Raw genomic sequence first — 41,732 nt, 5'->3', positions numbered from 1 at the left:
GTGCCGAGTGTTGGGGCGAAGCGTTTTTGGTTACTTTTGGCGCTCTTCCAAAAGTGACCCGCCGTAAGGGCGGAACCCATAGCCGTCGTTACCGCAGAAATGGATATGTACTCAATCTGATCCACCATCCTGGTCGGCTGTCAGGCCGCCATCGGGAGCAAGTCGAATCGTCGCACCACCCCTCCTACATTTTGATCTGCATACATAAGGGCGCAGCCAATATCCGCCGTTACCGCAGAAACGGATATGCACTCAATACTTTCTGCCGCCCACACCCCCCATCCTTGAGCCTCCCCACCTCAAAAGCCCTCTAAAAGCGCACAAACAAAGGCTCTGCCCAAGCCTGGCGCGCACCGCAAAGTCTGCTGAGCCCAGCCACCAAAACGGTGGTTTGTATTGAGTGCGGGTCGTTTTAGACGGCATATGCTGATTTCACAGTGGTGTAATGAAGCTGTGCTGCAACGAGGCCGACGCGCCGCCAGGGCAGCGAACGCTTGTCTCCTTAAACGACCTTCAGGACCGCACTCCATGAGCTTTCTTCGTCCCAAATTCATCACGTTCGACTGCTACGGTACGCTGACCAACTTCCATATGGGCACCATGACCCGCGAGCTGTTCGCCGATCGCATCAAGCCTGAACAGATGGATCAGTTCGTCAAAGACTTCTCGGCCTACCGCCTCGACCAGGTCATGGGCGACTGGCGCCCCTACGATGAAATTCTCAAGACCGCCCTGGCCCGTACCTGCAAACGCTGGGGTATCGATTACCGCGAGGAAGGCCAACTGTATTACGACGCCGTGCCGACCTGGGGCCCCCATGCGGATGTGCCGGCCGGTCTGTCGAAGATTGCCGACAAGATTCCCCTGGTGATTTTCTCCAATGCCAGCGACAGTCAGATCATGTCCAACGTCGACAAGCTCGGCGCGCCGTTCCACAAGGTGTTCACCGCCGAACAGGCCCAGGCCTACAAGCCGCGCCTGGCGGCCTTCGAGTTCATGCTCGACAACCTCGGCTGCGGCCCGGAAGACATCTTGCATGTGTCGTCCAGCTTCCGTTATGACCTGATGCCGGCCCATGACATGAAGATCAAGCACAAGGCATTCGTTGCCCGTGGCCATGAAGTCCCGGGCAATGCCTTCTTCGGTTACCAGCAGATCACCGATATCGGTGGGCTGCCGGCGCTGGTCGGTCTGTAACGCACACAAGGGGCACGACATGGGCAGCGAATCCTATTGGCTCGACACCGCACCGGCGTTTACCGGTGCGCAACTGGGCGGCTTGCCCAAGCAGGTCGATGTGGCCGTGGTCGGTGGCGGTTTCACCGGCCTGGCGGCGGCGCGGGCGCTGGCGCTCAAGGGCGCCAGTGTGGTGGTGCTCGACGCCGGTCGCGTGATCGGCGAAGCCTCGGGGCGCAACGGCGGGCAGTGCAATACCGGCGTCGCCCAGGATTACGCCGGGTTGCATGCCAGCCTCGGTGCCGCCAGGGCGCGTGCCTATTACCAGGCCTATGAAAGTGCCGTGCAGACGGTGGTGTCGCTGGTCGAGCAGGAAGGGATCGCCTGCGACCTGGTGCGCAACGGCAAACTCAAGCTGGCGGCCAAGCCGATGCATTACGAAGGCCTGGCCCGCACCTGCGAGCTGATCCGCCGGGAGGTGGATGCCAACGTCGAGTTGCTCAGCGCCGAACAGACCCAGACGGAAGTCAATTCGGCACAGTTCCACGGTGGCTTGCTGCAACGCAACGGCGTGCAGATGCATGTCGGTCGCTTTGGTGTCGGCTTGGCCGAAGCGGCGGCGCGGCGTGGGGCGATGATTTACGAACACACCCAGGTCAAGGACTGGCAGGCCAGGGCCGGCGGCTATCAGGTCAACACCGCCAAAGGCTCGCTGCATGCCGGGCAAGTGTTGCTGGCCACTGGTGCTTGCCAGCATGGCGACCTCGGCTGGTATCGCCGGCGCATTGTGCCGGTGGGCAGTTTTGTCATCGCCACCGAAGTCTTGCCCCAGGCCCTGATCGACCAGTTGCTGCCCCAGCACCGGGCTTATGTGACCAGCCGCATGATCGGCAATTACTTCCGCCTCACCCCGGACAACCGGCTGCTGTTTGGCGGACGTGCACGGTTTGCGATGTCCGACAGCGTCTCCGACGCCAAGAGCGGCAAGGTGCTGCAGGCGGCGATGCTGAACATGTTCCCGCAGTTGGCCCAGGTCAAGATCGACTACTGCTGGGGCGGCCTGGTGGACATGACGTCCGACCGCCTGCCCCGCGCCGGCCAGCATGGCGGCGTGTTCCATTCCATGGGCTACAGCGGCCATGGCGTGCAGATGTCGGTGCACATGGGCCAGGTGATGGCCGAGGTGATGGCCGGCAATGCCGCGGCCAACCCCTGGCGGGACCTTGAGTGGCCGGCGATTCCCGGGCATTTCGGCAAACCCTGGTTCCTGCCCTTTGTGGGTGCCTATTACCGCTTCCAGGACTATTTGCACTGAGTTGCCGTTGTTGCGTCACCGTCGTTTGCGTTTCCAGGACGCTCCGGACATCCGCGAGCACTCGATTCTTCCGATTATCGACAGGTAGCCTTGCTATGACTGACAACAAAAACACCCCTGAGCTGATCTCCGGCGCAGACAGCCTGCGGGTCTTCGAAAGCCTCAATCGCGGCATGTCACGCCGCCACGCCTTGCAGATGCTTGGCGTGGCCGGTGTGGCCGCCGCCGGCGCGGGCAGCCTGTTCGGTGCCGCCGGCAAGGTGTTCGCCGATGAAGCGACAGCGGCCGGCAAAGGCAAGCCCGGCGGCAAGATCCGGGTGGCGGGCATGTCCACCTCCACCGCCGACACCCTCGACCCGGCCAAGGGCGCGCTGTCCACCGACTACGTGCGCCACTACATGTTCTACAACGGCCTGACCCGCTTCGATAAGCACCTGGTGCCGCAACTGGAACTGGCCGAGCGCATCGACAACACCGACGCCACTCTGTGGACCATCACCTTGCGCAAGGACGTGACCTTCCACAACGGCAAGCCGCTGACCGCCGCCGATGTGGTGTTCTCCCTGGTCCGTCAGAAGGACCCGATCACCGGTTCCAAAGTCATGGCGCTGCTGGAGCAGTTCGCCGAAATCAAGGCCAGCGGGCCGAACGAAGTGCAGATCCGCCTCAGCGCGCCCAACGCCGAGTTGCCGTCGATCCTCGCCGTGTCGCACCTGTTGATCGTGCCCGAGGGCACCACCGACTTCAATAAAGGCATCGGCACCGGCCCCTTCACCGTCGGCGAGTTCAAGCCCGGTGTGCGTTCGGTTGCGGTGCGCAACAAGAACTACTGGAAGCCAGGCCTGCCGTACCTCGACGAGATCGAGTTCATCGCCATCGGCGACGAGCCGTCGCGGGTCAATGCGCTGTTGTCGGGCGATGTGCACATGATCAACGAGGTCAACCCACGCTCCACTACGCGTATCAAGGCCAGCGCCAAACACCGCGTCGTCGATGCGCCGTCGGGCAACTACACTGACTTGATCATCCGTCAGGACCAACTGCCCGGCAAAAGCCCGGAATTCACCCAGGCCATGAAGCTGTTGCTGGACCGTGAGCAGGTCAAGTCGGCGGTGTTCCGTGGCTTTGCCGTGGTCGGCAACGACCATCCGATCGCGCCGGGTTCGCGTTACTTCAACACCGACCTGCCGCAGACGGTCTACGACCCGGAAAAAGCCAAGTTCCTGCTCAAGAAAGCCGGCATGGAAAGCATCACCATGCCGCTGATGGCGTCACCGGCCGCGACCGGTTCGGTGGACATCGCTGTGCTGTTGCAGCAATCGGCGAAGCAGGCCGGGCTCAAGCTTGATGTGAACCGCCTGCCCAGCGACGGCTACTGGTCCAACCACTGGATGAAGCACCCCTTGAGCTTCGGCAACATCAACCCACGGCCGAATGCCGACGTGATGTTCTCGCAGTTCTTCCAGTCCAAGGCACCGTGGAACGAGTCCGGCTGGCAGAACGACCAGTTCGACCAATTGCTGATGCTCGCCCGTGGCGAAACCGATGACGCCAAGCGCGCCAAAATGTATGGCGACATGCAGACCCTGGTGCACGATCACTGCGGTATCGGCGTGCCGGTGTTCATCAGCAACATCGACGGCGTGGACCAACGCATCAAGGGTTATGACAGCAACCCGCTGGGCGGCTTCATGGGCTACATGTTCGCCGAGCAGGTGTGGCTGGACGCTTGAGGAGGGCAGTGCGATGAATAGCAAGACACTGTGGTTGATTGGCCGGCGCTTCGGCGCAGGGGTCGTGACCTTGTTGATCGTGTCCATGGTCGTGTTCGCGATCACGGCGGTACTGCCGGGGGACGCGGCGCAACAATCCCTGGGCCAGTTCGCCACCCCTGAACAGGTGGCGGCCCTGCGCCTGAAACTGGGGTTGGACCAGCCCGGTGTGTTGCGTTACCTGCACTGGTTGATGAGCCTGCTCACCGGCGACATGGGCGTGTCGGTGTCCAACGCCATGCCCGTGGGTGAACTGATGGCGGGCCGGGTGCCCAACACCCTGATGCTCGCGGGCGCCACGGCACTGGTCTCGGTGCCGGTGGCACTGGTGCTCGGCATCGGCTCGGCGATGGGCCGGGGCGGGCGCATCGACAGCTGCCTGAGCTTTGTCACGCTGGCGATGGTCGCCGTGCCGGAGTTTCTGGTGGCGACTCTCGCGGTGCTGATTTTCGCGGTCAACCTCGGTTGGCTGTCGGCGCTGTCTTACGCCAGCGACATCAGCTCACCGCTGCAATTCATGCGCACCTATGCCTTGCCGGTGATGACCCTGTGCTGCGTGATCGTCGCGCAAATGGCGCGCATGACCCGCGCCGCCGTGATCGACCAGCTCGACAGCGCCTACGTGGAAATGGCGCGTCTGAAGGGCGTCAGCCCGATCCGCGTCGTGCTGCGCCATGCCTTGCCCAATGCCATCGGACCGATTGCCAACGCCATCGCCCTGAGCCTGTCGTACCTGTTGGGCGGGGTGGTGATCGTCGAAACCATCTTCAACTATCCCGGCATTGCCAGCTTGATGGTCGATGCCGTGACCAATCGCGACATGGCGCTGGTGCAAGCCTGCACCATGTTGTTCTGCGCCGCTTACCTGGGCCTGGTGCTGTTGGCCGACCTGTGCGCGATTCTTTCCAACCCGAGGCTGAGAAACCAATGAACAACCTCATTGCGAAGTCCAAGCCGGTGTCCTCCGCGCTGGCCCTGGCCAAGGTCTCCAGCGGCCCGTCCTGGCTGGGCCTGGTGGGTGGCGTGGTGTGCGTGGCCTGGCTGCTGGTGGCGCTGTTGGGTCCGTGGCTGGCGCCACATCCGGTGGGCGAAGTGGTCTCGGACAACATCTTCGAAGGCTTCAGCCTCGCGCATCCATTCGGCACCGATTACCTGGGGCGCGACATGCTTAGTCGCGTGCTGGTGGGCGCGCGCTTCACCGTCGGGCTGGCGCTGGTGGCGGCCTTGCTGGCCAGCACGTTAGGCACCGGTTGTGCGCTGTTGTCGGTGGTCTCGCCCAAGTGGCTGGACGAAATCATCAGCCGCATCATGGACGCCTTCATTTCGATCCCGAGCAAAATGCTCGCGCTGATCATGGTCTCGGCATTCGGTTCATCGGTGACGCTGCTGATCTGCACGGCCGTGATCAGTTACATCCCCGGCTCGTTCCGCGTGGCGCGCAGCATGGCGGTCAATATCGAGGCGCTGGAATACGTGCAGGTTGCGCGCACCCGAGGCGAGCGCCGCTTGTACGTGGCGTGCATGGAGATCCTGCCGAATATGCTCAACCCGGTACTGACCGACCTGGGCCTGCGTTTCGGCTACATCGTGCTGCTGCTCAGCGGCATGAGCTTTCTGGGCCTCGGTGTGCAACCGCCGGATGCCGACCTCGGCTCGCTGGTGCGGGAAAACATCGGCGGCCTCAACCAGGGGGCGCTGGCGATCATTATTCCGGCGCTGGCCATCGGCACGCTGACCATCGGTGTGAATCTGCTGATCGACTATTTGTCGTCCAGACGCAGTCGACGCACGGGAGGCCATTGAAATGAGCGAATTGATTCGCGTCGAAGACCTGCGCGTCGTCGCCTGTGGCGAGCGCGGCGAGGTAGAGATCGTCAAGGGCGTGAGCTTTGCCCTGGAAAAAGGTGAAGTACTGGCGTTGATCGGTGAGTCCGGCTCGGGCAAGACCACCATCGCCCTGGCGCTGCTTGGCTATGCGCGGCGCGGCTGTCGCCTGTCCGGCGGTGTGGTGCGGGTCGGTGAGCACGACATGCTCACCCTGAATGAAAAACAGCTGCAAGGCCTGCGCGGCAACCGGGTTTCCTATATCGCTCAAAGCGCGGCGGCGGCGTTCAACCCGGCTAAACGACTGATCGACCAGGTGGTGGAGGGCGCATTGATCCATGGCCTGGGCACCCGGGCCGAGTTGTACGCCAAGGCGATCGGGCTGTTCCGCGACCTCGCGCTGCCGGGCCCGGAGCGCATTGGCCAACGCTACCCGCACCAGGTCTCCGGCGGGCAACTGCAACGGGTGATGGCGGCGATGGCGCTGATCAGCGACCCGCTGTTGGTGGTGCTCGACGAGCCGACCACGGCGCTGGACGTGACCACCCAGATCGACGTGCTGCGCGCGTTCAAACGCGTAGTGCGCGAGCGCGGCGCCACGGCGGTGTACGTGTCCCACGATCTGGCGGTGGTGGCGCAGATGGCCGACCAGATCGTGGTGCTCAACGGCGGGCAGATCCTTGAGCAAAGCGCCACCGCGCCGCTGCTCAAGGCCCCGGCCCACGCCTACACCCGCAGCCTGCTGGCCGCCGCACGTCCGGACACCACCATTCGCCCGCCGTGCGGGGTGGCCGAAGACGCACCGCTGCTGACCATCAGCGGCCTGACCGCCGGCTACGGCAACAAGAACCTGCAAGGCATGCCGAGCATTCGGGTGCTCGAAGACATCGAGCTGACCGTGCGACGCGGCCAGGCCATTGGCGTGATCGGTGAGTCGGGCTCCGGCAAATCCACCCTGGCGCGTGTGGTGGCCGGGCTGCTGACCCCGGCCCTCGGCGGTTTGACGTTCGACGGCCAACCGCTGGGCGGCAGCCTTGCCGAGCGCACCCCGGAACAATTCCGCCGCATCCAGATGGTGTTCCAGAACGCCGACACCGCGCTCAACCCGATGCACAGCGTGGCGGCCATCATCAGTCGGCCGTTGAAAATGTATTTCGGCCTCAAAGGCGCGGCGCTGCAGGCGCGTATCGGTGAACTGCTCGACCTGGTGCGCCTGCCACGCGACCTCGCCGAACGGCGCCCCAACGAGTTGTCCGGCGGGCAAAAGCAGCGGGTCAACCTGGCCCGCGCACTGGCGGCCAAGCCGGACCTGATTCTCTGCGATGAGGTGACCTCGGCCCTCGACACCGTGGTGGGCGCGGCGATCCTCGAACTGCTGCGCGACTTGCGCCAGCAACTGGGCGTGTCCTACCTGTTTATCAGCCACGACATCTCCACCGTGCGTGCGCTGTGCGACGACATTGTGGTGATGTACAGCGGCCACAAGGTGCAGGCTGGCAGCCGCGAGTCGTTTGCCGAGCCACCGTTCCACCCCTACACCGACCTGTTGATTCACTCGGTGCCCGAGTTGCGCCAAGGCTGGCTGGAAACCTGCGGCACGGCATGCGACAGCCTGCCGGCGCTGGGCGAGCGGGCGAATGTGGCGCAACTGTGCACCTTCCTCAATCGCTGCCCGGTGCGTGTCGACGGCCTGTGCAACCGCACCGCGCCACCCCGGCGCAACCTGGACAACGGCAGTGAAATCCTCTGCCATCACGACGGCGCCCAGTTGCTCGATACCCAGCACGGCGTCACCACCATGAACTTGGGAGCCTATGCATGAAAGGGCGTTTTGTGAGGCTGGCCGAACAGGGCCGGCCGACGGTCAGCCTGACCGTGGATGGCGCGGCCGTCGAGGCCCTGCAGGGCGACACCCTGATGGTCGCGCTGCTGACCCACGGCAACGCGTTGCGCCAGTCGGAATTCGACAGCGGGCGTCGCGCCGGTTTCTGCCTGATGGGCGCATGCCAGGACTGCTGGGTGTGGACCCGCAGCGGCGAACGCCTGCGCGCCTGTTCCAATGAAGTCCGCGATGGGCTGGACATCGTCACCACACAACCGGAGGCAACATGGCCACTGCACGGGTAGTTATCGTGGGCGCCGGCCGGCCGGCGTGCGTTGCGCAGAAACCCTGCTGGCGGCCGGGATCAAGCCGATCCTGATTGACGAAAACCGCCGCGACGGCGGGCAGATCTACCGCCGTCAGCCCGAAGGCTTTACCCGCGACTACAGCACCCTCTACGGCAGCGAAGCCGCCAAGGCCCAGGCCTTGCACCAGAGTTTCGACCGCCTGCGCGGTGCCATCGACTATCGCCCCGACACTCTGGTATGGAACCTCACGCCGGGGCAGTTGTGCTGCGTGAGCCAGGGCCGCCACAGCACGGTGGACTACGACGCGCTGATCCTCTGCACCGGCGCCACCGACCGCATGATGCCCATCGAGGGCTGGCAACTGGCGGGCACCTACAGCCTGGGCGGGGCGCAGATCGCCTTGAAAAACCAGGCCGTGTCCATCGGCCATCGCGTGGTATTCATGGGCAGTGGGCCGCTGCTGTACCTGGTCGCCAGCCAATACGTGAAGGCTGGCGCCGAGGTGGCGGCGGTGTTGGATACCTCGCCGTTGAGCCTGCGGATCAAGGCCTTGCCCAAGCTGCTGGCGCGTCCGGGTGTGCTGTTCACCGGGATCAAGCTGCTGGCGCAGTTGTACCGGGCCAGGGTCGCCGTGCACCTGGGGATCAAGCCGTTGCAGGTGCTGGGCGATGCGGCCACTGGCGTGATGGGCGTGCGGTTCAGCACCGGCAGCGGCCGCACCGAGACGGTCCAGGCCGATGCGGTGGCGCTGGGTTATCACCTGCGCCCGGAAACCCAATTGGGTGATTTGGCCGGTTGCGCGATGGCGTTTGATCACGCTTCCAGCCAATGGTGGCTGCCACCGATGACGCCGGCCGCACCTCGGTGAAGGGCGTGTATGCGGCCGGTGACGGTGCAAAGATTCGCGGTGCCGACGCTGCCGAGCACGCTGGGCGCCTGGTGGCGTTGGCGCTGCTGGAAGACCTGGGCCAGCCGCTGGACAGCGGCCTGCGCGCTGAACAACAACAGGCACTGGCGGTGATGGACCAGTTTCGCCTCGGCCTGGCTCAGGCCTTCCCGTGGCCCGGCGAACAGGCCAGGGCGCTGCCCGACAGCGCCATTGTGTGCCGCTGCGAGATGATCAGCGCCGGCGAATTGCGCCGTACCGTGAGTGAGAAGGGCGCCTGCGAAGTCAATCGCGCCAAGGCGTTCAGCCGGGTCGGCATGGGCCGCTGCCAGGGCCGTTATTGCTCCCAGGCCGGGGCCGAAGTGATTGCCGCCGCTGCCGGCGTGCAGGTGCAGGAGGTCGGGCGCCAGCGTGGTCAGGCGCCGGTCAAACCGTTATCGATGCTGATCACCGAGGAGGTCTCGCCATGAGCGTGCAAAAAGCTGATGTGGTGATTGTCGGCGGTGGCGTGATGGGCTCGGCGACCGCGTTTTTCCTGCGTCGGCGCGGGCAGACGGTGATCCTGCTCGAGCGCGACCAGATCGGCCAATACGCCAGCGGCGTCAACTTCGGCAATGTGCGCCGTCAGGGCCGCTTCCTGGGGCAACTGGCCCTGGCCAACCGCTCCTGGGCGTTGTGGAAACGCCTGCCGGAATTGATCGGCGACGACTTGGAGTTCATCCCCAGCGGGCATATGCGCGTGTGTTATTGCGACGATGAAATCGCCGAGCTTGAGGCCTACGCGGCCGCGCCGGAAGCCGAGCAACTGGACCTGAAGATTTATCGCGGTGCCGAGCTGCGTCAGCGTTTTGGCTTCCTCGGCCCGAACGTCAAGGGCGGCTCCTACGCCCCCCATGATGGCCACGCCAACCCACGCCTGGCGGCGCCGGCCTTTGCCCGCGCGGCGCTGCGCCTGGGTGCGCAGATTGAAGAACGTACCGAGGTGGCCGAGGTGGGCAAGATCGGCGCCGACTTCCAGATCACCACCACCGACGGCCGCCAATTCCAGGCCGCGCAGCTGTTGATCACCGCCGGCGCCTGGGGCCAGAAACTCTCGGCGCAGTTCGGCGAGCCCGTGCCGCTGGACACCCACGGCCCGCAGATGGCGGTGACCGAGCCGGTGCCCTATGCTTTGCCGACGGTCATCGGCGTGTACACCAAAATCCCCGAAGAAGTGATCTACTTCCGCCAGATCCCGCGCGGCAATATCGTCATCGGCGGCGGTTATCGCAGCAAACCGGACATGCTCAACCGCCGCGCTTATGTGGAACCGCGCAGCATCCTCAACCAGATCAGCCAGATGCGCCGGCTGCTGCCGGGGGTGGGCAACCTCAATATCATCCGCGTGTGGAGCGGCATCGAAGGCTATCTGCCGGACTCGCTGCCGGTAATGGGCGCCAGCGGCACGGTTGACGGGTTGTACTACGCGTTCGGTTTTTGCGGGCATGGTTTCCAGCTCGGCCCCGGCGTCGGCGATGTGATGGCCGAACTGCTCGCCACCGGCAGCACCAGCACGCCGATCGCGCCGTTTTCCATCACCCGCTTTGCCCTTGCCGCCCAACGGAGCCAGGCCTCATGAAGCCCCGCGTACTGGATATCCTGAAAACACTGATGGAGTTCGACACGGTGTCGTCCGAGTCGAACATGGCCTTGATCGAGTACGTGCGCGATCTCTTGCTAAGCCACGGCATCGAGTCGCTGATCGTCAAGGACGAGAGCGGCAAGAAGGCCAACCTGTTCGCCGGCACGGGGCCCAAGGACCAACCCGGTGTGCTGCTCTCCGGGCACACCGACGTGGTGCCGGCGGCGGGGCAGGCGTGGACCGTTCCCGCGTTCGCCGCCACCGTGAAGGACGGGCGCATCTATGGACGTGGCAGTTGCGACATGAAGGGCTTTATCGCCCTGGCCATCGACGCCTTGCTCGACGCCGCCGGCCACAGGCTGAACCGTCCGTTGCAATTGGCGTTGTCCCATGACGAGGAAATCGGTTGCGTCGGTGTGCGGCGCCTGCTCGATGTGCTGCACCTGGCGCCGGTGCGCCCGTTTCTGTGCGTGATCGGCGAACCGACCAACATGCAGTTCGTGCTGGGCCACAAGGGCAAGGGCTCCTACCGCACCTATTGTCGTGGCCTGGAGGCACATTCGTCGCTGGCGCCGCGCTCGGTCAACGCCATCCATGTGGCCTGCGACTTTATCGCCGCCCTGCGTGAGAGCCAGCGGCAGCTGCAACACCACGGGGCCCAGGACACCGACTACGACGTGCCCTACAGCACCGTGCACGTGGGGCAGATTGTCGGCGGCAAGGCGCTGAACATCGTGCCCAACCTGTGCACCCTGGATTTCGAAGTGCGCAACCTGCCCGCCGATGACCTGGACGCGTTCCTGGAGCAGATGCGCGAGCGCGCCGAAGTCATCGTGCGTGAGGCGCGGAAGCTCTCCAGCGTGGCGGCCATCGAGATCGAAACCCTCAATATCTACCCCGGCCTGGACACCCATCCCAGCGTCGAAGCGGTGCGTTTTCTCAAGCAATTCGCTGCGCCCGGCACCGGGACTTCGAAGGTCTCGTTCGGCACCGAAGGCGGCTTGTTCAAGCAGCGCCTGGACGTACCGGTGGTGGTGTGCGGGCCCGGTTCCATCGAGCAGGCGCACAAGCCCGATGAGTTTATCGAGATCAGCCAGATGGACGCCGGTGAACGCTTTCTGCAAGGCTTGCTCGGCTCGCTTACGGCGTAGCAGAGCCTGCCGTCCGCGGCTCAATTTCAGCACGGCACACTGCCTGGATCGCGCTTTCGGCATCCTCATCCGTGGCACCTCCCTAGACTGGAACGTGTCTCGGATCAGGACTCGACCATGCTCACGACTCGCTTGCAAGACCCCAGCCTGTTGGCTGAACTCGCCTATGTGGATGGCCAATGGATCGCCGCCGACAACGGCGCGACCCTGGACGTCCACGACCCCGCCACGGGCCAGTTGCTGGCACGGGTGCCGGCCATGGAGGCGGTGGACACGCGCCGCGCCATCGTTGCCGCCGAACGTGCCTGGCCGGCCTGGCGCGCGCGCCCGGCCGCCGAACGCGCGGCGCTGTTGGAGCGCTGGTACCAGGCGATGCTCGATAACCTCGATGACCTCGCACTGATCATGACCTGTGAACAGGGCAAGCCGCTCAATGAAGCCAAGGGCGAGGTGCGCTACGGCGCGGCTTCGTCAAATGGTTCGCCGAGGAAGCACGACGGGTCTACGGCGAAACCATGCCGGCGCCCAGCGGCGACCGCCGCCTGCTGACCCTCAAGCCGCCGGTGGGCGTGTGCGCCGCCATCACCCCGTGGAATTTTCCCAACGCGATGATCACACGCAAATGCGCACCGGCGCTGGCCGCCGGCTGCCCGATCATCGTCAAACCCTCGGACCTCACGCCGCTGTCGGCCCTGGCCCTGGCGGTGCTGGCCGAACGCGTGGGGATTCCTGCCGGCGTGTTCAATGTGATCACCGGGCTGCCGCGGGCATCGGTGGGGAACTGACCGGCAACCCGGCGGTGCGCAAAATCTCTTTTACCGGCTCCACCGCCGTCGGCCGCCTGCTGATGCGCCAGAGCGCGGAACACATCAAGCGCCTGAGCCTGGAGCTGGGCGGCAACGCGCCGTTTGTGGTGTTCGATGACGCCGACCTGGAGCAGGCGGTGGCCGGGGTGATGATCAGCAAGTTCCGCAACGCCGGGCAAACCTGCGTGTGCGCCAACCGCATCCTGGTGCAGGCCGGGATCTACGAACGGTTCGCCGCGCGGCTGGTGCAGGAGGTGGGCAAGCTCAAGGTCGGCAATGGCCTGGAGGAGGGCATGACCATCGGCCCGTTGATCAACCCCGCCGCGGTGAGCAAAGTCGCGCTGCACATCGACGATGCCCTGGGCCAGGGCGCCACCTTACTGTGCGGCGCGATCCCCACCGGTGACAGCCCATTCGTGCAACCCACGGTGCTCGGTGACTGCCACGCCGGCATGCTGCTGGCCAACGAAGAAACCTTCGGCCCGGTGGCACCGCTGCTGCGCTTTACCGATGAAGCCGAGGCGCTGGCCCTGGCCAATGCCACGCCGTACGGACTGGGCGCCTACTATTTCACCCAGGACCTGCAGCGCTCGTGGCGCTTCGGCGAGGCCCTGGAGTTCGGCATGGTCGGGCTCAATACCGGGATCATTTCCATGGAGGTCGCGCCGTTTGGCGGCGTCAAACAGTCGGGGCTGGGACGTGAGGGCAGCAAGTACGGTCTGGATGAATACCTTGAGATCAAGGCGTTCCACATTGGCGGGTTGAACTAGCGAGGCAGGCTCCATGAGCAAAACATTCAGAATCGCCGCGATTGCCGGCGATGGCATCGGCAAGGAAGTCTTGCCTGAAGGCCTGCGGGTTTTGGAACGGGCGGCCAAAGTCTGGGGCCTGAACCTGAGCGTCGACGTGCTCGACTGGGCTCACTGCGACTACTACCTGGCGCACGGGCAGATGATGCCCGACGACTGGTTCGAGCAGCTCAAGCGCTATGACGCAATCTACTTCGGCGCGGTGGGCTGGCCGGACAAAGTCCCGGATCACATCTCACTGTGGGGGTCGCTGCTCAAGTTCCGCCGCGACTTCGACCAGTACGTGAACATCCGCCCGGTGCGCCTGTTCCCCGGCGTGCCGTGCCCGCTGGCCGGGCGCGAACCGGGGGACATCGACTTCGTGGTGATCCGTGAAAACACCGAAGGCGAATACTCATCGGTGGGCGGCAAGATGTTCGAAGGCACCGCCCATGAATTCGTGCTGCAGGAGTCGGTGTTCACCCGGCGCGGCGTCGACCGTATCCTCAAGTTCGCCTTCGACCTGGCCCAGACTCGTCCGCGTAAAAAACTGACGGCGGCGACCAAATCCAACGGCATCTCCATCAGCATGCCTTACTGGGATGAGCGCACCGCGTTGATGGCGGCGAACTACCCCGAGGTGAGCTGGGACAAGCAGCACATCGACATCCTGTGCGCGCGCTTTGTGCTGCAGCCGGACCGCTTCGATGTGGTGGTGGCGTCGAATCTTTTCGGCGACATCCTCTCCGACCTGGGGCCGGCCTGTGCGGGCACCATCGGCATTGCGCCGTCGGCCAACCTGGATCCCGAACGGCGCTTCCCATCGTTGTTCGAACCGGTGCATGGTTCGGCGCCGGATATTTATGGGCAGAACATCGCCAACCCGATTGCGATGATCTGGTCGGGGGCGTTGATGCTGGATTTCCTCGGCCATGGCGACGAGCGTTACCGGGCCGCGCATGATGGGATTTTGCAGGCGATTGAAGGGGTGATTGCGGCGGGGCAGGTGACGCCGGATTTGGGTGGGCGGGGCTCGACCCAGGAGGTGGGTTTGGCGATTGCCGAAAGGCTCCAGCCCTAAAAGCGGGCACGCTTCAACATGTGGGAGGGAGCAAGTCGAATCGTCGCACCGCCCCTCCCACTTTTTTGATCTCCAGGCATCAGTAGCCTTTGTGGCGATCCACTTCACCCACCATTGCCTCACCGCGCTCGAACCGCCGGATATTTTCCAGCAACACCCCAAACGCACTCGCCGGCTGGGTCATCGCGGCAATGTGCGGTGTCAGCAGGATCTGCGGGTGATCCCAGAAAGGATGCGCGTGCGGCGCCGGTTCTTCCTGCAGCACATCCAGCACCGCACCACTCAATTGCCCGCTGCCCAGCGCCTCGAGCAGATCCGCCTCCACCAGATGCCCACCACGGCCCATGTTGATCAATGCCGCGCCACGGGGCAGTTGGTCAAACAGACGCCGGTTGAGAATACCCTGGGTCTGCTCGGTCAATGGCAGCACGCACAGCAAAATATCGCACTGGCTAAGAAACGCCGGCAGTTGTGCCTCGCCTGCGTAGCACGTCACGCCCGCCAATTGGTGCGCACTGCCCGCCCAGCCCGATAAGGCAAACCCCAGCGGCGCCAAGGTCGTCAGAATCTGCTGGGCCTGCGTCCCCAACCCCATCACACCGACGCGCCGATTCGCCGCCGGCTGCAGCAGGTGCGCCTGCCAGCAGCGCGCAGCCTGTTGCTGGCGGTAGCGCAGCATGTCGCGGTGCAGGCTGAGCACGGCCCAACTGGCGTATTCGCACATGCCACGGGTGATGCCGGGATCGAGCAGGCGCACCACCGGCAGTTCGGGGGGCAGGCGCGACAGGTCCAGTTGGTCGACGCCGGCCGATAAGGCAAACAACACTTTCAGATTGGGCAGTACCTGCTGCACGTCGTCCGGTGCCTGCCAGGCGGCCAGGTACTCGATGTCGGCGCGGTTGCCGATGTCCGGCCAGGCGCGCCATTCGATATCGGGCGCGTGTTCGGCGAACAGCGCCTGCCAGTGTTGGCCGCGCACCGGGTCGGCTTTGTAGAGCAAGGCCATGGGCATTTCCTGCTGGATGAAAGAAGACGCTCATGATCACCCAAAGCCCGGCGCAGGATCTGTTGAAAGGCCAGGGCAAAACAGTCGATCCGCATTTCTCACGAGCCAAGTTCGGCGTAGTTGGTTGCCCGCACGCCGTACGCTGGACAGCATCGCAACCACCTTCCGGTTGCCGCATTCACGATGGGAAATGCCATGAACAGCAAAGTTGACGAAACCCCTCATTTGCTCCGTCAGCGCGAGCAATTCGTGCCCCGAGGCCTGATCACCGCGCACCCGCTGGTGATCGACCGCGCCCAGGGCGCCGAACTGTGGGACGTGGATGGCAAGCGCTACCTGGATTTTGTCGGCGGCATCGGCGTGTTGAACATCGGTCACAACCATCCCAAGGTGGTCGCGGCGGTGCAGGCCCAATTGCAGAAGGTTTCCCACGCGTGTTTCCAGGTGGTGGCCTACTCGCCTTACCTTGATCTGGCCCAGCGCCTGTGTGAAATGATCGGTGGGCAGGAGGCCTATAAGGCGGCGTTTTTCACCTCCGGCGCCGAGGCGGTGGAAAACGCGGTGAAGATCGCCCGTGCCCACACCAATCGCTCGGCGGTGATCGCCTTTCGTGGCGGTTTCCACGGCCGCACGCTGCTGGGCACCACGCTCACCGGCATGAGCCAACCCTACAAACAGAACTTCGGGCCGTTTGCGCCGGAGGTGTTTCACACGCCGTATCCGAACGCTTATCGCGGCGTGACCAGCGAGCTGGCACTTCAGGCGCTGGATGAGTTGTTCGCGACCCAGGTAGCGCCTGAGCGCGTGGCGGCGATCATCATCGAGCCGGTGCAGGGCGATGGCGGTTTCCTCACCGCGCGCCGGCGTTTCTTCAGGCTCTGCGCGCCTTGGCCGACAAGCACGGCATTGTGTTGATCCTCGATGAAATCCAGACCGGTTTCGGCCGCACCGGCACCTGGTTCGGCTTCCAGCACGCCGGGATCCAGCCGGACCTGGTCACCGTCGCCAAGAGCCTGGCCGGTGGCTTGCCGTTATCCGGCGTGGTCGGCAAGGCGCACATCATGGATGCACCGCTGCCCGGCGGCCTGGGCGGCACCTATGGCGGCAACGCCCTGGCATGCGCGGCGGCATTGGCGGTGATCGAAGCTTTCGAACAGGAACACTTGCTGGCCCGCAGCCAAGCGCTCGGCGAGCGCCTGCGCCACGGCCTGCTCGGCTTGCAGGCCGCTATCCGCGCATCGGCGATGTACGCGGCACCGGCTTTATGCTGGCCATCGAGCTGGTCAAGGATGACCCGGCGCGCACGCCCGATGCCGACCTCAACCAACGAGTGATCGACGCGGCCCGCGCCGGTGGCTTGCTGGTGATCAAATGCGGCGTGCACCGCAACGTGCTGCGCTTCCTCGCGCCGTTGGTGACCACCGAAGCCCAGGTCGACGAAGCCGTGAAAATTCTGGATGGCGCCTTGGCACGGGTCTTGAACTGAGCCTGTGCCTGTTCAAGGTGAACTGCATCATTGGAGGCTTGACCGCACATGGGACTGACAGATTATCGAGCGCTGCTGATCGATTGCGATGAAGTGCTGGTGGACCGCGACTCGGGGGTATGGGCCGCCTTGCAACCACTGCTCGACAGTCGCGGCGGGCAGCCGCCCAGGGAGCAGGTGCAGGTCGAATACAACGCGGTGGTCGCAGCCTTATACCCGCGCTTCGCGGAGCTGGGCTTCAGTGGCGTGCTGTGTTTCGCCCATCGCCAGCTCGCTGAGCGCTGGGGGGTACACGCCAGTTGGGAGGAGGGCATGAGCTTTGCCCGGTCCGCGGGTAATTGGTCACTGTTCGAGGACGCACCGGGGGCTATGCTGTATCTGCGCAAGTTCTACCGGTTGCTGGTGCGTGGCGACCGTGACGCGCAGGATCGCGGCGTGTTGTGCGAACGGCTGGGCATTGCACCGGAAGACTTCATTTCCCTGGCCGATGACCTGCAATGGCTCAATGAACCGGCGCAAGAGGTCCAACCGGTGCTGCATGTGACCGGCCCGTCGGTCGGCGCACACGGCTCGCTGGACCGCTGTTTGATCGGCCGCCACCGGGCCCGTCAGCCTTCGCCCTGCGCGGCGCAGTACTGCATCAACAGCATGGCGGACCTGGTGGCGCAGCATCAGCTGTCTTTACGGCGCTGATTTTGCTAGAAGATTGCTTACAAACGGCAGTCAAGAGGTACGCAATGGAAGGGCTAGTCAAGCTGGACCGGATCGACATCAGCATTCTGGTTGAACTGCAAAAAGACGGCCGGATGACCAACGTCAGCCTCGCCGACGCCGTGGGCCTGTCGGCCAGCCCATGCCTGCAACGGGTCAAGCGGCTGGAATCGGCGGGGTATATTTCCAGCTACAAGGCGCACTTGAACCTGGCCAAGATCACTGACTCGGTCACGGTGTTCACCGAGATCACCCTCAGCGACCACAAGCGCGAAGACTTCGCCAAGTTCGAGTCCAATATCCGCCTGGTGGACGAAGTGCTCGAATGCCACTTGATCAGCGGTGGCTACGACTACCTGGTGCGCTTCATGACCCGCAGCATCCAGCATTACCAGGAAGTGGTGGAAAGCCTGCTGGACAAGAACATCGGCATCTCCAAGTACTTCAGCTACATCGTGATCAAATCGCCGGTGCTCAAGGATGGCGTGCCGCTGCGCAAGTTGCTGCGGCACTGAGGGAGCGGGCCATTGGGGCAAGCCCGCTCACCACAATGCTAACGGTCGCGCCACACCGGCTTGAGGGTGCGGTCCAACGCCCAATGAGCCTCACCCGGCCGAGTGCACACTCCGCCCACCCATCGCTCGTGTCGGGTATGCGCTATCCAGTTGGCGTTGCCGCTCAGTACGTCGTTTCCCAACGGCGTCAACGCCAACCTGCGCTGAGGCCATTGCAGATGGGCCTCGGTTTCCAACAGTAACGGCTGTTCCCCATCGATCAACGGCCGCAGCAGCGCATGAAACATCATGTCGCCCAGAAACGGCAGCGGCTCGCGCTTGGCCATCAACTCGGCGAACACCCGGCCGAACGGGACCGGCCCGGTTTCGGCGATGTAGGTGAGGGCGAGGCGTTCGGTCAGCGACAGGCCATCCTCAAGCCCGGCAGCTCCTGCAACTGACGCAGCAGTGCCGGTGCCAGCAAGGGCAGGGCGGCCTGCTCGGTATGAGCCAACTGCGCCCAGGCGATGGGTGAGCTGTCGCAATAGGCCGCCCAGGCCTGTTTGGCCAGGTGAACCGCGGCGTCATCGATCATGCGCCGTTGCGGCCACAGCCACGCCAATACATCCGGCGCCAGTTGGCCAATGCCGATAAAACGCTCGACGCCGGGGATGCGGTCCACCTCGACCAGCTCCAGCATGGGCGGTGCGTGCTCAAGGCCGGCCAGCGCGCGGATCAGAAACAGCTGGTCATAGGCGTCCGCCTCGCACCACAGCACGCTGTGTTCGGCGCTGGCCAGGGTTTCAAGCTGGGTGTATTCGTCGGCCACACGGCGCGCTATGTCCGTTTCGTCCAGGGCGAAGGCCTGGCTGATAAACGCGCTGCGCATGTCACGGAATGCCTGGTAGGGCAGGTCGCGCACCGGGCCCATGCACAGCGGGTCGGTAAGCATCCGGAAGTGGCCCTTGAACCCTGCCAGCTTGAGGTTGTGGGCGATGTCGCTGCCGCAGCGCCAGTGCGTGGTGCGCGCTTCATCGCTGGCGGCGAAATCCGGGTAGCGAGCCGCGAAGTCGAGGGCGTCGATATGCGCCTTGAGCTTGGGCCAACTGCTGAAACCCAGCTGTTTGGCGAGCTGCCATTGGGCCTGGGACGGGGTGGCGTAGAGAGCGCCAGGCGGCAAATATAGGCAGCGCGGTGCGCGATTGCAAATCACGCGGGTACGTCCGGCGTGCGATCAATCCAGTGAGTCTTGATGCCCTTGGCCCACGCCACCGTGTAGAAACAGCTGAGCAAGACGATGCCCCATTGCTCGGCATTGATCGAGGACCAGAACCAGAACGGCTGGCCCGCCATGCCGAACAGGCAGGCGTAGCGGCGCACCTTCAAGCGTTTGCTCTGGCTGAACCAGATGGCGACGACGCCGAGTGCGGCGATCATGATTTGTGCGATCAAGGTTGGGCTCCTGTCTTGAGGTTTCACAATGTTCAGCGGTGGGAACCGGTTTGCGATAGCGGCGCAGCAGCCCCTGAAGTTCTGAGCTGTTCAGGTTGCGATAGTTTGATTTTATGAATGAAAAGGTCGCACCACCCGCCTCACCAGTGCGCCTGAGCTGATCAGCAGCTCGATAAACCCCGGCTATGCTCTGCGAACGCCAAGCGTTGTTTGGCGCTCAAGGAGAGTGACTGATGAAAGTCGGATATTGGCTGGTGGGTTTTACGATATTTTTTTCTTTCCGCCCCCGATGTGACACCGGGGAAATAACGTCGCTTGATAGGGCTCTAGGTTAATTCTATAATTTTGGGAGTTAACTGGCACAGAATGGGCTGTATACACACTATGTTGGATTTAAGCTTCAGCAAGCCGGGTGAGGTCGTCAAGCGCCTCTGCGATCGCTTGCGCACAGAGCGCTTGGCGCTGGACATGACACAAGCCGACTTGGCCGGGCGTGCCGGCATCGGCACCAACACCGTGTCCAACCTTGAAGCCGGGCGCAATGTCGGGTTCGAGAACGTGGTCCGGGTGGCGATGGCCCTTGGCCGAACCAAGGAACTCGAAGGCCTGTTCCTGCCAAAGCTGGATAGCATCGAGGATATTCGGCGCTACGAAAACAGTGCCAATCGTCTTCGTACAAAGAGGAAGTCCGGCAATGCTTGAGCAGGTGAACGTCTTCTACGAAGGCTGGGGTGAGCGATGGCAATGGGGCACGCTGGTCTGCACGACCGCCCTGACCGGTCGCCCGCTGATCGTGTTCGAGTACCGCAATGAAGCCAGGCAAAGGGGCTTGGAACTGTCCTCCTACACGCTGCCGCTGGAGGGGGCTCAGTTGCGCCGAGATTTTCCAGACCACCAACTGTACTTGCCAGGGCCTGTTTACGACTCGTTGCCGGATGGGTGGGGCATGTTGCTGATGGACCGTATGTTCAGGCGCCGCGGGCTCACCACTGCGCGCATCGGCTCACTGGAACGGCTAGCCTACATCGGTAGCAATGCGATGGGTGCCATCACGTTTGAGCCCGTGGCGCCCGAAGGTCAGGAATCTGAAGTCCACATCCCGCTGGAACAGCTTGCTGGCGAAGTGCAGGAAGTGCTCCATGGTGACGGTGGCGAATTCCTGCAGACGTTGCTGCTGGTGGGCGGCTCGCCTCAAGGTGCAAGGCCTAAGGCCCTCGTCTATCGCGATCCCGAAACTGGCGGGTTTACCACTGCCGTCACGCCGGGCTTTGAAGCATGGTTGGTTAAGTTCCCGGCCAAAGAAGAACATGCCGAGGTGTGCGCTATCGAAATGGTCTACGCCGAGTGCCTGCGCATGTGCGGTATCGAAACCCCCGACACGCAGTACTTCAGTCTGCCTAATGGGTTGGCAGCGTTTGCCAGTAAGCGATTTGACCGCCGGGATGGTCTGCGCGTACCCATGCAAAGCCTCGCGGCCTTTACGGGGGCAAATTACCGGTCTCCGGGGGTGTTGGACTACGTCAACTTCTTGCGGGCAACACAGATGTGTACCAACGACGTGCGCGAGATGGCGGTGGCCTTCGAACGTGTCGTCTTCAATGTTGCGTTCAACAACCGAGACGATCACCCCAAGAACTTTGCCTACATCATGTCGCAGGACGGTCAGTGGAGACTGTCGCCGGCTTACGACGTGACCTTCTGCGAGGGGCCGAGTGGATATCATCAGATGGATGTGATGGGGGAAGCCCTGTCGATTTCTCGCACGCAAATGCTTCGGCTTGCCGAGGAAGCCGAGGTGGCTCCGGACGCAGCAGGCAGAGTGATTGACGGCATTTGTGATGTGGCGAGCCAATTTGCAACCATCGCCGAGAGCTTATACCCACAGGTTATTACTCAAGACACCTTGCGAACGATCCAAGACCGCATCGATCAGAACGTAGCCCGGTTACACCAGAGGCACGCGGGCAGCGGTCGCCGTTGAAGATTGGGAGAAGCTGGCGACTCTCATGATCGATGCTGCCGCGTGCTTCAAGCACTTAGGGCCCTGTGCCGCCGCAGCCATAAAACTGCGGGAATAAAAGCAGCTTGGGCTATCGGTCTGATCATCTTCCCGCTGCTAGGACTAATTGTCTGGGGGCTTGCCGGGGGAAGGGGGGTTAGGGTCGTTCCGGTACGCCAAAATCCAACACCACCTTCATCGCCTGGGTCTTGTCCGCCGCCAGCTCAAACGCCCGCACCGCCTGTTCGAATGGCACGGTGTGCGAGATCACCGGCCGTACATCAATGATCTGGCGGTTGAGCAAATCCACCGCCTGGGCAAATTCCGGATGAAAGCGGAAGGTGCCGCGCAGGTCGATCTCGCGGCTGACCAGCAGGTTGAGCGGTAGCGTCACGTCGCCGCCCAACCCGACCGTCACCAGCACACCACGTGGCGCAATGCATTCCAGGCCGTTGCGCAAGGCCTGGGCGCTGCCGGAGACTTCGAACATCACGTCGAAGTAGCCTTTTTCGGTGGTGTAGCGCTTGAGCGCGTCGTTGCCGTCGGCAAGGTTGTGGGTGCGGCTGGCGCCCATTTTTTCGGCGCAGGCGAGGGCACTGGCCGACAAGTCCACGGCAACGATTTCAGCCGCGCCGGCTGCCCGCAAGCTGCCGATCAAGAGGTTGCCGATGGGGCCGCAGCCGGTCACCAGCACGCGTTTGCCGAACACCGCACCGGCGCGTTGGATCGCGTGCAAACCCACCGACAACGGCTCGGCCAGGGCACCTTCGGCGAGGCTCACGTGGTCGGCCAGGCGATGGGCCTGGTGCGTCTCGATCACCAGGCTCTGGCGAAACGCGCCCTGGATATGCGGAAAGGGCATGGCGCTGCCGTAGAAACGCATGTCCAGGCAATGATTCGGCAGGCCCTGATGACAGTAACGGCAAGCGCCGCAGGGGCGTGACGGCGAGACCGCGATACGCTGGCCGACCTTGAACAATCCGGTGTCCGCGCCCACGGCATCGATCACCGCCGACACTTCATGACCCAGCACCATCGGTTCGCGCAGGCGCACGGTGCCGAAGCCGCCGTGCTGGTAATAATGCAAATCCGAGCCACAGATGCCGCCCCGGGCGATGCGCACGCGCAGTTGGTCGGGGCCGAGGGCTTGCGGCTCATCCTGAGGGCTCACCCGCAGGTCTTTTGATGCGTGGCAGACGATAGCGTGCATGATGTTCTCCGGGTTACAGCGATGCGGTGATACCACCGTCGACATACAGGATATGGCCGTTGACGAAACTGGCCGCGTCACCGGCCAGGAATACCGCCGCGCCGGCCAGTTCGGCCACGTCGCCCCAGCGTCGGCTCGGGGTGCGTTGCACCAGCCAGTCGCTGAATTCGGGGTTGGCCACCAGGTTGGCGTTCAGTTCGGTCTTGAAATAACCGGGGCCGATGCCATTGACCGTCAGCCCGTGCGGGCCCCAATCAATCGCCATGCCCTTGGTCAGCATCTTCAGCGCGCCCTTGCTCGCTGCATACGGCGCAATGCCGGGGCGGCCCAGCTCACTTTGTACCGAGCAGATGTTGATGATGCGCCCACGCTTGCGCGGAATCATCGCCCGCGCCACGGCCTGGCCGACCAGGAACGCGCTGTCGAGGTTGGTGCTGATCAGCTCACGCCAGTGCTGCTCACTGTAGTCTTCAAGCGGTCCACGGCGTTGCATGCCGGCGTTGTTCACCAGGATCTCCAGCGGGCCGAGGCGTTCCTCGATACTCGCCACGGCGGCCTGGACCGCCGCGCCGTCGGTCACATCGAACGCCTGGGTGTGCACCTCCAGGCCCTCCTGCGTGAGCAGCTCGGCCGCGTCACGCAACGTGCCGCGGTTGCGCCCATTGAGCACCACCCGCGCCCCGGCCTGGGCCAGCCCACGCGCGATGGCCAGGCCGATGCCGGCACTCGAACCGGTGATCAGCGCGAGGCGGCCGTCGAGGCGAAAGTTGTCTAAAACGCTGTGCATGGGGCCTGTCTCCTGACGTGCTTATTGTGATAAGCCAAACTCATTTTTAGCGATCGTTTGTAACCTTAGTTCACCCTAGAGTGCGGGGAGCGGCCAATATTCATTTATGATCGGCTGATCAATATCCGTGATCACCGAGGAGGTCCGATGGAGCTCAAGCACTTGCGCGCCTTTGTGGTGCTGGCCCAGGAGCTGCACTTCGGCCGGGCGGCGGCGCAGTTGTCGATCGTGCAGCCGGCGCTGAGCATGCAGATCAAATTGCTCGAAAGTGGCTTGGGTGTGCGCCTGCTCGACCGCAATCGCCACTCGGTGACGCTGACCGAAGCCGGTCGCGTGTTCTTGCCCGAAGCCCAGGCCACCTTGCACCAGGCGGCGCGGGCGGCGGACGCGGCGCGGGCGTCCAACCGTGGCGAAATCGGGCGTGTACGCCTGGGCTTTGTGTCGTCGGTGCTGCCGCAGTTGCTGCCCGAGTTGATCCGCGCGGTGCACCAGCGCTACCCGCGTATCGAGCTGGAACTCAAGGACATGCCAGGCCCCGATCAAGCCGCCGCATTGAAAAGCGGCCTGCTGGATTTTGGCCTGATGCGCCTGCCCGCCGCGCATGCAGGGGTGCAGACGCGTGTGGTGTTGCGGGAGAGTTTTTGCGTGGCGTTGCCGGCGGATCACCCCTTGGCTGCGCAGGCATCCATCTTCCCCGCCGATTTGCGTGACCTGCCGGTGTATATCCTCGCGCGCCGTTATGCGCCTGGGTTCTACGATGAGTTTATCCGGGCACTGGGCATGCCCTTGCGGGTTGCTGCCGAGCTGGGCGAGTTCACCACCATGCTGGCACTGGTCTGCGCCGGACTGGGCATTGGCGTATTGCCCCAGCAGGCAGCGCGGGCGTTGCCGGCCAACTGTGTGTCGCGGCCTCTGGAACTCGGCGCGTTCCAGGCCAGCACCGGGTTGGCCTGGACCGAGCTGGACAGCGCGGTGAAGAGCACGTTGTTCAATTTGATTGGGGAGTTGTTTAGTGGGTGATCGCGTTGGAGGGGCGGTGCGATGCCCCTCCGACATTGACCGCGTTCAGGCTGAGGGTTTCAGGCAATCAATTGAACGATCCACCGTGGTCTTGGCAATTTCCAGCAAATGCCACACCGCCAAAATCTTCGCCCGTTCGGGGCTTGCCAATTGCTCGCCACAATCGAGCGCGGTGGCCGAAGCGCTGTCGAGCAGGCTGGCGGTGTAGAGCAGGGCATCTTCGAAGCTCAGGTCTTCGTTGACGGTGTGAAAGCCTTGGCTGGGCAAGTAATGGTCGATGGCGCGGTTGAAGGCGGCGCGGTCTTTGGCGGGGTCGATAGGTGGATCGGGTAGGACTTTGTTCATGGTGTAGCTCCTGTCTGAATCTCAAGGAACCGACACGTTTCGCGACTAAACGAAGGTGGCGGCTGTACGCAGGTTAGTCGACCGGTCAGAACAGGAACCCGGCGCGCCCGAGGGCGCCCTGCGCACAGCCACCATAAAACCGCATGGGAGCGTGCGCCTGTTCAGAATCCGGGCGACTAAACCCGATCACTGATAAGCAGTGACGGACCGCAGACTAGCCACCGATTCCAGCAGGCGCAAGGCGGCAGGGATTGTCTCGGAAACGTCCTGCAATTAAAAGGGATGCAGCCTGCTGGCCCTTTACAAAGCATGACCAAATGCCAGCAACGCCGCTGTTAGTCCCCGGTTTCTCATCCTCAGTGAGGGCTCTTGCCCCGTGACGGTCTGACAGCCAGCAGACATTTATCTGATAACCCCACATTTGGATCTCGCGGGAATTACGCATTCTGGGTGAGCCCTGACAGAGCCTAAGGTTTGCCATTTGTCGGATTAATCATCTGCATCTTTGAGGGGAAAACCTTTTCCTAAAGAAAACGTCTGCGCAGGCGCTTATTGCTTCTTATAGTTTGATTGTGCGTAACTTATTAATTTACTAAAGAAAGAAGTTTTTGATGCGCGGCGAGAAGTGGTGTTTAGTGTTTTTTACAACTATTGATCGTCCGAAATTGTTGAGTGAAACTTCCCAATGATTGAGGCTAAATTTCCTACATGGATTTTTATAAATATTGCGATTTTTTTCTCAGGGACTAGATTTGATTTTGTCGGTTTAAGTTATCGATGCTCCAGCCTCGCTTGGCAAAGATGGTTCCGTTTCCATGAGGTGAATCATGACCCTGTATTCCCTGTCGAAGCCTGTTCTGTTAGCAATGTTGTTTATCAAAGAACAATTAAAAGAACCTGTCGCGTTATTTTGGACGGTGATTTCCCCAGTCGTTACCTACTACCTGATTACCTACACAAGGGCACCGGTAACTGAGGTGGCTACCGATTATTTGTCCAGTACTTCCTGGTTCTACGCTTTTGTCGCTTCAAGTGTTGCATTGTTCGGGTTGGCATTTTACATAGTGGGTCGCAGAGAAAGTGGTTTCCTACGATCCTTCGTTTACACAGGTCGGACGAAAATTGTTTTTCTTGCTGGACAGTTTTTTGCCTATTCGATTGTTTCCATGCTGTATTGCTCTGTCTTCTACGTAATGACACGTCATTCCTCCGGAGTCGCTGGTCTTGCCGAATATCTCGTTATTGTTGGGCGGTTTTATGTTTGCTTTCTGCTGTTCTCCATACCTGCGCTTTTGTTGACGCTGGTTCCAGTGGGTTTTCAGAATGCAAGTACGGTTTTTTCCATGTTGTCCCTAACGATGTTGGCGCTTGGTATCGTAAGCATCGGTTCCCTAAATCCGATGCTTGCCATCGTCAGGTTTTTTAATCCGATGTGGTGGGCAAATAGAATTATGTTGGTAGGGGTGGCGGAGTGTGGGTGGGTTGTTGTGGTAGTGGTCATTTGCCTCGTACTTTCATTGTGGGTGATGTTTCGCTTTTTACTGATTAATCCCGTTTGGAGTCGTTATTGATGGCACGGCTTATTGTGGACTCGCTTGATGTTCGATATGCATCTCATATCTTGCTTCATAACGCCTCGTTGGAGGTTGAGGCTGGTTCGATCTCGGGTCTGGTGGGGCCTAACGGTTCCGGTAAAACCACGTTTTTTGACGTGCTTTGTGGCCTGAAGAAAATCGATGGCGGCGAGATAAACAACTCTTTTTCGAAGCTGCTTTACCTCTCCCAAATCATCAGCACGCCCGCTGTATTGCGTATGTTCGACATCTTCAAGATGACCATGCTGTTTTGCGCCGAAACGAAGGTCACCCAACAACATGCGCTCGATCAAATCGAGAAATGGAGCCCTGGCATTGCGCAGCGTTACTGCGAACTCTGGAACAAAAAGTCCTCCCTCTGCAGCTACGGGGAAAAGCGCTGGTTTTTCACCTTGTCGCTGCTCTGCGCCAACGCCGACATTGTGATACTGGATGAGCCCACCGCGGGCGTAGATCCTGAGTTTCGCTATCACATCTGGCGATGTCTGGAAGGGGCGGCGGCGGACGGCGTCGCGGTGCTGGTTTCATCGCACAACGTCGATGAGATCGTCACGCACTGCGATGATTTTTACATGCTCAGCCAGCGGCGCTTCAATCGCTTCAATGACGCGCAAGGCTTTATGCGTGCCTACGAGGCCACGAGTCTGGATGAGGCTTTTATTCAGGCGGCGAGCCTGCGTTCGTAATGGGCGATTGCGGATACACAATCAACGCCAACACCCCCTTGGAATACCGCTTGCCCCCCGGCGGGAGTTGCCCGACCTCGCGCATTTCGCTGGTGCTGCTGACCCGCATCAGCACGCCGACCGGGCCATGTTGGCGGGCGTCCTTGAGCCAGGCCTGTACTTGGTCCAGATCGACTTTGCGTTGAACCGAATCGGCGTATTGCAGGCCATAACGCAGTTCGCCCTCGGTGTCATACAGCGTCACCTGCGGGCGTTGCAGGCGCCAGGACAGGGCGGCGGCGAGGCTCAGGTCGTTGCTGAGCAGGGCGTGGGTTTCCTGCAGCAGTTGCTGATGTTCCAGGACGAACGTGTCGGGCATTTCGTTATCGGCGATCGGCGCGGGCATGCTCGCCGGCAGCAGGATCACCAGCACGCCAATCCCCAGCACCGGCATTGCCCACAACGTGAGGGGCCGGAAGGCTTGCAGCAGGTTGGCGAGTATCCACGCCAGCAACACGATAAAGCCCAAGGACAGGCTGAACATCTCGGCGTGGCTGTTGCCGTACACGGGCCTGGCGATTTGCAGGTAGATCAGGCCGATCATGCCCGCCATGCCGAATACGAAGTTGAAGAGGCCGTTGAGGCAGATCGGGCGGGCTCGGTGCAGACGAAGCAAGTCGCTCAAGGTATGCCCCATCAGCAAGGCCAGCGGCAGCAGGCACGGCATGATGTAGGTCGGCAGCTTGCCGTTGCTCAGGCTGAAGAACCCCAGCGGCAGCAGCAGCCACAGGGCCAGGAAGCTGATCTGCGGTTGACGTCTCTGCTGCCAGGTGGCGCGCAGGTGCTGGGCAACAACCCGGCCCACGGCAGGCAGGACACCGCGATGATCGGCAGGAAGAACCACCACGCCCGCACGTGCTGCGCATCGTCGGCACTGAAGCGGCGGATGTGTTCATTCCAGAAGAAGAAGCGCCAGAAGTCCGGCTCCTGGTTGTGGATCGCCAGCACCCAGGGCAAGCACACCAGCACCGCGACGGCCACCGCCAGCGGGCCATAGCGCAGCAGCTCGCCCAGGCGCCGTTGCCAGAGCATATAGGGCACGGCAATCAGCACCGGCAGCACCCAGGCCAGGAAGCCCTTGGTCATGAACCCCATGGCACAGGCAAACCCCAGCAGCACCCAGGCACCCAAGCGGCTGCGCAGGGTGCTGCTGTCGAGGGCAAACCACAATGCCACCAGGCTGAGGTTGACCCACAACGTGAACTGCGGATCGAGGTTGGAATACCCGGCTTGCCCGGCGACCAAGCCAAAACTCAAGTACAGCAAAGCGCAGGCAAAGCTTTTGCGCGGGTCGTTCCACAGACGCCGGGCGATGAGGTAGGCCAGCAGCACGCTCAAGCCAGTGGTGAGGGCCGAGGCGATGCGTACGCCGAACAGGTTCTGACCGAACAGCGCCTGGCCAAGCGCAATCAGCCAATAGCCGCCGGCGGTTTTTCAAAATAGCGGACGCCCATGAAGTGCGGCGCCACCCAGTTGCCGCTGAGCAGCATTTCCTGGCTGATCTGGGCATAGCGGGTTTCATCCGGCGTCCACAAACCGTGCAGGCCCAGGGGCAGTAGATAAAACGCGGCGAAGGCCAGCAACAATAACGGCAGGGGTTTCAGGCGGCTCATGAACACGTCGCTTCTTGACGTTCATATTCATCATGTTCAAGTAGCGAAGTATTAACGTAAGCGGTCACGGTATTCACTGAATAACAGGAGGTCGTCATGACGTCCTTGATTGAAAGAGGCAACTCAACATGCCAGAACAGGGCTGTCTTTTTGCTGAACATGGACCGAGGCTGTAATGGCCAGGGGGGTTAGAGTTGCTTGAGTGCGGCCGGCCAGTCGGGGTTGTTCATGATGCCCAGGGCCTTGAACTTGCCGTTGGGCAGCACTTGTACGAACAGGGCGCTGCCGTACTCGGGGAAACGGGCACGGGGGTAGCCCAGAGCGGTTTCGAAGTCGGCGATGCAACCGCTGTGGGTGACGAAGACCAGGTTGCGCCCCGGCTGCTTGTGGCTCAGCAATTCTTCGCCCATGGCCGCGCCGCAGACTGCTTGCTGGCCCGAGGTGACGTCGCTCTTGCCGAACATGAAACGTGAAGTCTGGGCGGTGCGAATGGCGGGGCTGGCGAGGATGTCGCTGCCGTCCATGCCCAGGCTTTTAAAGGCTTTGCCGAGGTTCTGTGCCTGTTGGCTGCCGTTGATGGTCAGACCTTCTTCCGGGCCCAGGCACGGGTTGGTCGAACGGTCGCAGCGTTCTTCATGGCGCACCAGGACGATCAAGTCGCCGTCGCGCCACAGGGGTAAAACCTCGGAGGTCAGCAGGCGATCACCCACCCCCAGGTTGCGCGGCGAGTTCGGCCAGAACACGCTGGCGGTCAGCAGCAGGGCGATCACGGCAATGCCCAGTCCCCGGCGTCGCAGGCGTTTGAGCGCAGCCCGACGCGAGCGTGGTTTGGTCAGGGTAAGGTCAACCACTTCATTCACCATGGGCGCTGTTGGCAATGTTGTATTAATTGGGCGCAACGTAATGGCAAGTCACCGCAGTGAAGCGCGAGGCTGTCACAGCGCTGCTGTCTTTTCGCTGAATAGGTCGCGCTTAAAAAGTTGCCAGGCGTGGTCACTGAAAAGTTGCCGACGCGTGACGTTTGGCCGGCACTTTAGAGTTCGGTGGGTGGGCAACCGGTGAAATCCATGTGAAAAATTCGCATGGCTTCAATCCGCAGCCGTTATCCTCGGTTGCCGCCCACAAAACGAGTGTTGCCATGTTGCAGGTGCAAGGAGTGTTCAAAAGCTATGCCACGCCGCAGGGCCCGTTGGCAGTGTTGGCGGGTGTGGACTTGCACCTGGCCGCACGCGGCAGCCTGGCGTTGATGGGGGAGTCGGGCAGTGGCAAGAGCACCTTGTTGCACCTGGTGGCCGGGCTCGACCGGGTGGACGGCGGCAGCATCCGCGTCGGCGAGCAGCGCCTCGACCAACTGAGCGAACCGCAACTGGCCCACTGGCGGCGTACCGAAATCGGCTTGGTGTTCCAGCAGTTCAACCTGATCGGTAGCTTGCGCGTCGACGACAACCTGGCCTTCCAGGCGCGCCTGGCGCGGCGCTTCGACCCTGCGTGGCAGGCACAATTGGTGGAGCGCCTGGGCCTGGGCGACTTGCTCAAGCGTTATCCGGAACAACTCTCCGGCGGCCAGCAACAACGCGTTGCGGTGGGACGGGCCCTGGCGTCGCGCCCGCGTTTGTTGTTGGCCGACGAGCCCACCGGCAACCTCGACGAAGCCACCAGCGACGAGGTGCTGCACCTGCTGCTGGAGGTGCTGCGCGACAGCCCCACCAGCCTGTTGATGGTCACCCACAGCCCGCGCATCGCGGCGCGCCTGGACCGCCAGGTGGTGCTGCATCGCGGCCATGTCCTGCCCACGGACGCGCGCTGAGATGGCGGTGTTTTATTGGGCACTGCGCGCACTGCTCAGCCATTGGCGGCGCCACCCTGTACAGTTTTTCAGCGTACTGACCGGCCTGTGGCTGGCCACCGCGCTGTTGACCGGGGTGCAGGCGCTTAACAGCCAGGCGCGTGACAGTTATGCCCGCGCCAGCCAACTGATCGGCGGCGAACCCCAGGCCAGCCTCAGCGCGCCGGACGCTGCGCGTTTGCCGCAAAGCCTGTTCGCCCAGCTGCGCCGAGCGGGCTGGCCGGTGTCGCCGGTGGTGCAGGGGCGCGTGCAGCTCCAGGGGCAGGCGGATGTGCGCTTGCAATTGATGGGTATCGAACCGCTGTCGTTGCCCGGCAGCGGCGCGGTGGCGGGGCAGCGCTTGAGCCAGGCGCAACTGTTGGCGTTCTTCGAGCCGCCGGGCCGCACCTGGATCGCCACGCAGACCCTGCAGGCCCTGGGGCTGCGGGAGGGCCAGCAACCGCGGTTGCTCAATGGGCAACGCCTGCCGCCGCTGCAGGCGCAAACGGACATGGCGCCCGGCCTGTTGCTCACCGATATCGGCTTCGCCCAACCGTTGCTGGAGATGCCGGGGCAGGTGTCGCGCTTGTTGCTCGACAACGCCTTCGCCGCCGGTCACCCCACGCCACCTGCCGGGCTGCAATTGCAGCAGGGCGAGGACAACAACCTTGCGCGTCTCACCGAAAGCTTTCACCTGAACCTCGACGCGCTGGGGTTTTTATCCTTTGTGGTGGGGCTGTTTATCGTGCATGCCGCCATCGGCCTGGCCCTGGAGCAGCGACGCGGGCTGTTGCGTACGTTGCGCGCCTGCGGGGTGAGTGCGCGCATGTTGATCCTCAGCCTGGGCGTGGAGCTGGGGGCGTTGTCGTTGCTGGGCGGCGTGCTTGGCGTGGTCAGCGGTTACCTGCTGGCCAGCCTGTTGCTGCCGGATGTGGCCGCCAGTTTGCGTGGGCTGTATGGCGCTGAGGTGCCGGGGCAATTGAGCCTGAGCCCGTGGTGGTGGCTGGCGGGGTTGGGCTTGAGCCTGCTGGGTGCGCTGCTCGCCGGCGCCGGCAGCCTGTGGCGCGCGGCGCGTTTGCCGTTGTTGGCGCTGGCCAATGCCCAAGCCTGGCATGAGGCCCATGGGCGCTGGTTGCGGCGTCAGGCTTGGGTGGCGGGCGCGGCATTGCTCATCGCGCTGTTGGCGCTGTGGCTGGGCGATAGCCTGGTGGCGGGCTTTGTGCTGATGGCGGCATTGCTGCTCGGCGCCGCCCTGGGCTTGCCGGTGCTGCTCAACGGTTTGCTCAAGGCCGGGCTGGGACGTAGCCGTTCGGTGCTCGGCCAGTGGTTTCTCGCCGATTGTCGCCAGCAATTGCCGGCGCTGAGCCTGGCCTTGATGGCGCTGCTGTTGGCCCTGGCCGCAAACATCGGTGCGGGCTCCATGACTTCCGGCTTTCGTTCGACCTTCAACCACTGGCTCGAACAACGCCTCACCGCCGAGCTGTACCTGAACCCGCAAAGCCCGGCCCAGGCGGAGCAACTCAGACGCTGGTTGGCGCAACAGCCTGTGGTGCGCGCGGTGCTGCCCACCTGGCAGGTCGCCGTGCAAGTGCGCGGCTGGCCGGCGGACGTGTTCGGAGTGGTCGACGACCCGACCTATCGTCAGCACTGGCCGTTGCTGGCGGCGGTGGACGAACCGTGGGACCGCTTGCACCAAGACGACACCCTGATGCTCAGCGAGCAGCTGGCGCGCAGGTTATCCATCACGCTCGGCGATACGCTCGACATCCCTACGCCCCAGGGCGTGTGGTCGCCGAGGATTGTGGGGATCTACGCCGATTACGGTAATCCCAAGGGCCACCTGCTGGTCAACGCCGAGCACCTGCTCGCGCATTGGCCGAACCTTTCGCCGGCGCGTTTCAACCTGCGCGTCGCGCCGACTGATGTGGCGCCGCTGGCGCGCGAGGTGAAGCGCGCCTTTGCCCTGGAGGACAGCCGCATCGTCGATCAACAGCAACTCAAGAGCTGGTCGAGCCAGGTGTTCGAGCGCACGTTCGCCGCGACCAGTGCCCTTAACAGTCTCACCCTTGGCGTGGCCGGCGTGGCGCTGTTCATCAGTTTGCTGACCCAGAGCCAGAGCCGTCTGGGCCAACTCGCACCGCTGTGGGCGCTGGGCGTGACGCGACGGCAATTGATGCTGCTGAATCTGGGGCAGACCTGGCTGTTGGCGGTGCTCACCCTGGTGCTGGCGGTGCCGTTGGGCCTGCTGCTGGCGTGGTGCCTGGATGCGGTGATCAACGTGCAGGCCTTTGGCTGGCGCCTGCCGTTGCAGGTGTTCCCGTGGCAGTTGGCGCAGTTGCTCGGGCTGGCATTGCTGGCCACGTTGCTGGCATCGGCGTGGCCGTTGTGGCAGCTGTACCGCAGCCGTCCGGCGGACTTGTTGAGGACATTCGCCCATGAAGATTAAAGCCTTGCTGTGTGCCGTGTTACTGCTGGCAGGCTGCGACAAAGCCCCCGCGCCGGCGCAGAGCTTCGCGGGCCTGGGCAGTGATGCGGCGGACTTTGCCCAGGTGGTGCCGGGCAAAGTCTTCAGCTTTCCCGACGACCACGGGCCGCATGCTGGTTTTCGCATCGAGTGGTGGTACGTCACCGCCAACCTCAAGGATGCCCAGGGAAATGAGTTCGGCGTGCAATGGACGCTGTTTCGCAACGCGCTCAAGGCCGGGCCGACAGAAGCGGGCTGGCGTGACTCCACCGTATGGCTTGGCCACGCCGCCGTCACCTCCGCCAGCCGCCACTACGCCGCCGAGCGCCTGGCCCGCGGCGGTGTCGGCCAGGCTGGCGCCGAGGCGGTGCCTTTCAACGCCTGGATCGACGATTGGAGTTTTGCCAGTCGTCCCGGCGCCGCCAGTGCCTTGGCGGATATGCAACTCAAGGCCAGCGGTGCGCAATTCGCCTACGATCTGCACCTGACCTCCAGCCGTGCGCTGGTGCTGCAAGGCGACAACGGCTACAGCCGCAAATCCGACCAGGGCCAGGCGTCGTACTACTACAGCCAGCCGTTCTTCAACGCGAGCGGCAGCCTGAGCCTGGATGGCAAGGTGTACCAGGTCACCGGCCCCGCCTGGCTCGATCGCGAGTGGAGCAGCCAACCCCTGAGCGCCAGCCAGACCGGCTGGGACTGGTTCTCCCTGCACCTGGACAGCGGGGCGCAACTGATGCTGTTCCGCGTGCGCCAGCAGGGCGGCAGCGGCTACCTCACCGGCACCTGGATCGACCCGCAAGGCCATACGCAGACGTTGCACAACGTCGATATTCAACTGGCACCGCTGGCAACCACGACCATTGAGGGGCGCAACCTGCCGACGCGCTGGTCGCTGAAGATTCCCGGCAAACAGCTGGATATCACCACCGAAGCCGTCAACCCGAATGCCTGGATGAACCTGAGTGTTCCGTATTGGGAAGGGCCGGTGCGGTTTGAGGGTGGGGTGGGGTATCTGGAAATGACCGGGTATTGAAGAGGTAAAATTTCCTACAAAAATACTGGACATGCATACAGTTGTTGGCTAAATTCCATCCCAGGTGACCGGATGTCACCTGACCTTCAGTTTTTAACTATGGATGGATAAAAAATGAAATCGAAAAAAGCCTTTATGCTGGGCGCGGCCATGGCGGCCTCCTGCTTCGTTTCGGCCTTTGCCCTGGCCGAGCAGTACCCTTCGCAACCCACCCCCAAGCTGAGTGCACAGGCGCTCAAGCAGGCCGCGCAAAAAGCCCTCAAGGCGGGCGGCACGCTCCAGGCCAAGCCCGTCTCCGCGCAGTTGCAGCAAAAATTCAAGGCGGCGATGGCGGTCAAGGCGGCTGGAAAATCCAAGGCCGTGGCCCGTCAACCGGCTAAAACCACCACGCTTGCCAGCGCTGACAGCGAGTTGAAGAAACCCGCCCAGGACCAGTTGAAAACGGCGGTTGCCGAGTTCGTGCCGCTGTTCCCGACGCTGGACGTCAACACCCTCTACACCATCACCGATGTGCAGACCGGCCAGGAATTTCCCTACCACTTCAACCTGCCGCAAAGCGCTCGCGTGCTGGTGCAACTGATCGATCAAAGTGCCGGTGCCAATATGTCGCTGAGCCTGTTCCGGGATGACGGCCAGGGCAATCCGCAGTTGGTCGATACTTCCGACAACGCGGGCAATGCCGATGAGTTCCTGGGCGGCGTGCTGCCGGCGGGGGATTACTACTGGTACATGGTGGCCAACGAGGCCAGCGACGCGCAGTTCAGTTTTGGCGTGGCGGTGGACACCAACATCGATGCCTACGAACCCAACGACACCGCGCAAGCCTCGTTCGTGCTGCCCGACGCCCTGAACAGGGTGACCGGCAACCTCGATAACCCCAACGATGTCGACTATTTCGCGTTCCAGGCCACCCGTGGCCAGAACGTGGCGATGTCCCTGACCGATGACAAGAAAGAGGTGAGTGACCAGTGGATTTTCGAGCGTCTGGAAGGTAACAACTGGGTTCAGGTACCGGCCGGCGATAGCTTGGTTGCCTCCGGTCTGGCGCCTGGTTATGTGGCGCAGGTGCGTGTCCGTGCCAACCCTGGCGTCACCCAGGACCCGAGTGCCCACTACAAACTGACCCTGGGTTCGGCGCCGAGCTTGAAGAGTTTCGACGTGAAGGGCGACCACATTGTGCGCGTGCCGGTGTCGGTGTTCCCGCTGGCAACACAGACCGCGCGCACGCTGAACTGGTCGACGCAATGGGCCGATTCCACAGGCGTGCCGTTGTTGGGCGTGACGCCGATCCTGCGCGTCGACAAGCGCTTTGACGGTGCCGAGTTCCATTGGACCGACTTCAAGGCCACCACCAACAGCGCGGGCGCGACCCTGGCCAGTGCCGGCCTGGGTGAGTGCTTCGGCGATTACCGTGTGGTGATCCCGGACAGCAGCACCGGCGTGGCGTACAACTGGGACACCACCTTCAACTTCGGCGGCTGGCGGATCGAGCTGGACGAGTTCAAAGGTGTGGGGGTAGGCGGCGATAACGTCCCTTACGTGAGCCTGGGGCATATCTGCACCCAGGACATTACACATTGATACGTCGCGGTAAATGAGAAGGGGCAGCCTGAGTTGGCTGCCCCTTTTTTATGTGTCGATGGCCGCTTGCACGCGGCGATTCAAATCAGTGGATCCCAGCGTTGCGACCAGTCACTTTCGGCCTTGACCACCCCGCGCAGCAATTCCAGCGCCCGTTGCAGCACCGCTGAATCCCGCGCCCGCGAGTACACCAGGTACGTCGGGAAACTGAACTCCGGGGCCTTGGGCACGCGCTGCATCACGCCGCTGTCCAGGTAGCTTTGCACCACCCGTGTGCGGAAGTAACCGGCGCCACCGTTTTCCAGGATGTACTGCAACGCCAGCGGCCCCAGGTTGAAGCTCACCGCCGCGCGGGCCTTGTCGGGCAGGGCTGCGTCATGCTGTTGGCGAAAGCCCGGGCCCCAATCGATGTACACGTAGGGCTCGGGCTGGCTCACCAACTGCACCAGGATCAGTTTTTCTTCCAGCACCTGCTCCACCTGCAACCCCGGCCAGTATTGCGGCTGGAACACCAGCGCGGCGTCGAGCACGCCCAGCTCCAGTTGGCGCAGCAGGTATTCGCCTTCGCGGATTTCCGTGCGCAGCGCATGCCCGGGGATGTGTTCGCGCAGGGCCTGGGCCCAGCCGAGCATCAACGGGTTGCACAGGCTCACCTCGCCACCGATATGCAGCACATTGCGATAGCCATCGGGCAACGGCAGGTCGCGGCGCGCGGCTTCCCAGGTTTGCAGCAACTGGTTGGCGTACACCACGAAGGCCTCGCCGTCGGCCGTCAGCCGGGCGCCGGCGCGGTTGCGCACGAACAGCGTACAGCCCAGCTGGTTTTCCAGGTTCTTGACGCGTGCGGTGATGGCGGTCTGGGTGACGTGCAGTTTCTCAGCCGCCGCGGCCAGGCTGCCGCAGCGGGTGATTTCGAGGAAAGTCCGTGCCAGTTCGATGTCCATGAAGCCCCCGGAGAAGAATGGGCGACAGTGTAAAGGTTAGGAATTGGAATGCTACACAAGGCTATCGGGAGCACGTTGCGTAAAACTCCGGAAAACGTTGTTGGCGCGAGAACCGCGCTGAGCCAGGTATCAACGCAGGATGTCATTTCCACCACTCGAATCCAGGCAGCGCGTGGACGGCGGCGGCTGTTTGCCGTAGGCGAGAAAGTCGCCGACCCATTGCATGACGCAGCTGTTGGCGCCCTTGAGATGCACCTGTTGCACCTGTGCGGCGCTGGGGGCGAAAGGGTCGGCGTTGACCAGCACCATGCGCGCCACGCGTTCGGAAAACAGCTCGGCGTAGCGGCTGCCCAGGCGAGTCGCCTCGGCGTTGCCCAGGTAATGCAGTTGCGCGTCACCCAGTTGGGCCCTTACGAACTCCATGTCTTGCGCGGCCTGTTCCACGGCGTTGGCCTGGTTGAGATTGCGCGGGTCGAGTTCGATGATGTCGTAGCGGTTGAGCAGGGTGCGATAGGCCTGGGTGGTGTAGTTGCCCCAGCGGCTGGCCAGGTGCACGGCGAAGGTGCCGGCTGTTTTGTTTGACGGTGCCTCGCCGGCCTGGACGAATATCAGGCCCTCGCGGCTCAGCGGCTGACGCGCGCCGACGCGGGTCACCCGCAGGCGCAGGTTGCCTTGCCCTGGCGCGGCGTAATTGCGCGGCACGCTGACCAGGCCGCACTGGGTGCGCTCCAGTACGCTTGGGTCCAGGTGTTCAACGCCAGGCAGCGAGCAATCGAGCTGCCAATCGATGGCGGTGGGCTTGATCAGCGGATCGGCATGGCCAAGGCTGGCTGCCAGCCAGAGGCCGCTGCACGCGAGGTATTTTGCAAGCGTCATCAAAGGTCCAGGGCGGCCGTGTGGTGGCGGCTTTTTTACCAAGTACCTTGGGCGGTGAATGTAGGCTTAGCAGGCGACTGATGTACGAAAACGGACTTTTGTTTATCAGATCCGGCTTCACCAGCCGCCACCCGATGCCTTGTACAAGGCGATGCTGGTCTGCACGTGCTCAAACTGCCATTACGCATTCGGCGAATCGGATGCGCATTGATCAGCCGTTAGTTAAATTTTATTTCGCTGTCCTCGTTTCCTATCAACACATGATCTGTTTTGCAGGTCTTGAAGGTATTCCCGCCCCGACCGCCAAGGGGCTTATCCAGAGGACACAGGAATGACACAGGCAATTGCTTCGCCCGCGGTTCACGACCTGATCGGTATCGGTTTCGGCCCTTCGAACCTGGCGCTGGCCATCGCCCTGCAGGAGCGTGAAAACGCGCAGGGTAAACTGGACGTACTGTTTCTCGACAAACAGGCCGACTATCGCTGGCACGGCAACACCCTGGTCACCCAAAGTGAATTGCAGATTTCCTTCCTCAAGGACCTGGTGACCCTGCGCAACCCCACCAGCCCGTACTCCTTTGTCAATTACCTCAAGGCCCACGACCGCCTGGTGGACTTCATCAACCTGGGCACCTTCTACCCGTGCCGCATGGAGTACAACGACTACCTGCGCTGGGTGGCGGGGCAGTTCCAGGCCCAGAGCCGCTACGGCGAAGAAGTGCTGGCCATTGAGCCGATCCTGCATCAGCAGCAGGTCGAGGCGCTGCGCGTGATTTCCCGCGATGCCCTGGGTGAGCAGCATGTGCGCACCACCCGTTCGGTGGTGGTCAGTGCCGGCGGCACACCGCGCGTTCCCGAGGCATTCAAGGCGCTCAAGGGCGACAGCCGGGTATTCCATCACTGCCAGTATCTGGAGCGCATGGCCGCCCAGCCCTGTGTCGACGGCAAGGCGATGCGCGTTGCGATCATCGGCGGTGGCCAGAGCGCGGCGGAGGCCTTTATCGACCTCAATGACAGCTTCCCGTCCGTGCAAGTGGACATGGTCCTGCGCGGTTCGGCGTTGAAACCAGCGGATGACAGCCCGTTCGTCAACGAAGTGTTCTCGCCCGCGTTTACCGACCTGGTGTTCCAGCAAGTCGGTGCCGAACGTGAGCGTCTGGTGGCCGAGTACCAGAACACCAACTACTCGGTGGTGGACCTGGACCTGATCGAACGCATCTACGGGATTCTCTATCGCCAGAAAGTCTCCGGCATCGCCCGCCATGCCTTCCGCACGATGACCGTGGTCGAGAAAGCCACCTCCGGCCCGCTGGGCATCGAACTGGTGTTGCGCAACAACGCCACGGGCGCCACCAGCACCCACCACTACGACGCGGTGATCCTGGCCACCGGCTACGAACGCCGCATGCATCGTGAATTGCTCGCCCCGCTGCACGCCTACATGGGCGACTTCGAGGTGGCGCGCGACTACCGCATCGTCACCGACGAGCGCTGCAAGGCGGGCATTTACATTCAGGGCTTCAGCCAGGCGAGCCATGGCTTGAGCGATACGTTGCTGTCGGTACTGCCGATTCGCGCCGATGAAATTGCGGCGTCGTTGCATGCATTGGACCGTGGGCGTGACAAGGCGCGCGCGATGCAGGACCTGCTGCTGGCCACCGCCAGCTGACCGCTCGCGCGCTGAGCTGCTGGCTTTGAGCGACACGCTTGCAGCTCACAACTTGTCGCTTGAAGCTATACTCTGATACTGTACAAAAAACCAGTATCGGTAGCCCTTAATGCAGTTGATCGAAAAACTCAGCATCCTCGCCGACGCCGCCAAGTACGACGCGTCCTGTGCCAGCAGCGGCGCGCCCAAGCGCAGTTCCGAGGGCAAGGCGGGGCTGGGGTCCACCGACGGCATGGGCATCTGCCACAGCTACACGCCCGACGGCCGCTGCGTATCGCTGCTCAAGGTGCTGCTCACCAACTTCTGTCTCTACGATTGCCAATACTGCGTCAACCGCCGCTCCAGCGACGTGCCCCGTGCGCGTTTCAGCCCGGAAGAGGTGGTCACCCTGACCCTGGATTTCTACCGGCGCAATTGCGTCAGCGGGCTGTTTCTCAGCTCGGGCATCATCCGCTCGGCCGACTACACCATGGAACAACTGGTGCGGGTGGCCCGGCTGCTGCGCGAAGAGCATGATTTTCGCGGCTATATCCACCTCAAGACCATTCCCGAAGCGGACCCGGCACTGATTGCCGAGGCCGGGCGTTATGCCGATCGCCTCAGCGTGAATATCGAGTTGCCCACCGACGCCAGCCTGCAGACCCTGGCGCCCGAGAAGCAGATCGGTTCGATCAAGCAGGCCATGCAGACCATCTACACCGGCGAGCAGACCGTGCTCAACGAGCCCCGCGCCCCGCGGTTTGCCCCGGCCGGGCAGAGCACGCAGATGATCGTCGCGCCGACGACACCGACGACAGCACCATCCTCCATGGTGCCGAGGCGCTGTACGGCAACTTCAAGCTGCGTCGTGTGTACTACTCGGCGTTCAGTCCTATCCCCAATAGCCCGAAAAGCGTGCCGTTGGCCGCGCCGCCGCTGATGCGCGAGCATCGTCTGTACCAGGCGGATTTCCTGTTGCGCAGCTACGGCTTCAGCGCCAATGAACTGTTCGAAGGCCCCGGCCACCTGGCGCTGGATATCGACCCCAAGCTGGCCTGGGCCTTGGAGCATCGCGAGGTGTTCCCCCTGGACCTGAACCGCGCCGAACCCACCCTGATCGCGCGAATCCCCGGTATCGGCCTGCGCACCACCCAGCGCCTGGTGGACCTGCGCCGCGAGCGCAAAATCCGCTTCGAAGACCTGGCGCGCATGCGTTGCGTGCTGGCCAAGGCCAAGCCGTTTTTCATCACCAGCGACTACCATCCGCAACAGGCTGAAAGCACCAGCGTGCTGTTGCGCGAGCAACTGCGCGACCGTCCGCAGCCGCAGCAGATGGGGTTGTGGGGATGATCAGCCTGGAATGCGACAACCTGTTCAGCACCTGGCGCGAACAGGCACGCTGGCTGCTCAGCCATCAGGTCGACCCCAGCCAGGTCAGTTGGGGCGAGGCCGAAGTGGCGGACCTGTTTGCCACCGACGAGCCGATACCCACCGGGCTTGGGCCGTCCCAGGCACGTATTCCCAAGGCGCTATTGGAACTGCTGGAGTCGGCCGCCTGTTATCACGGTGACAGCGCTGGAGCCTGTTGTATGAAGTGCTGTGGCGGGTCAGCCACGGCGACCGCACGGCCATGCTGGCGGGCGACAAACTGGGCAGCGAGTTGCAGCGGCGGATCAAGCAGGTGAGCCGTGAAGCCCATCATCTGCATGCATTTGTGCGGTTTATTGCGCTGCCTCCCGAGGCGGGGCCCGAGTTGCCGGAGTATGTGGCCTGGCATGAGCCGGCCCATGACATCCTGAAGTCCGCCAGCCAGCATTTTGTCGGGCGCATGGGGCGTCATCGCTGGATGATCGCCACGCCATTGGATGGGGTGTATTACGACGGCGAGCAATTGATTCATCAGCGCCAATGCCCTGAGGCCTGGCGCCAGTTGGCGCAGAGTGTCGAAGACCCGCACAGCGCCATGTGGTTGACCTACTACAGCCATATTTTCAACCCGGCGCGGCTCAATCCCAAGGTAATGGAGGGGCACCTGCCGAGCCGGTTCTGGAAGAATCTGCCGGAGGGTAAGTTGATCCCGGGGTTGATCAGCGAGGCCCGCACGGGCAAGCAGAAGGATGGGCAGGCGAAGCTGATTGGCGCTAAACCCGGCAAACGTATTTCAAGTGGGCACGGTTAGAAAAGTGGGAGGGACGGTGCGACGATTCGGTTTGCCCCGGATGGCCAGAGGTATCGACACAACTGCTTGCTCTTTGGCTGTTGCTGTTGCTCTGGCTTTTGATCTTGATGTCAGGCGCCCCGTCAAACACGCTGGCCGCAATTCGATATTGATTTGGGGGGTAAACCGGCAGGGATGCCGGTTTATGGC

At 62.7% G+C, this 41,732-nt stretch carries 31 protein-coding genes and 8 pseudogenes; 29 read left to right on the top strand and 10 right to left on the bottom strand.

What is annotated here, in order from left to right; translation table 11 throughout:
• Positions 1 to 528 precede the first annotated feature (528 nt).
• The 12 genes and pseudogenes from JWR98_RS02080 (at position 529) to JWR98_RS02025 (ending at position 14,550) form a co-directional block, all read left to right on the top strand.
• The gene (locus JWR98_RS02080) at positions 529 to 1,197 is read left to right on the top strand and encodes a haloacid dehalogenase type II (RefSeq protein ID WP_003174933.1); all 669 of its coding nucleotides are present in this window, start codon (positions 529 to 531) and stop codon (positions 1,195 to 1,197) included.
• Positions 1,198 to 1,216: 19 nt separating this feature from the next.
• The gene (locus tag JWR98_RS02075) at positions 1,217 to 2,491 is read left to right on the top strand and encodes an NAD(P)/FAD-dependent oxidoreductase (protein ID WP_003174932.1); all 1,275 of its coding nucleotides are present in this window, start codon (positions 1,217 to 1,219) and stop codon (positions 2,489 to 2,491) included.
• Positions 2,492 to 2,586: 95 nt separating this feature from the next.
• A complete protein-coding gene (locus JWR98_RS02070) occupies positions 2,587 to 4,224 on the top strand; it encodes an ABC transporter substrate-binding protein (protein WP_003174931.1) in 1,638 nt (545 codons plus the stop codon).
• Between the two features lie 13 nt (positions 4,225 to 4,237).
• Complete coding sequence (locus JWR98_RS02065) at positions 4,238 to 5,194, top strand: ABC transporter permease (protein ID WP_205489214.1); 957 nt, start codon at positions 4,238 to 4,240, stop codon at positions 5,192 to 5,194.
• Positions 5,191 to 6,066: an ABC transporter permease gene (locus tag JWR98_RS02060; RefSeq protein WP_078733865.1), complete on the top strand. Its 876-nt coding sequence runs from the start codon at positions 5,191 to 5,193 to the stop codon at positions 6,064 to 6,066. The genes JWR98_RS02065 and JWR98_RS02060 overlap by 4 nt, the downstream gene beginning before the upstream one ends.
• A 1-nt stretch (position 6,067) precedes the next feature.
• Entirely contained in the window at positions 6,068 to 7,909 is a 1,842-nt protein-coding gene (locus JWR98_RS02055) for an ABC transporter ATP-binding protein (RefSeq protein ID WP_078733864.1), read from the top strand.
• The gene (locus JWR98_RS02050) at positions 7,906 to 8,214 is read left to right on the top strand and encodes a (2Fe-2S)-binding protein (protein WP_078733863.1); all 309 of its coding nucleotides are present in this window, start codon (positions 7,906 to 7,908) and stop codon (positions 8,212 to 8,214) included. The genes JWR98_RS02055 and JWR98_RS02050 overlap by 4 nt, the downstream gene beginning before the upstream one ends.
• Positions 8,196 to 9,573: pseudogene (locus JWR98_RS02045) on the top strand (FAD/NAD(P)-dependent oxidoreductase). Before JWR98_RS02050 ends, JWR98_RS02045 begins: the two are co-directional and overlap by 19 nt.
• Positions 9,570 to 10,721, top strand: a complete 1,152-nt coding sequence (locus JWR98_RS02040) for an NAD(P)/FAD-dependent oxidoreductase (protein ID WP_205489213.1) — start codon at positions 9,570 to 9,572, stop codon at positions 10,719 to 10,721. The pseudogene JWR98_RS02045 and the gene JWR98_RS02040 overlap by 4 nt, the downstream one beginning before the upstream one ends.
• Complete coding sequence (gene argE, locus JWR98_RS02035; protein WP_205489212.1) at positions 10,718 to 11,875, top strand: acetylornithine deacetylase; 1,158 nt, start codon at positions 10,718 to 10,720, stop codon at positions 11,873 to 11,875. The genes JWR98_RS02040 and argE overlap by 4 nt, the downstream gene beginning before the upstream one ends.
• Positions 11,876 to 11,992: 117 nt before the next feature.
• Positions 11,993 to 13,451, top strand: a pseudogene (locus JWR98_RS02030) (NAD-dependent succinate-semialdehyde dehydrogenase).
• Between the two features lie 13 nt (positions 13,452 to 13,464).
• The gene (locus JWR98_RS02025; protein ID WP_205489211.1) at positions 13,465 to 14,550 is read left to right on the top strand and encodes a tartrate dehydrogenase; all 1,086 of its coding nucleotides are present in this window, start codon (positions 13,465 to 13,467) and stop codon (positions 14,548 to 14,550) included.
• Between the two features lie 79 nt (positions 14,551 to 14,629).
• Here JWR98_RS02025 and JWR98_RS02020 read toward each other — a convergent pair whose 3' ends face one another.
• Positions 14,630 to 15,556: a 2-hydroxyacid dehydrogenase gene (locus JWR98_RS02020; RefSeq protein WP_205489210.1), complete on the bottom strand. Its 927-nt coding sequence runs from the start codon at positions 15,554 to 15,556 to the stop codon at positions 14,630 to 14,632.
• 32 nt (positions 15,557 to 15,588) lie between these two features.
• Between JWR98_RS02020 and JWR98_RS02015 the strand changes: the two genes are divergently transcribed.
• From JWR98_RS02015 to JWR98_RS02000, 4 genes and pseudogenes are all read left to right on the top strand, one after another.
• The gene (locus JWR98_RS02015) at positions 15,589 to 15,768 is read left to right on the top strand and encodes a hypothetical protein (protein ID WP_139372333.1); all 180 of its coding nucleotides are present in this window, start codon (positions 15,589 to 15,591) and stop codon (positions 15,766 to 15,768) included.
• Positions 15,752 to 17,042: pseudogene (gene gabT, locus JWR98_RS02010) on the top strand (4-aminobutyrate--2-oxoglutarate transaminase). Before JWR98_RS02015 ends, gabT begins: the two are co-directional and overlap by 17 nt.
• Before the next feature lie 48 nt (positions 17,043 to 17,090).
• Complete coding sequence (locus tag JWR98_RS02005; RefSeq protein WP_205489209.1) at positions 17,091 to 17,735, top strand: HAD family hydrolase; 645 nt, start codon at positions 17,091 to 17,093, stop codon at positions 17,733 to 17,735.
• Between the two features lie 44 nt (positions 17,736 to 17,779).
• The gene (locus JWR98_RS02000; RefSeq protein WP_003174918.1) at positions 17,780 to 18,268 is read left to right on the top strand and encodes an Lrp/AsnC family transcriptional regulator; all 489 of its coding nucleotides are present in this window, start codon (positions 17,780 to 17,782) and stop codon (positions 18,266 to 18,268) included.
• A 38-nt stretch (positions 18,269 to 18,306) separates the two neighbouring features.
• Here JWR98_RS02000 and JWR98_RS01995 read toward each other — a convergent pair.
• A pseudogene (locus JWR98_RS01995) lies at positions 18,307 to 19,406 on the bottom strand (DUF1835 domain-containing protein); the annotation flags it as partial.
• A 50-nt stretch (positions 19,407 to 19,456) separates the two neighbouring features.
• On the bottom strand, positions 19,457 to 19,699 hold the full coding sequence (locus JWR98_RS01990; RefSeq protein WP_205489208.1) for a hypothetical protein: 243 nt from the start codon (positions 19,697 to 19,699) through the stop codon (positions 19,457 to 19,459).
• 384 nt (positions 19,700 to 20,083) lie between these two features.
• On the opposite strand from JWR98_RS01990, the gene JWR98_RS01985 reads away from it, so the two are divergent.
• From JWR98_RS01985 to JWR98_RS01975, 3 genes and pseudogenes are all read left to right on the top strand, one after another.
• The gene (locus JWR98_RS01985; RefSeq protein WP_078733852.1) at positions 20,084 to 20,401 is read left to right on the top strand and encodes a helix-turn-helix domain-containing protein; all 318 of its coding nucleotides are present in this window, start codon (positions 20,084 to 20,086) and stop codon (positions 20,399 to 20,401) included.
• A complete protein-coding gene (locus JWR98_RS01980; RefSeq protein WP_205489207.1) occupies positions 20,394 to 21,680 on the top strand; it encodes a type II toxin-antitoxin system HipA family toxin in 1,287 nt (428 codons plus the stop codon). The genes JWR98_RS01985 and JWR98_RS01980 overlap by 8 nt, the downstream gene beginning before the upstream one ends.
• Positions 21,681 to 21,722: 42 nt before the next feature.
• Positions 21,723 to 21,833: pseudogene (locus JWR98_RS01975) on the top strand (PLDc N-terminal domain-containing protein); the annotation flags it as partial.
• Positions 21,834 to 21,855: 22 nt separating this feature from the next.
• On the opposite strand, the gene JWR98_RS01970 reads toward JWR98_RS01975, so the two are convergent.
• The gene (locus JWR98_RS01970) at positions 21,856 to 22,908 is read right to left on the bottom strand and encodes an L-idonate 5-dehydrogenase (RefSeq protein WP_205489206.1); all 1,053 of its coding nucleotides are present in this window, start codon (positions 22,906 to 22,908) and stop codon (positions 21,856 to 21,858) included.
• A 13-nt stretch (positions 22,909 to 22,921) separates the two neighbouring features.
• Entirely contained in the window at positions 22,922 to 23,695 is a 774-nt protein-coding gene (locus tag JWR98_RS01965) for a glucose 1-dehydrogenase (protein WP_078733849.1), read from the bottom strand.
• Between the two features lie 147 nt (positions 23,696 to 23,842).
• Between JWR98_RS01965 and JWR98_RS01960 the strand changes: the two genes are divergently transcribed.
• The gene (locus JWR98_RS01960) at positions 23,843 to 24,715 is read left to right on the top strand and encodes a LysR family transcriptional regulator (protein ID WP_078733848.1); all 873 of its coding nucleotides are present in this window, start codon (positions 23,843 to 23,845) and stop codon (positions 24,713 to 24,715) included.
• A gap of 45 nt (positions 24,716 to 24,760) precedes the next feature.
• Here JWR98_RS01960 and JWR98_RS01955 read toward each other — a convergent pair whose 3' ends face one another.
• Positions 24,761 to 25,060, bottom strand: a complete 300-nt coding sequence (locus JWR98_RS01955) for a DUF6124 family protein (RefSeq protein ID WP_078733847.1) — start codon at positions 25,058 to 25,060, stop codon at positions 24,761 to 24,763.
• An 827-nt stretch (positions 25,061 to 25,887) separates the two neighbouring features.
• On the opposite strand from JWR98_RS01955, the gene JWR98_RS01950 reads away from it, so the two are divergent.
• Both JWR98_RS01950 and JWR98_RS01945 read left to right on the top strand, forming a co-directional pair.
• Positions 25,888 to 26,631, top strand: coding sequence for an ABC transporter permease (locus tag JWR98_RS01950; RefSeq protein WP_205489205.1), 744 nt, complete (start codon positions 25,888 to 25,890; stop codon positions 26,629 to 26,631).
• Positions 26,631 to 27,341, top strand: coding sequence for an ATP-binding cassette domain-containing protein (locus tag JWR98_RS01945; protein ID WP_205489204.1), 711 nt, complete (start codon positions 26,631 to 26,633; stop codon positions 27,339 to 27,341). The genes JWR98_RS01950 and JWR98_RS01945 overlap by 1 nt, the downstream gene beginning before the upstream one ends.
• Here JWR98_RS01945 and arnT read toward each other — a convergent pair.
• Both arnT and pmrG read right to left on the bottom strand, forming a co-directional pair.
• Positions 27,313 to 28,993 (bottom strand): annotated as a pseudogene (gene arnT / locus JWR98_RS01940) (lipid IV(A) 4-amino-4-deoxy-L-arabinosyltransferase). The gene JWR98_RS01945 and the pseudogene arnT overlap by 29 nt on opposite strands.
• Before the next feature lie 188 nt (positions 28,994 to 29,181).
• A complete protein-coding gene (pmrG, locus tag JWR98_RS01935) occupies positions 29,182 to 29,856 on the bottom strand; it encodes a lipopolysaccharide core heptose(II)-phosphate phosphatase PmrG (protein WP_141063152.1) in 675 nt (224 codons plus the stop codon).
• Positions 29,857 to 30,131: 275 nt separating this feature from the next.
• On the opposite strand from pmrG, the gene JWR98_RS01930 reads away from it, so the two are divergent.
• From JWR98_RS01930 to JWR98_RS01915, 4 genes are all read left to right on the top strand, one after another.
• Complete coding sequence (locus JWR98_RS01930; protein WP_205489203.1) at positions 30,132 to 30,800, top strand: ABC transporter ATP-binding protein; 669 nt, start codon at positions 30,132 to 30,134, stop codon at positions 30,798 to 30,800.
• Between the two features lies 1 nt (position 30,801).
• On the top strand, positions 30,802 to 33,264 hold the full coding sequence (locus JWR98_RS01925) for an ABC transporter permease (protein ID WP_205489202.1): 2,463 nt from the start codon (positions 30,802 to 30,804) through the stop codon (positions 33,262 to 33,264).
• On the top strand, positions 33,254 to 34,315 hold the full coding sequence (locus JWR98_RS01920; protein ID WP_205489201.1) for a lipocalin-like domain-containing protein: 1,062 nt from the start codon (positions 33,254 to 33,256) through the stop codon (positions 34,313 to 34,315). Before JWR98_RS01925 ends, JWR98_RS01920 begins: the two co-directional genes overlap by 11 nt.
• A gap of 114 nt (positions 34,316 to 34,429) precedes the next feature.
• Positions 34,430 to 35,896 (top strand): acid shock protein, encoded by a 1,467-nt coding sequence (locus tag JWR98_RS01915; protein WP_078733838.1) that lies wholly within the window; start codon positions 34,430 to 34,432, stop codon positions 35,894 to 35,896.
• A gap of 80 nt (positions 35,897 to 35,976) precedes the next feature.
• Here JWR98_RS01915 and JWR98_RS01910 read toward each other — a convergent pair whose 3' ends face one another.
• Entirely contained in the window at positions 35,977 to 36,840 is an 864-nt protein-coding gene (locus tag JWR98_RS01910; protein ID WP_078733837.1) for a LysR family transcriptional regulator, read from the bottom strand.
• Positions 36,841 to 36,969: 129 nt separating this feature from the next.
• On the bottom strand, positions 36,970 to 37,716 hold the full coding sequence (locus JWR98_RS01905) for an alpha/beta fold hydrolase (protein ID WP_078733836.1): 747 nt from the start codon (positions 37,714 to 37,716) through the stop codon (positions 36,970 to 36,972).
• A 331-nt stretch (positions 37,717 to 38,047) separates the two neighbouring features.
• Between JWR98_RS01905 and JWR98_RS01900 the strand changes: the two genes are divergently transcribed.
• The 3 genes and pseudogenes from JWR98_RS01900 to JWR98_RS01890 all read left to right on the top strand — a co-directional run bounded on the left by JWR98_RS01900 (position 38,048) and on the right by JWR98_RS01890 (position 41,543).
• Entirely contained in the window at positions 38,048 to 39,385 is a 1,338-nt protein-coding gene (locus tag JWR98_RS01900) for a lysine N(6)-hydroxylase/L-ornithine N(5)-oxygenase family protein (protein WP_078733835.1), read from the top strand.
• A 109-nt stretch (positions 39,386 to 39,494) separates the two neighbouring features.
• Positions 39,495 to 40,714, top strand: a pseudogene (locus JWR98_RS01895) (putative DNA modification/repair radical SAM protein).
• Positions 40,711 to 41,543: pseudogene (locus tag JWR98_RS01890) on the top strand (TIGR03915 family putative DNA repair protein). The pseudogenes JWR98_RS01895 and JWR98_RS01890 overlap by 4 nt, the downstream one beginning before the upstream one ends.
• The last annotated feature ends 189 nt before the right edge of the window (positions 41,544 to 41,732 follow it).

The organism is Pseudomonas lactucae (genome assembly GCF_016937615.1).
Classification (GTDB): domain Bacteria; phylum Pseudomonadota; class Gammaproteobacteria; order Pseudomonadales; family Pseudomonadaceae; genus Aquipseudomonas; species Aquipseudomonas lactucae.
This window is presented reverse-complemented; position numbering and strand designations above follow the sequence as displayed.

Bases quoted from the DNA above. Each gene is read 5' to 3' on its own strand.
- JWR98_RS01960 (WP_078733848.1), top strand. From the start codon at position 23,843: ATGGAGCTCAAGCACTTGCGCGCCTTTGTGGTGCTGGCCCAGGAGCTG.
- argE (WP_205489212.1), top strand. From the start codon at position 10,718: ATGAAGCCCCGCGTACTGGATATCCTGAAAACACTGATGGAGTTCGAC.
- JWR98_RS02065 (WP_205489214.1), top strand. From the start codon at position 4,238: ATGAATAGCAAGACACTGTGGTTGATTGGCCGGCGCTTCGGCGCAGGG.
- JWR98_RS01910 (WP_078733837.1), bottom strand. From the start codon at position 36,840: ATGGACATCGAACTGGCACGGACTTTCCTCGAAATCACCCGCTGCGGC.
- JWR98_RS01965 (WP_078733849.1), bottom strand. From the start codon at position 23,695: ATGCACAGCGTTTTAGACAACTTTCGCCTCGACGGCCGCCTCGCGCTG.
- JWR98_RS02070 (WP_003174931.1), top strand. From the start codon at position 2,587: ATGACTGACAACAAAAACACCCCTGAGCTGATCTCCGGCGCAGACAGC.
- JWR98_RS02060 (WP_078733865.1), top strand. From the start codon at position 5,191: ATGAACAACCTCATTGCGAAGTCCAAGCCGGTGTCCTCCGCGCTGGCC.
- JWR98_RS02080 (WP_003174933.1), top strand. From the start codon at position 529: ATGAGCTTTCTTCGTCCCAAATTCATCACGTTCGACTGCTACGGTACG.
- JWR98_RS01915 (WP_078733838.1), top strand. From the start codon at position 34,430: ATGAAATCGAAAAAAGCCTTTATGCTGGGCGCGGCCATGGCGGCCTCC.
- JWR98_RS01905 (WP_078733836.1), bottom strand. From the start codon at position 37,716: ATGACGCTTGCAAAATACCTCGCGTGCAGCGGCCTCTGGCTGGCAGCC.
- JWR98_RS01950 (WP_205489205.1), top strand. From the start codon at position 25,888: ATGACCCTGTATTCCCTGTCGAAGCCTGTTCTGTTAGCAATGTTGTTT.
- JWR98_RS01945 (WP_205489204.1), top strand. From the start codon at position 26,631: ATGGCACGGCTTATTGTGGACTCGCTTGATGTTCGATATGCATCTCAT.
- JWR98_RS01930 (WP_205489203.1), top strand. From the start codon at position 30,132: ATGTTGCAGGTGCAAGGAGTGTTCAAAAGCTATGCCACGCCGCAGGGC.
- JWR98_RS02015 (WP_139372333.1), top strand. From the start codon at position 15,589: ATGATCACCCAAAGCCCGGCGCAGGATCTGTTGAAAGGCCAGGGCAAA.
- pmrG (WP_141063152.1), bottom strand. From the start codon at position 29,856: ATGGTGAATGAAGTGGTTGACCTTACCCTGACCAAACCACGCTCGCGT.
- JWR98_RS02005 (WP_205489209.1), top strand. From the start codon at position 17,091: ATGGGACTGACAGATTATCGAGCGCTGCTGATCGATTGCGATGAAGTG.
- JWR98_RS01970 (WP_205489206.1), bottom strand. From the start codon at position 22,908: ATGCACGCTATCGTCTGCCACGCATCAAAAGACCTGCGGGTGAGCCCT.
- JWR98_RS02020 (WP_205489210.1), bottom strand. From the start codon at position 15,556: ATGGCCTTGCTCTACAAAGCCGACCCGGTGCGCGGCCAACACTGGCAG.
- JWR98_RS02025 (WP_205489211.1), top strand. From the start codon at position 13,465: ATGAGCAAAACATTCAGAATCGCCGCGATTGCCGGCGATGGCATCGGC.
- JWR98_RS02050 (WP_078733863.1), top strand. From the start codon at position 7,906: ATGAAAGGGCGTTTTGTGAGGCTGGCCGAACAGGGCCGGCCGACGGTC.
- JWR98_RS01900 (WP_078733835.1), top strand. From the start codon at position 38,048: ATGACACAGGCAATTGCTTCGCCCGCGGTTCACGACCTGATCGGTATC.
- JWR98_RS02000 (WP_003174918.1), top strand. From the start codon at position 17,780: ATGGAAGGGCTAGTCAAGCTGGACCGGATCGACATCAGCATTCTGGTT.
- JWR98_RS01925 (WP_205489202.1), top strand. From the start codon at position 30,802: ATGGCGGTGTTTTATTGGGCACTGCGCGCACTGCTCAGCCATTGGCGG.
- JWR98_RS01955 (WP_078733847.1), bottom strand. From the start codon at position 25,060: ATGAACAAAGTCCTACCCGATCCACCTATCGACCCCGCCAAAGACCGC.
- JWR98_RS01985 (WP_078733852.1), top strand. From the start codon at position 20,084: ATGTTGGATTTAAGCTTCAGCAAGCCGGGTGAGGTCGTCAAGCGCCTC.
- JWR98_RS02055 (WP_078733864.1), top strand. From the start codon at position 6,068: ATGAGCGAATTGATTCGCGTCGAAGACCTGCGCGTCGTCGCCTGTGGC.
- JWR98_RS02075 (WP_003174932.1), top strand. From the start codon at position 1,217: ATGGGCAGCGAATCCTATTGGCTCGACACCGCACCGGCGTTTACCGGT.
- JWR98_RS01980 (WP_205489207.1), top strand. From the start codon at position 20,394: ATGCTTGAGCAGGTGAACGTCTTCTACGAAGGCTGGGGTGAGCGATGG.
- JWR98_RS02040 (WP_205489213.1), top strand. From the start codon at position 9,570: ATGAGCGTGCAAAAAGCTGATGTGGTGATTGTCGGCGGTGGCGTGATG.
- JWR98_RS01920 (WP_205489201.1), top strand. From the start codon at position 33,254: ATGAAGATTAAAGCCTTGCTGTGTGCCGTGTTACTGCTGGCAGGCTGC.